51 protein-coding genes and 1 riboswitch (1 of these 52 only partly in view) are annotated in these 56,923 nt (G+C 72.6%); of the genes, 11 read left to right on the top strand and 40 right to left on the bottom strand.

The annotated features are described in order from the left end of the window. The 3 genes from ACGF3H_RS30230 to ACGF3H_RS30240 all read right to left on the bottom strand — a co-directional run. On the bottom strand, positions 1–323 hold the beginning of the coding sequence (locus tag ACGF3H_RS30230; RefSeq protein WP_362496450.1) for a TetR/AcrR family transcriptional regulator. It extends 337 nt beyond the left edge of the window; 323 of the gene's 660 nt are visible here — the first part of the coding sequence; the start codon lies at positions 321–323; its stop codon lies beyond the left edge, outside the window. A gap of 82 nt (positions 324–405) precedes the next feature. Next, complete coding sequence (locus ACGF3H_RS30235) at positions 406–546, bottom strand: SCO1431 family membrane protein (RefSeq protein WP_362496453.1); 141 nt, start codon at positions 544–546, stop codon at positions 406–408. A 150-nt stretch (positions 547–696) separates the two neighbouring features. Next, complete coding sequence (locus ACGF3H_RS30240; protein WP_362496456.1) at positions 697–2,067, bottom strand: peptidase C39 family protein; 1,371 nt, start codon at positions 2,065–2,067, stop codon at positions 697–699. A 180-nt stretch (positions 2,068–2,247) separates the two neighbouring features. On the opposite strand from ACGF3H_RS30240, the gene ACGF3H_RS30245 reads away from it, so the two are divergent. Then, the gene (locus tag ACGF3H_RS30245; RefSeq protein ID WP_393816561.1) at positions 2,248–2,904 is read left to right on the top strand and encodes a uridine kinase; all 657 of its coding nucleotides are present in this window, start codon (positions 2,248–2,250) and stop codon (positions 2,902–2,904) included. Positions 2,905–3,359: 455 nt separating this feature from the next. Then, the gene (locus ACGF3H_RS30250; protein ID WP_362496459.1) at positions 3,360–5,225 is read left to right on the top strand and encodes an AAA family ATPase; all 1,866 of its coding nucleotides are present in this window, start codon (positions 3,360–3,362) and stop codon (positions 5,223–5,225) included. Positions 5,226–5,268: 43 nt separating this feature from the next. On the opposite strand, the gene ACGF3H_RS30255 is transcribed toward ACGF3H_RS30250, so the two are convergent. The 9 genes from ACGF3H_RS30255 to ACGF3H_RS30295 all read right to left on the bottom strand — a co-directional run bounded on the left by ACGF3H_RS30255 (position 5,269) and on the right by ACGF3H_RS30295 (position 12,749). Then, positions 5,269–6,345, bottom strand: coding sequence for a hemolysin family protein (locus ACGF3H_RS30255; protein WP_362496462.1), 1,077 nt, complete (start codon positions 6,343–6,345; stop codon positions 5,269–5,271). Then, a complete protein-coding gene (locus ACGF3H_RS30260) occupies positions 6,342–7,673 on the bottom strand; it encodes a hemolysin family protein (protein ID WP_362496465.1) in 1,332 nt (443 codons plus the stop codon). Before ACGF3H_RS30260 ends, ACGF3H_RS30255 begins: the two co-directional genes overlap by 4 nt. Before the next feature lie 278 nt (positions 7,674–7,951). Then, positions 7,952–8,431, bottom strand: a complete 480-nt coding sequence (locus tag ACGF3H_RS30265) for a PH domain-containing protein (protein WP_362496468.1) — start codon at positions 8,429–8,431, stop codon at positions 7,952–7,954. Positions 8,432–8,483: 52 nt separating this feature from the next. Further along, positions 8,484–9,332: an ATP phosphoribosyltransferase gene (gene hisG / locus ACGF3H_RS30270; RefSeq protein WP_362496471.1), complete on the bottom strand. Its 849-nt coding sequence runs from the start codon at positions 9,330–9,332 to the stop codon at positions 8,484–8,486. 56 nt (positions 9,333–9,388) lie between these two features. Then, entirely contained in the window at positions 9,389–9,661 is a 273-nt protein-coding gene (locus ACGF3H_RS30275; RefSeq protein ID WP_030951748.1) for a phosphoribosyl-ATP diphosphatase, read from the bottom strand. A gap of 34 nt (positions 9,662–9,695) precedes the next feature. After that, the gene (gene ribH / locus ACGF3H_RS30280) at positions 9,696–10,181 is read right to left on the bottom strand and encodes a 6,7-dimethyl-8-ribityllumazine synthase (protein ID WP_239770131.1); all 486 of its coding nucleotides are present in this window, start codon (positions 10,179–10,181) and stop codon (positions 9,696–9,698) included. A 29-nt stretch (positions 10,182–10,210) separates the two neighbouring features. Further along, on the bottom strand, positions 10,211–11,500 hold the full coding sequence (locus ACGF3H_RS30285) for a bifunctional 3,4-dihydroxy-2-butanone-4-phosphate synthase/GTP cyclohydrolase II (RefSeq protein ID WP_362496476.1): 1,290 nt from the start codon (positions 11,498–11,500) through the stop codon (positions 10,211–10,213). Continuing rightward, on the bottom strand, positions 11,497–12,141 hold the full coding sequence (locus tag ACGF3H_RS30290; protein ID WP_362496479.1) for a nicotinamide mononucleotide transporter family protein: 645 nt from the start codon (positions 12,139–12,141) through the stop codon (positions 11,497–11,499). Before ACGF3H_RS30290 ends, ACGF3H_RS30285 begins: the two co-directional genes overlap by 4 nt. Beyond that, on the bottom strand, positions 12,138–12,749 hold the full coding sequence (locus ACGF3H_RS30295) for a riboflavin synthase (protein ID WP_362496481.1): 612 nt from the start codon (positions 12,747–12,749) through the stop codon (positions 12,138–12,140). The genes ACGF3H_RS30290 and ACGF3H_RS30295 overlap by 4 nt, the downstream gene beginning before the upstream one ends. A gap of 151 nt (positions 12,750–12,900) precedes the next feature. After that, a riboswitch (FMN riboswitch) is annotated at positions 12,901–13,031 on the bottom strand. Between the two features lie 218 nt (positions 13,032–13,249). Between ACGF3H_RS30295 and ACGF3H_RS30300 the strand changes: the two genes are divergently transcribed. Both ACGF3H_RS30300 and ACGF3H_RS30305 read left to right on the top strand, forming a co-directional pair. Continuing rightward, complete coding sequence (locus ACGF3H_RS30300) at positions 13,250–15,613, top strand: chitinase C-terminal domain-containing protein (protein ID WP_362496484.1); 2,364 nt, start codon at positions 13,250–13,252, stop codon at positions 15,611–15,613. Between the two features lie 178 nt (positions 15,614–15,791). Further along, entirely contained in the window at positions 15,792–16,556 is a 765-nt protein-coding gene (locus ACGF3H_RS30305; protein ID WP_362496487.1) for an SDR family oxidoreductase, read from the top strand. Positions 16,557–16,708: 152 nt separating this feature from the next. On the opposite strand, the gene ACGF3H_RS30310 is transcribed toward ACGF3H_RS30305, so the two are convergent. Beyond that, positions 16,709–17,902 carry an ROK family transcriptional regulator gene (locus ACGF3H_RS30310; RefSeq protein WP_362496490.1) on the bottom strand — a complete coding sequence of 398 codons (1,194 nt, stop codon included), beginning with the start codon at positions 17,900–17,902 and terminating at the stop codon, positions 16,709–16,711. 146 nt (positions 17,903–18,048) lie between these two features. Here ACGF3H_RS30310 and ACGF3H_RS30315 point away from each other — a divergent pair, with 146 nt between their 5' ends. After that, entirely contained in the window at positions 18,049–19,260 is a 1,212-nt protein-coding gene (locus ACGF3H_RS30315) for an MFS transporter (protein WP_362496492.1), read from the top strand. Here ACGF3H_RS30315 and ACGF3H_RS30320 read toward each other — a convergent pair. Beyond that, positions 19,220–19,678, bottom strand: coding sequence for a thioesterase family protein (locus ACGF3H_RS30320; protein WP_362496496.1), 459 nt, complete (start codon positions 19,676–19,678; stop codon positions 19,220–19,222). The genes ACGF3H_RS30315 and ACGF3H_RS30320 overlap by 41 nt on opposite strands. A 189-nt stretch (positions 19,679–19,867) precedes the next feature. On the opposite strand from ACGF3H_RS30320, the gene ACGF3H_RS30325 reads away from it, so the two are divergent. Further along, positions 19,868–21,322 carry a solute carrier family 23 protein gene (locus tag ACGF3H_RS30325; RefSeq protein ID WP_362496565.1) on the top strand — a complete coding sequence of 485 codons (1,455 nt, stop codon included), beginning with the start codon at positions 19,868–19,870 and terminating at the stop codon, positions 21,320–21,322. Here ACGF3H_RS30325 and ACGF3H_RS30330 read toward each other — a convergent pair. Then, a complete protein-coding gene (locus ACGF3H_RS30330; RefSeq protein ID WP_362496568.1) occupies positions 21,304–22,437 on the bottom strand; it encodes a glycoside hydrolase family 6 protein in 1,134 nt (377 codons plus the stop codon). The genes ACGF3H_RS30325 and ACGF3H_RS30330 overlap by 19 nt on opposite strands. Positions 22,438–22,610: 173 nt before the next feature. Here ACGF3H_RS30330 and ACGF3H_RS30335 point away from each other — a divergent pair, with 173 nt between their 5' ends. Further along, entirely contained in the window at positions 22,611–23,306 is a 696-nt protein-coding gene (locus ACGF3H_RS30335) for a DUF5995 family protein (protein ID WP_362496498.1), read from the top strand. Between the two features lie 93 nt (positions 23,307–23,399). Further along, complete coding sequence (locus tag ACGF3H_RS30340) at positions 23,400–24,329, top strand: LLM class F420-dependent oxidoreductase (protein ID WP_362496501.1); 930 nt, start codon at positions 23,400–23,402, stop codon at positions 24,327–24,329. A 4-nt stretch (positions 24,330–24,333) separates the two neighbouring features. Here the strand turns inward: ACGF3H_RS30340 and ACGF3H_RS30345 are convergent, their stop codons facing one another. Together ACGF3H_RS30345 and ACGF3H_RS30350 are read right to left on the bottom strand one after the other, a co-directional pair. Further along, on the bottom strand, positions 24,334–26,031 hold the full coding sequence (locus ACGF3H_RS30345) for an NAD(P)/FAD-dependent oxidoreductase (protein ID WP_362496504.1): 1,698 nt from the start codon (positions 26,029–26,031) through the stop codon (positions 24,334–24,336). Between the two features lie 47 nt (positions 26,032–26,078). Beyond that, the gene (locus ACGF3H_RS30350) at positions 26,079–26,867 is read right to left on the bottom strand and encodes a carbon-nitrogen hydrolase family protein (protein WP_362496506.1); all 789 of its coding nucleotides are present in this window, start codon (positions 26,865–26,867) and stop codon (positions 26,079–26,081) included. A 583-nt stretch (positions 26,868–27,450) separates the two neighbouring features. Between ACGF3H_RS30350 and ACGF3H_RS30355 the strand changes: the two genes are divergently transcribed. Further along, the gene (locus ACGF3H_RS30355; RefSeq protein ID WP_362496509.1) at positions 27,451–27,996 is read left to right on the top strand and encodes a Repetin; all 546 of its coding nucleotides are present in this window, start codon (positions 27,451–27,453) and stop codon (positions 27,994–27,996) included. Here the strand turns inward: ACGF3H_RS30355 and ACGF3H_RS30360 are convergent. The 9 genes from ACGF3H_RS30360 to fmt form a co-directional block, all read right to left on the bottom strand. Next, positions 27,965–29,170, bottom strand: a complete 1,206-nt coding sequence (locus ACGF3H_RS30360) for an MFS transporter (RefSeq protein ID WP_362496511.1) — start codon at positions 29,168–29,170, stop codon at positions 27,965–27,967. The genes ACGF3H_RS30355 and ACGF3H_RS30360 overlap by 32 nt on opposite strands. 139 nt (positions 29,171–29,309) lie before the next feature. Beyond that, positions 29,310–29,762 (bottom strand): Lrp/AsnC family transcriptional regulator, encoded by a 453-nt coding sequence (locus ACGF3H_RS30365; RefSeq protein ID WP_362496513.1) that lies wholly within the window; start codon positions 29,760–29,762, stop codon positions 29,310–29,312. Between the two features lie 15 nt (positions 29,763–29,777). Continuing rightward, positions 29,778–31,268: an amino acid permease gene (locus ACGF3H_RS30370; RefSeq protein WP_362496516.1), complete on the bottom strand. Its 1,491-nt coding sequence runs from the start codon at positions 31,266–31,268 to the stop codon at positions 29,778–29,780. A 388-nt stretch (positions 31,269–31,656) separates the two neighbouring features. Beyond that, the gene (locus ACGF3H_RS30375) at positions 31,657–33,099 is read right to left on the bottom strand and encodes a GuaB1 family IMP dehydrogenase-related protein (protein ID WP_362496518.1); all 1,443 of its coding nucleotides are present in this window, start codon (positions 33,097–33,099) and stop codon (positions 31,657–31,659) included. A 108-nt stretch (positions 33,100–33,207) separates the two neighbouring features. Then, positions 33,208–33,561, bottom strand: a complete 354-nt coding sequence (locus tag ACGF3H_RS30380; protein ID WP_362496520.1) for a barstar family protein — start codon at positions 33,559–33,561, stop codon at positions 33,208–33,210. A 24-nt stretch (positions 33,562–33,585) separates the two neighbouring features. Continuing rightward, complete coding sequence (locus ACGF3H_RS30385; RefSeq protein ID WP_362496570.1) at positions 33,586–34,575, bottom strand: sugar-binding domain-containing protein; 990 nt, start codon at positions 34,573–34,575, stop codon at positions 33,586–33,588. A 132-nt stretch (positions 34,576–34,707) separates the two neighbouring features. Beyond that, the gene (rpe, locus tag ACGF3H_RS30390; protein WP_362496522.1) at positions 34,708–35,394 is read right to left on the bottom strand and encodes a ribulose-phosphate 3-epimerase; all 687 of its coding nucleotides are present in this window, start codon (positions 35,392–35,394) and stop codon (positions 34,708–34,710) included. A 347-nt stretch (positions 35,395–35,741) separates the two neighbouring features. Then, complete coding sequence (locus ACGF3H_RS30395) at positions 35,742–37,163, bottom strand: transcription antitermination factor NusB (protein ID WP_362496525.1); 1,422 nt, start codon at positions 37,161–37,163, stop codon at positions 35,742–35,744. An 80-nt stretch (positions 37,164–37,243) separates the two neighbouring features. Beyond that, positions 37,244–38,176 carry a methionyl-tRNA formyltransferase gene (fmt, locus tag ACGF3H_RS30400; protein ID WP_362496528.1) on the bottom strand — a complete coding sequence of 311 codons (933 nt, stop codon included), beginning with the start codon at positions 38,174–38,176 and terminating at the stop codon, positions 37,244–37,246. A gap of 306 nt (positions 38,177–38,482) precedes the next feature. Here fmt and ACGF3H_RS30405 point away from each other — a divergent pair, with 306 nt between their 5' ends. Next, complete coding sequence (locus ACGF3H_RS30405; protein ID WP_362496531.1) at positions 38,483–39,031, top strand: hypothetical protein; 549 nt, start codon at positions 38,483–38,485, stop codon at positions 39,029–39,031. Between the two features lie 119 nt (positions 39,032–39,150). On the opposite strand, the gene ACGF3H_RS30410 is transcribed toward ACGF3H_RS30405, so the two are convergent. The 14 genes from ACGF3H_RS30410 to pyrR form a co-directional block, all read right to left on the bottom strand. Further along, complete coding sequence (locus ACGF3H_RS30410; RefSeq protein WP_362496533.1) at positions 39,151–41,301, bottom strand: primosomal protein N'; 2,151 nt, start codon at positions 41,299–41,301, stop codon at positions 39,151–39,153. 144 nt (positions 41,302–41,445) lie between these two features. Beyond that, entirely contained in the window at positions 41,446–42,654 is a 1,209-nt protein-coding gene (gene metK / locus ACGF3H_RS30415; protein WP_189230651.1) for a methionine adenosyltransferase, read from the bottom strand. A gap of 240 nt (positions 42,655–42,894) precedes the next feature. Continuing rightward, a complete protein-coding gene (coaBC, locus tag ACGF3H_RS30420) occupies positions 42,895–44,097 on the bottom strand; it encodes a bifunctional phosphopantothenoylcysteine decarboxylase/phosphopantothenate--cysteine ligase CoaBC (RefSeq protein WP_362496573.1) in 1,203 nt (400 codons plus the stop codon). Between the two features lie 114 nt (positions 44,098–44,211). Beyond that, the gene (gene rpoZ, locus ACGF3H_RS30425) at positions 44,212–44,484 is read right to left on the bottom strand and encodes a DNA-directed RNA polymerase subunit omega (protein ID WP_003977348.1); all 273 of its coding nucleotides are present in this window, start codon (positions 44,482–44,484) and stop codon (positions 44,212–44,214) included. A 69-nt stretch (positions 44,485–44,553) separates the two neighbouring features. Then, positions 44,554–45,147 carry a guanylate kinase gene (gene gmk, locus ACGF3H_RS30430; protein ID WP_362496537.1) on the bottom strand — a complete coding sequence of 198 codons (594 nt, stop codon included), beginning with the start codon at positions 45,145–45,147 and terminating at the stop codon, positions 44,554–44,556. Between the two features lie 37 nt (positions 45,148–45,184). Further along, positions 45,185–45,508: an integration host factor gene (locus ACGF3H_RS30435; protein WP_003977346.1), complete on the bottom strand. Its 324-nt coding sequence runs from the start codon at positions 45,506–45,508 to the stop codon at positions 45,185–45,187. 223 nt (positions 45,509–45,731) lie between these two features. Further along, positions 45,732–46,586, bottom strand: a complete 855-nt coding sequence (gene pyrF, locus ACGF3H_RS30440; protein WP_362496540.1) for an orotidine-5'-phosphate decarboxylase — start codon at positions 46,584–46,586, stop codon at positions 45,732–45,734. Beyond that, complete coding sequence (locus ACGF3H_RS30445; RefSeq protein WP_362496543.1) at positions 46,583–47,689, bottom strand: quinone-dependent dihydroorotate dehydrogenase; 1,107 nt, start codon at positions 47,687–47,689, stop codon at positions 46,583–46,585. The genes pyrF and ACGF3H_RS30445 overlap by 4 nt, the downstream gene beginning before the upstream one ends. Positions 47,690–47,947: 258 nt before the next feature. Further along, entirely contained in the window at positions 47,948–51,256 is a 3,309-nt protein-coding gene (gene carB, locus ACGF3H_RS30450) for a carbamoyl-phosphate synthase large subunit (protein ID WP_362496546.1), read from the bottom strand. Continuing rightward, positions 51,249–52,391, bottom strand: a complete 1,143-nt coding sequence (carA, locus tag ACGF3H_RS30455) for a glutamine-hydrolyzing carbamoyl-phosphate synthase small subunit (protein ID WP_362496550.1) — start codon at positions 52,389–52,391, stop codon at positions 51,249–51,251. Before carA ends, carB begins: the two co-directional genes overlap by 8 nt. Next, entirely contained in the window at positions 52,388–52,954 is a 567-nt protein-coding gene (locus tag ACGF3H_RS30460; RefSeq protein ID WP_362496552.1) for a hypothetical protein, read from the bottom strand. The genes carA and ACGF3H_RS30460 overlap by 4 nt, the downstream gene beginning before the upstream one ends. Continuing rightward, the gene (locus tag ACGF3H_RS30465; protein ID WP_362496554.1) at positions 52,951–54,237 is read right to left on the bottom strand and encodes a dihydroorotase; all 1,287 of its coding nucleotides are present in this window, start codon (positions 54,235–54,237) and stop codon (positions 52,951–52,953) included. The genes ACGF3H_RS30460 and ACGF3H_RS30465 overlap by 4 nt, the downstream gene beginning before the upstream one ends. A gap of 4 nt (positions 54,238–54,241) precedes the next feature. Then, complete coding sequence (locus ACGF3H_RS30470; RefSeq protein WP_362496557.1) at positions 54,242–55,240, bottom strand: aspartate carbamoyltransferase catalytic subunit; 999 nt, start codon at positions 55,238–55,240, stop codon at positions 54,242–54,244. Positions 55,241–55,355: 115 nt separating this feature from the next. After that, entirely contained in the window at positions 55,356–55,952 is a 597-nt protein-coding gene (gene pyrR / locus ACGF3H_RS30475) for a bifunctional pyr operon transcriptional regulator/uracil phosphoribosyltransferase PyrR (protein ID WP_362496559.1), read from the bottom strand. Between the two features lie 297 nt (positions 55,953–56,249). Here pyrR and bldD point away from each other — a divergent pair, with 297 nt between their 5' ends. Continuing rightward, positions 56,250–56,753 carry a transcriptional regulator BldD gene (gene bldD, locus ACGF3H_RS30480; RefSeq protein ID WP_006131213.1) on the top strand — a complete coding sequence of 168 codons (504 nt, stop codon included), beginning with the start codon at positions 56,250–56,252 and terminating at the stop codon, positions 56,751–56,753. Positions 56,754–56,923 lie beyond the last annotated feature (170 nt).

A 56,923-nucleotide genomic window follows, 5' to 3' on the forward strand; every position in this document is an offset into this window, starting at 1 on the left:
GCGTACCGCAGATAGCCGTCGATGGTGCGGTGGACGCGGTCCACCTGCGGCAGTTCGGTCCCGCCGGCCGCGGTGGTGACCAGCCCGGCGACGGAGTCCTGGATGATCGCCAGGTAGTAGCCGCGCTTGGACCGGAAGTAGTAGTAGATCAGCCCCTTGGCCACGTTCGCCTGCCGGGCGATGTCGTCCATCGAGAGCGCGTCGTACGACGTGTCGGCGAACAACCTGCGCCCGATGGCGATGAGTTCGGCTCGGCGGGCCAGTGAGCGTTCCGTGCCGCGCACCTGGGGACGGACACCGGCACGCTGTTGACTGGTACTCAATTTCGACCCTGGTCTCCTACGGGCGGCGGGACGTCCGCAGTATGGCAGGTCGGGTCGTCGGGCAGGTCACACGCGGGTCAGGTCACAGCAGGCCCAGCTGGACCACGAACATCGCGATCACCACGACGAGCGTCCAGCCCATGACGTGCTCGAGGACCTTCGGGCCGTCGTCCTGGGGACCGCCGGTTCGGACACGGGCGGCGGTGGCGGTGTGTGCGCTCATGACTTCTCGCTGATCTCGGACGGTTGCCGGGCTCCCCCGCTGGCCCTGTCCACCTTGCCACCGTCGGCGGCTCGTGCGGCGGAGACCTTGGTCACAGCGGGCGGCCCCCGGCGGTCGTGCGTGCCGGGGGCCGTCGTGGCCGTGCGGGTGTCAGCGCACGCCCACCGCCGCGAGCGCCCTGCGCTGGCGGGGGCTCGGGCGGGCCGGGAAGTACAGGTAGCAGACGCCGCCGGTGCCGGAGACGACCTTGCCGCTCGCGTTGTACCGCTTGGTCCTGAGCCAGATGTTCTCCCACTCGCGCCGCTTGTAGACACGGCGCACGGCCTCGTTGTCGTCCGAGGCGGGGTCGTTGGCGATCACGTCTCCGTCGGCGGTGAAGCCGATCACCGTCATCAGGTGGCCCGAGGTGCCGTATCCGGCTCCCGTCAGCTCCTTCTCCAGGAAGGACTGGGACGTTATGGCCGGGATGCCGGCCGCGATCAGCGTCTCCAGGTCGGTCAGGGAGCCGAGGCGGGTGACGACGCCCTGGAGGCCCTCGAAGGTGGCCGCGTAGGCGGCGTTGAAGGGCCAGTTGCCGCAGCCGGCGTACTGGAAGTCGTACGTGTACCGGGCGGCGTGGCAGACCTGCGGGTCGGCGTAGGCGGGGTCGACCCAGGCGAGCTGCTCCTCGGTGAGCCGGCCGCCCCAGTACTCGATGATCATCTGCGAGGAGGTGGGGCTGCACCAGGCCTCGCCGCCGTTGTCGTACTCCGGGTACTGGCCCTTGTGGACCTCCTGGGAGTAGCGCGGGACACGGAGTTCCCCGGCGAGGCCGGGGGCGGAGGCGGGGACGGTGAAGCGGTCGGGGATGTCGGAGCCCATGGCGCCGAGCCGCCAGACGGTGGGGGTGGCCCGCGTGCCCGGGCGGCGGTGGAGCGTGAGCCTGAGCCGGTAGGAGACCAGGCGCAGGCCGCTGGAGGCGTCGTCGATCGAGAAGGTGTCCGTCCAGATGCTGCTCCTGCCGTCGCTCTGGTCGTCGACCGAGGTCCGGCGGATGTCCTGGTCGCCGGCGGCCCAGCGGCCCATCACGTACCAGGGCGTGTCCGTGCCGTCGGAGTAGGTGCCCCTGAGCTCGACCTGGAGCCAGGTGCCGTCCGGGGTGTGGGCGTTCCAGGAGGCGATGACCTCCGTCGCGGGCACGGCGAGCCGGTGGACGGGTGACGTCCAGGTGGCGTACTCCCACGGGGCGGTCCTGCCCGTGTGCGGGTCGGTGTAGTCGGTGGTGCCCGCCGCGGCGCCGATGACGACACCGGGCCGGGCGCCGGCGACGGGCCGGGCGCCTCGCCCGGTCCCGCCACGCCAGTCCTGGAACGTGGTCCAGGCCCGGTAGTCGACCGGACGGGAGGTGCGGTCGGGGTCCGCGGCCGCGGTCGCGGCGTACGGCGCGGCCTTCGCCGTGGCCGGGACCGCGCCGCCGGCCACCGCGGCGGCGACGGCGGCGGTCAGGACCGTTCTGCGGGACGGCTGTTCGGCTCTGCTCATGGGCGAGAGACCCCCAGGTGTGCGAGTCGGGGCGGTTCCGTTGCACGGATGTGCGCCAACTATGGCCGCAGGCTGCCGCTCCTGCCAGCACTTCTGCGCACGCCACGCCATGAACATTGGTGTCGACCAGTGTCACGGAGGCGGGGCAGGGGGCCGGGAGGCCACGCGGGCACGGCTAGAGTGCTGGGCGACCGTCCGCCCGCCCGTTCCCCCCGCCGCCACGCCCAGGACACCGCCATCCACGACCTCGCCGCCCGGATCCGCCGGCTGCCCCCTTCCTGCGGGCCCGTGCGCCTCGTCGGCGTGGACGGGCACGCCGGGTCGGGGAAGTCCACGTTCGCCGGGCGGCTGGCCGATGCGCTGGGCGGCGCGCCGGTGCTGCACCTGGACGACATCGCCACCCACGACGAGCTGTTCGGCTGGACCGGGCGACTGCTGGGTCAGGTGATCCAGCCCCTGCGGCGCGGCGACACGGCTCACTACACGCCCTACGACTGGCGGGCCCGGAGCTTCACCGCGCCCCGCGCCCTCCCGCCGGCGCCGGTCGTCCTGGTCGAGGGCGTCGGTGCGGGCCGCCGGGACCTGCGCCCGCACCTGGCGCTGCTGCTGTGGATGGAGCTGCCGCCCGAGGAGGCGTGGAGCCGCGGACGGGCGCGCGACGGGGCGGAACAGCGGACGTTCTGGGACGGGTGGATCCCGGCGGAGCGCCGACACTTCGCCGATGACCCCACGCGCCCCTTCGCGCGCCTCCTGGTACGCCAGAGGGGTGAGGGGTACGAGGTGCTTCCGGGGCCCGCCGGACTCGCCGATCCCGGCGCTCTTCGTCACGTTGAGTGACGCCTCCTCCGCAATGTGTTGAACGTGTGAAGACCGCCCTTCCGCGACTCGCCAGAGTGCCTCAACTTCGCTTGACCCGGGGGCCGTACAGGTCTTACGTTCTCAATGTGCGGTCGTTCGGGACCGCCCGCAGACACGAAGCCCCCGGTTGTTCCCCCGTGACCGGGGGCTTCGTTCTGCCCAAAACTCCGATTTCGACTGCTCCGCGACGCTCACCGATCACACTCGGTCACCGCGCCGCATTGCGCCCCGTCCGCTCCCACCTCGGGGAACGGCCTGCCCCGGCACCCTTCGGAGGGAAGACCGCCGCGGGTACGATGCCCTCGGTGTGCGACCTACGGACGGCCGCTGCGCGCACCTTGCAACTCCGGTCGCCCGTACAGCGGTTGGAGCGGAAGGCCGGCGGGTGACGGCCCGGTGGCATACCGACGGGGGCACGGTTCGTGGGGGACGTGATGGACTTCGGCACGCAGGGCCCGCAGGCCCCGGCCGACCTCGCCTGGCTGCGCGGCGTGGACGCCTACACCATGGGGGCCTACCCACAGGCGGAGGAGGAGTTCCGGACCGCGGTGCGCCTCGACCCCACGATGGCCGACGGCTGGCTGGGGCTGCACGCGCTGCGCGTCGACACCGCCAACGCGCTGCTGCGGATGTTCCGGCACCGGGACCGCTTCGGCGAACAGCGCGCGCGGCACCGCCGTACCCTCAACTCCTGGTACTGGCTGGGCTGGTGGGTCCAGCCCGTGCTGGAGAGCCCTCGCGACCTGCTGCTCGCGCACGCCTCGCACTGGCTGGACGGCCGCCACGTCCCGGAGCTCGACCGGGCCCTCGCCGGGCTGCCGCCGGTGGACACCGACGCCCACGTCCGCTTCCTGCACGCCTGCCGCGCCTACCTCGTCAAGGACTGGGAGCAGCTGGTCCGGCACACCGACCCGCTGCTCGGCGACCCCCTGCTGGGCATCGAGGCCGGTCTGTTCAGCGGCATGGCGCGGGTACGGCTGGAGATGTACGGACAGGCGGAACCGCTGCTGTCGGCCGCGCTCATGCGGTGCCGCAGCGAGCAGCCGCAGCGCAAGGAGCTGCGCTACTGGCTGGCACGGGCCCACGAGGGCACGGGCCGCAGCGCCGCGGCCCTGCCCCTGTACCGTGCCGTGCACCGCGTCGACCCGGCCTTCATGGACACCTCGGCCCGGCTGGCGGCCATCGCCGAGAGCGACGGCTACGACGACCCGGCCGACCTCGCCGGCCTCGCCCCGGCCGGTGCCGGACCGGACGGCGTGGACGGGACCGACGGGCTCGACCCGCTGTACGGCGCCGCGGAACGCGACCTGAAGCTGTCCGACCCCGAGCCGCCGTCGTCCGGCGCGCTTCCCTCGCTGACCGGGGCGCCGGTGCGCAGGCGGGACGGCCTGCCGGACCCGTTGCTGCCCGCCGGGCCCACCGACCCCGCGTTACTGGAGGAGGCGCTCGCCGAGCTGGAGCGCATGGTGGGCCTCGAGCCGGTGAAACGCCAGGTCAAGGCGCTTTCCGCGCAGTTGAACATGGCGCGGCTGCGGGCCGGGCAGGGCCTGCCGGTCCAGCCGCCCAAGCGCCACTTCGTCTTCTCCGGCCCCTCCGGCACCGGCAAGACGACCGTGGCGCGCATCCTGGGCCGCGTCTTCTACGCCCTCGGCCTGCTGGGCGGCGACCACCTCGTCGAGGCGCAGCGGGCCGACCTCGTCGGCGAGTACCTGGGCCAGACGGCCGTGAAGGCCAACGAGCTGATCGACTCCGCGCTGGGCGGTGTGCTGTTCGTCGACGAGGCCTACTCGCTGTCCAACTCGGGGTACGGCAAGGGGGACGCCTACGGGGACGAGGCGTTGCAGGTGCTGCTGAAGCGGGCCGAGGACAACCGCGATCACCTGGTGGTGATCCTCGCCGGGTACCCGGAGGGCATGGACCGGCTGCTGGCGGCCAACCCCGGGCTGTCGTCCCGGTTCACCACCCGCGTGGACTTCCCGTCGTACCGGCCGCTGGAGCTGACCTCCATCGGGGAGGTGCTCGCCGCCGAGAACGGGGACGGGTGGGACGAGGAGGCCCTCGACGAGCTGCGGTCGATCGCCGGGCACGTGGTCGACCAGGGGTGGATCGACGAGCTCGGCAACGGGCGGTTCCTGCGGACGCTGTACGAGAAGAGCTGTGCGTACCGGGATCTGCGGCTGTCCGGGTACAGCGGGGTGCTGACGCGGGACGATCTGGCGACGCTGCGGTTGCCGGATCTGATGCAGGCGTACGGGGAGGTTCTGTCGGGGCGGGGTCCCGCCGAGGCGCCGGGGATGTAGGGATGCTGCCGCCCGCAGCGGTGACGGCTGCGGGCGGCCGCGGTTACGCGAGGGCCTCCTCCGGGGTTCCGCTGGCCCGCTGTTCCGCCACCACCGGCGCCTCCCGGTGGGCCGGGTCGCGGACCTCGCCGACCAGGAGTTCGAGTACGTCCTCCAGTGCGACCAGGCCCAGCACCCTGCCGGACGCGTCGGCCACCTGGGCCAGGTGGGTCGCGGCGCGGCGCATGACGGTGAGGGCGTCGTCGAGCGGGAGCTCCGGGCGGAGGGTCGTCATCGGGCGCCACAGCTGCTGGGGCACCGCACGGTCGGAGTCCTCCACGTCGAGGACGTCCTTGACGTGCAGGTATCCCATGAAGGCGCCCGTGTCCGCCGCGACCGGGAAGCGGGAGTACCCGGTGCGGGCGGTCAGCGCGACGATCTCGCCCGGTGTGACCGAGGGGCTGACCGTCACGAGGGACTCGCGCCCGAGGAGCACGTCCGTCACCGGGCGGGAGCCCAGCTCCAGGGCGTCCTCCAGGCGCTCCTGCTCCTCCGGGTCGAGCAGGCCGGCCTGGCCGGCGTCCTCGACGAGCCGGTTGAGCTGCTCGCTGGTGAAGACGGCCTCGACCTCGTCCTTCGGCTCGACGCGGAACAGCCGCAGGATGCCCTGGGCGCAGGCGCCGAGCGCGAAGGTGATCGGCTTGCAGAGGCGGGCGAAGGCGACCAGGCCGGGACTCAGCCACAGCGCGGCCTTCTCGGGGGCGGCCATCGCGAGGTTCTTCGGGACCATCTCGCCGATGACGAGGTGGCAGAAGACGACGGCGGCCAGCGCGATGACGTAGCCGAGCGGGTGGATCATGCCGTGCGGCAGGTGGATCCACTCGAAGACCGGCTCCAGCAGGTGGGCGACGGTGGGCTCGGCGACCGCGCCGAGCGTCAGCGAGCAGACGGTGATGCCGAACTGGGCGGCGGCCATCATCTGGGGCAGCCGCTCGAGCCCGTACAGCACCTGGCGGGCCCGGGCGGTGCCGAGCGGCTCGATCTGGCTGCGGCGCACGGAGACGAGCGCGAACTCGGCCCCGACGAAGAAGCCGTTGGCGAGCACGAGCAGCGCCGCGAAGAGGAGTTGCAGGACGCTCATCGGGCGGCCTCCAGCAGCGACGCCGGTGCCGTCCGCACCAGCCGTATCCGCTCGGCGCGGTAGTGGCCGACCTGCCGGACCGAGAGCCGCCAGCCGGGCAGTTCCGCACGGTCCCCGACGGCGGGGATGCGGCCGAGGAGGTCGGCGACCAGGCCGGCCACCGTCTCGTACGGCCCCTCGGGCGTCTGCAGGCCGATGCGGCGCAGGGCGTCGACACGGCAGCTGCCGTCGACGTCCCAGGCGGGGCGGCCGTCCTCGGGCGGGGCGGGGGCGAGTTCGGGCACGTCCAGTCCGTCGTGCTCGTCGCGGACCTCGCCGACGATCTCCTCGACGATGTCCTCCAGGGTGACGACGCCGGCGGTGCCGCCGTACTCGTCGACGACGACCGCGATGGGCTGCTCGCTGCGCAGCCGGGTGAGCAGCGGCCGTACGGGCAGGGTCTCGGGGACGAGCAGGGCCGGGCGGGCGATGCGGCCGGCGGGGGTGCGCAGCCGTTCGTGCACGGGGACCGCGAGGGCGTCCTTGAGGTGGACCATGCCGACGATCTCGTCGATCTTCTCCCGGTAGACGGGGAAGCGGGACAGTCCCGTGGCCCGGGTCAGGTTGACCACGTCCTCGGCGGTCGCCGAGGACTGCAGGGCGCTGACCTTCACGCGGGGGGTCATGACGTGCTGTGCGGTCAGTTCGCCCAGGGACAGGGTGCGGACGAAGAGTTCCGCGGTGTCCTGTTCCAGGGCGCCGGCCCGGGCGGAGTGCCGGGCGAGGGAGACCAGTTCGCCGGGGGTGCGGGCGGAGGCCAGCTCCTCGGCCGGCTCGATGCCGAGCATGCGCACGAGCCGGTTGGCGACGGTGTTCAGTGCGGAGATCACGGGGCGGAACAGCCTCGCGAAGACGTGCTGCGGGCCGGCGACGAAGCGCGCGACGTGCAGCGGCTTGGACACCGCCCAGTTCTTGGGCACGAGCTCGCCGATCACCATCTGCACGGCGGAGGCCAGCAGCATGCCGACGACCACCGACACACCGGACACGGCACCGTCGGGGACGCCGATCGCGGTGAACGGGCCGTCCAGCAGCCGGGCCAGGGCCGGTTCGGCGAGCATGCCGACGACGAGGGAGGTGATGGTGATGCCGAGCTGGGTGCCGGAGAGCTGGAAGGACAGCTCCTTGAGGGACTCGACGACCCGGCGGGCACGCCGGTCGCCGTCGGCGGCGGCCTGTTCGGCGTCCGGGCGCTCGACGGTCACGAGGCCGAACTCGGCCGCGACGAAGAAGCCGTTGGCCAGGATCAGCAGGAACGCGGCTGCGAGGAGCAGCAGGGGGGTGGTCATGATGCCGCCGCCTCCGCAGGGACGCGCACCTCGTGGGTGCGGTCCGCGCTATGTCGGCAGGGGGCGGCGCAGGTACTGCAGGACGATCCGTCCATCGCCGGAGGGAGTCACTCCTCGGGTAGCAGGAACCCCCGCGCACCGGGCGGAGCGACAGGGGCGGAGCCGCGACGACCGCGTCTCCGTTCCCAGATTAATCACGAAAAGGGGGTGTGCGGCAGGGTGGAGGCCGCCGAGCCGGTCCCCGGGTGCTCCGGGAGGGGGCGCGGCGGCGTACCGGGTCAGCCGCGCGGCGCCTCGGGCCCGGCGGTGGTGCGGGCCTCCACCAGGGCGCGCAGGGCACGCGCGTCGGCGATGGCTCGCTGCTTGGCGATGCCCGGCTGGATGCCGAGCGCGGGCAGGCTGGTGCCGTCGCTGAGGTCGAGGAACACCCACGGGTCGCCGGCGCGGAGGTTCACCCGGAGGATCTCCGCCCACTCCAGGCGCCGCTTGTTCGTCAGGTTGACGACGGTGACGCCCGACTCGTCGGCGACGACCTTGGGCCGGGACAGCAGCATCAGGACGCCGGCCAGGAAGAGGGCCGTCAGCACGAAGCTGAGGCGCTCCCCCGGTCCCAGCCCGTTCAGCAGCAGGCCGACCGCCGAGACGGTGACGACGGTGGCCGCGGCCAGGCCGATGAGGACGGCACGGGTGCGGCCGGGCCGGAAGGTGACGGGCAGGGCGGGCAGGTCCGGTCCGGCGCCCGACGGTGCGTCCGACATGGTGTGTGTGCTCCGGGTCACGCTGCAGGGACGGCGGGTCGGGGGCGGGGGATCAGAGGCGGCAGGCGTGGATGGCCGTGGTCAGGATGGCCCGGGCGCCGATGTCGTACAGGTCGTCCATGATCCGCTGGGCCTCCTTGGAGGGGACCATCGCGCGGACGGCGACCCAGCCCTCGTTGTGCAGCGGGGAGACGGTCGGGGACTCCAGGCCGGGGGTGAGCGCGACGGCCTTCTCCAGCTGCTCGACGCGGCAGTCGTAGTCCATCATCACGTACGTGCGGGCCACCAGGACGCCCTGGAGGCGGCGCAGGAACTGCTGGACCTTGGGCTCCTCCGCGTCGGCTCCGGTACGGCGGATCACGACCGCCTCGGACTTCATGATGGGCTCGCCGAAGACCTCCAGGCCGGCGTTGCGCAGCGAGGTGCCGGTCTCGACGACGTCGGCGATGACCTCGGCGACGCCCAGCTCGATGGCGGTCTCGACGGCGCCGTCGAGGTGGACGACGGAGGCGTCGACGCCGTTATCGGCGAGGTGGCCCGCGACGATGCCCTCGTAGGAGGTGGCGACCGTCCTGCCCTTGAGGTCCTCGATGCCGGTCGCGGTGCCCGGCTTGGCGGCGAAGCGGAAGGTGGAGCGGGCGAAGCCGAGCGGGAGGATCTCCTCCGCGTCGGCGCCGGAGTCGACCAGCAGGTCGCGGCCGGTGATGCCGATGTCGAGGCGGCCCGAGGAGACGTAGATCGCGATGTCGCGGGGGCGGAGGTAGAAGAACTCCACCTCGTTCACCGGGTCGACGATCCGCAGTTCCTTGGACTCGCGGCGCTGCTGGTAGCCGGCCTCATGCAGCATCTCCCCCGCGGGGCCTGACAGGGAACCCTTGTTGGGGACGGCGATGCGCAGCATGAGGTCGGCTTCCTTTGTGTGAAGGGGGTGGGGGAAAAGCTCTGCGAGAGCTGGGCTCACAGGTGGGCGTAGACGTCGTCCAGGGAGATCCCGCGGGCGACCATCATCACCTGGACGTGGTACAGCAGCTGGGAGATCTCCTCGGCCGCCGCCTCCTTGCCCTCGTACTCGGCGGCCATCCAGACCTCGGCGGCCTCCTCGACGACCTTCTTGCCGATGGCATGGACCCCCTTGTCCACCAGTTCGGCGGTGCGGGAGGTGGCGGGGTCGCCGTTCGCGGCCTTGTGCTGGAGCTCGGTGAAGAGCTCCTCGAAAGTCTTCTTGGACATGGTGGCGCCCACTTTACGCGTAGTGCCGACCGGCCTAGCGCCACGGTTCGGATACTGAGCGGAGCGTGGCCGCCGTGGCGACGGCCGCGGTCACCGCCTCGTGTCCCTTGTCCTCGGTGGAGCCCTCGATCCCGGCCCGGTCCAGGGCCTGCTCCTCGGTGTCGCAGGTGAGCACGCCGAAGCCGACGGGCACGCCGGTGTCGACGGAGACCTGGACCAGGCCCTGGGTCACACCCTGGCACACGTAGTCGAAGTGGGGGGTGCCGCCGCGGATGACGACGCCGAGGGCGACGATCGCGTCGTAGCCGCGGCCGGCGAGGACCTTGGCGACCACCGGGAGCTCGAAGCTGCCGGGGACCCTGAGCAGGGTCGGCTCGTCGATCCCGAGCTCGTGCAGGGCGCGCAGGGCGCCGTCGACCAGTCCGTCCATCACCTTGTCGTGCCACTGTGCCGCGATGACGGCGACCCGCAGGTCGCCCACGTTGCGTACGGACAGCTCCGGTGCACCCTTGCCGCTCACGTGTCTCCTTGAATCCTTGCTCGCTGCGCTTACTGGTTGCCGCAGGTGGACACGGGCGTCGTGTCCAGCCAGGGCAGGTCGTGTCCCATCCGGTCCCGCTTGGTACGCAGGTAGCGGAGGTTGTGCTCGCCGGCCTGGACGGGCATTGGCTCGCGGCCGGTGACGGTGATGCCGTGCCGTTCGAGGGCGTCGGACTTGTCGGGGTTGTTGGTCATCAGCCGTACGGCGCGCACGCCGAGGTCGGCGAGGATCTGGGCGCCGGCGCCGTAGTCGCGGGCGTCGGCGGGCAGGCCGAGTTCCAGGTTGGCGTCGAGGGTGTCCCGGCCCCGCTCCTGGAGTTCGTAGGCGCGCAGTTTGGACATGAGGCCGATGCCGCGTCCCTCGTGGCCGCGGAGGTAGACCACCACTCCCCTGCCCTCGGCCTGGATGCGGTCGAGGGAGGCGTCGAGCTGGGGGCCGCAGTCGCAGCGCTGGGAGCCGAAGACGTCGCCGGTGAGGCACTCGCTGTGGATGCGGACCAGGACGTCCTCGCCGTCGCCGATCTCGCCGTGGACGAGGGCGACGTGCTCGACGCCGTCGACCGTGGAGCGGTAGCCGTAGGCGGTGAACTCGCCGTGCCGGGTGGGCAGGCGGACCTCGGCCTCGCGGCGGACGGTGGGCTCGGCGCTGCGGCGGTAGGCGATCAGGTCCTCGATGGAGATGATCGTCAGGCCGTGCTTGCGGGCGAACGGGATCAGCTCGGGCAGCCGCAGCATGCGCCCGTCCTCGCCGGCGATCTCCACGATGGCGCCGGCCGGGCGCAGACCCGCGAGGCGGGCGAGGTCGACGGCGGCCTCGGTGTGCCCGTCGCGGACCAGGACGCCGCCGGAGCGGGCGCGCAGCGGGAAGATGTGGCCGGGCCGGACCAGGTCGCCGGGCTCGGCGGTGCCGCTCGCCAGGAGCTGGAGGGTGGTGGCGCGGTCGGAGGCCGAGATGCCGGTGCTCACGCCGTGGGCGGCGGTGGCGTCCACGGAGACGGTGAACGCGGTCTTCATCGACTCGGTGTTGTCGTCGACCATCTGCGGGAGCCGGAGCCGGTCCAGTTCGTCGCCCTCCATGGGGGCGCAGATCAGGCCGCGGCACTCGCTCATCATGAAGGCGACGATCTCCTCGGTCGCCTTCTCGGCGGCGATGACGAGGTCGCCCTCGTTCTCGCGGTTCTCGTCGTCGACGACGACGACCGGGCGGCCGGCCGCGATGTCGGCGACGGCCTTCTCGACGGGGTCGAGGGCGAGGTCCTCGGGGCCGTCGGGACTGTAGAGGATGGGTGCCGTGCTCATGCGGGCGCTCCTTCCGGGACGGGCCGCGTCGCGTTGCGGGAGCGCAGCCACCAGTCGCGCAGGCCCCACAGGACGAGCGCGCCGTAGAGGACGTAGACGAAGCCGGAGAAGGCGAAGCCGTTGGCGAAGTTCAGCGGGACGCCGACCAGGTCGACGAGCAGCCAGGCGAACCAGAACTCGACCATGCCGCGGGCCTGGGCGTACATGGCGACGACGGTGCCGACGAAGATGTACGCGTCCGGCCAGGGGTCCCAGGACAGGGTCGGGAAGGCGGTGAACAGGCCGCCGACCGCGAGGGTGCCGAGGGCGGCGGCGCCGGCCAGGGCGCCGCGTTCGCGCCAGGTGGCGAAGCGGACGGCGATGGAGCCGTCCTGGCTCTGCTGCCGGCCTCGGTTCCACTGCCAGAAGCCCCAGGCGGCGACCACCATGACCACGACCTGCTTGCCGGCGCTGCCGGAGAGGTGGGCGGTGGCGAAGGCCGCGAAAAGGACGACCCCGGAGACGAACTGGACGGGCCAGGTCCACAGGGAGCGCCGCCAGCCGAGGGCGAGGCCGAGCAGACCGATCACGTTGCCGATCATGTCCGACCACTTGATGTGCTGGTCGAAGAGCGTGAAGGCCTCGGAGTTGAGCCAGTTCACTTGGCGTCTCCCTGTCCGGCGTGGCCGCCGAGCAGCCGCTCGACGTACTTGGCGATGACGTCCACCTCGAGGTTGACCGGGTCGCCGGGCTGCTTGTGGCCGAGCGTGGTCAGGGCGAGGGTGGTGGGGATGAGGCTGACGGTGAAGAAGTCGGGGCCGGCGTCGACGACGGTGAGGCTGATGCCGTCGACGGTGATGGAGCCCTTCTCGACGACGTAGCGGGCGAGGCCGGCGGGCAGGGAGATCTTCACGATCTCCCAGTGCTCGGAGGGCTCGCGCTCGATGATCTCGCCCGTGCCGTCGACGTGTCCCTGCACGATGTGGCCGCCGAGCCGGGCGCCCACGGCGGTGGGGCGCTCCAGGTTGACGCGGGAGCCGACGGCGAGGACACCGAGGCTGGAGCGGTTCAGGGTCTCGGCCATCACGTCCGCGGTGAACTCGTCGCCGTCGTGGTCGACGACGGTGAGGCAGACGCCGTTGACGGCGATGGAGTCGCCGTGCCGTGCGCCTTCGGTGACCACGGGACCGCGCAGGCGGAAGCGACAGGCGTCGTCGAGGGTCTCGACAGCGGTGATCTCGCCCAGCTCTTCGACGATTCCGGTGAACACTTCCCGGGTCCTCCTGCCTCTTCGGGCACGGACTCCGGGGCTGTCGACGAACGACAGAAAGGACGAGCGAGGACACCGGGAACGACGCCGGACGGGGCCCGCCCGTGACGGACGGCCCCAGAGATCGGCGGCGCGCACGTATGCCCGCCCGCCGCGCACTGCCTCCCATCCGGACTTTAACCGTCGGTCCAGGAATTTCACCTGGTCAACCGGCCGCTGGAAGCGACCGGGTCGCGGACTGTAACCGCCGGTTCGGACTTTCACCGACCCCGGAGTGCGCTGCTTCTGGTACAGGGCCAGTGTGCCACGGCCGGCCCGCACTCACTCCGACGGAGGGTGTGGGGTGGCTCACAGGGCACTTCGGCAGGGTACCCGTCACACCCCCCTCGCCCACCCAACTCCCCTGCGCGCACCCCCTCTTCGAGATTGGTCCATACCTATTGACTCACTGGTCTAGTCCTCTCTAGGGTCTGCGCAACTTCCGTGGAGAGGAACCGACTGTGCCGTCCCCCTCACGCTCCAGAACCCGTCACCGGGCGAGACCGGCCCTGTTCGCCGGCGCCGCCGCAGTCGCCGGCCTGGTGCTCGCCGGCCTCCCGGCGACCGTTTCGCACGCCGCCGACCAGGAGACCTGCCGCCCCGACGGCCTCTACCGCACCCCCGGGGTCGACGTGCCCTACTGCTCGGTCTACGACGCCGAGGGCAGGGAGAAGATGGGAGCCGACCACCCGCGCCGGGTGATCGGCTACTTCACGGGCTGGCGCACCGGCAAGGACGGCAAGCCCGCCTACCTGGCCTCGGACATCCCCTGGGACAAGGTCACCCACGTCAACTACGCGTTCGCGCACGTCGACGGGGCCGGCAAGCTCTCCGTCGGCCCCGAGGGCGCGACGAACCCCGCCACCGGGATGACGTGGCCGGGTGTCGGGGGCGCCGAGATGGACCCGGGCCTCCCCTACAAGGGCCACTTCAACCTGCTGAACAAGTTCAAGAAGCAGCACCCGAACGTCAAGACGATGATCTCGGTGGGCGGCTGGGCCGAGACGGGCGGCTACTTCGGGGCCGACGGCGCGCGCGTCGGCTCGGGCGGCTTCTACTCGATGGCCACCAACGCCGACGGCTCGGTCAACCAGGCCGGCATCGACACCTTCGCGGCCTCGGCCGTCGACTTCGTCCGCACGTACGGCTTCAACGGCGTCGACATCGACTACGAGTACCCGACGACGATGAAGGACGCGGGCAACCCGCTCGACCGGTCCTTCGCCAACGGCCGCCGGGCCGGACTGGTCAAGGGCTACGCGGCCCTGATGAAGACGCTGCGCGAGAGACTCGACCGCGCGGGCGCGGCGGACGGCAGGCACTACCTCCTCTCCGTCGCCGCGCCCTCCTCCGGATACCTGCTGCGCGGCATGGAGACCTTCCAGGTCCAGAAGTACCTGGACTACGTCAACATCATGTCGTACGACCTGCACGGCGCCTGGAACGCGTACGTCGGCCCGAACGCCTCCCTCTTCGACGACGGCAAGGACGCCGAACTCGCCGCCGCGGGCGTCTACTCCACGTCCCAGTACGGCGGCATCGGCTACCTCAACACGGACTGGGCCTACCACTACTTCCGCGGCTCGATGCCGGCCGGGCGCATCAACATCGGGCTGCCGTACTACACACGGGGCTTCAAGAACGTCACCGGCGGCACCGACGGGCTGTGGGGCAGGGCCCCGGCCACGCAGTGCCCGGCTGGCTCCGGCCTGACCACGTGCGGTGACGGCGCGGTCGGCATCGACAACCTGTGGCACGACCTGGACGACGACGGCAAGGAGTCGCCCGCCGGGTCCAACCCGATGTGGCACGCCAAGAACCTGGAGAAGGGCGTCGTCGGCGACTACCTGAGCGACTACGGCTTCCCGGCCGGTACCGGGCTGACCGGGACCTACGCCCGCAAGTACGACGCCACCCTGGTCGCGCCCTGGCTGTGGAACGCCGAGAAGAAGGTCTTCCTGTCCACCGAGGACGAGCAGTCGGTCAAGGCCAAGGCGGACTACGTGGTGGACCGCGGCATCGGCGGCACGATGGTCTGGGAGCTCGCGGGCGACTACGCCTGGAACGCGGGCAAGGGGCAGTACGAGCCGGGCTCGACGCTGACCGGCACGATGTACGACACCTTCAAGTCGGCCTCCCCGTACGGAGCGAAGCGGTCCACGACGGGTCTGCCGGCCGAGGCGCTGGACATCGACGTGGAGTTCGGGCAGTTCCCGCTCGGTGACTCCAACTATCCGATCGGCCCGAAGCTGACGATCACCAACAACACGCACACGACGCTGCCCGGCGGCACGGAGTTCCGGTTCGACTACGGCACCTCCGCGCCCGGCAACGCCAAGGACCAGTCCGGCTGGGGCACCACGGTCGTCCGCAGTGACCACACCGGGTCCAACGCCGGCGGGCTGAAGGGCGACCACCACCGCGTCTCGCTGAAGCTGCCGGCCTGGCAGTCGCTGGCGCCGGGCGCCTCCGCGACGGTCGACTTCGTGTACTACCTGCCGGTGTCGACGCCGTCGAACTGGACGGTGACGTTCGGCGGGAAGTCGTACGCCCTGGCCGGCGACCTGGCCCGGGGAACCACCGTGGTGGACGCCGGCCCGCCGACGCCGACGCCCACGCCGACGGACACCGGGTCGCCGGGCCCGACGCCGACGGACGGCACCGGTCCGTGCTCCGCACCGGCCTGGAGCGCCGCCGACCCGTACGGCGGGGGCATCACGGTGTCCCACGGGGGGCACTCCTGGAAGTCCAAGTGGTGGACGAAGGGCGAGGAACCCGGCACCACCGGGCAGTGGGGCGTCTGGCAGGACCTCGGCGCCTGCTGAGCCCCCCGCGAGGACCGGCCCGGCGGCCGTGACGAGGGCCCTTGCCCGCCGCCGGGCCACCCAGTGCCGTGACACGGACGGGCCCCGTCCGTGTCACACTTCCGGCCCGCTGATCCGTCCAAGCCCACGACGGGGTGTTCCACTCGGGAGCACCACCTGTGTGAAGGGGCTGAACAGCATGACCACGATCCTGGTGACCGGCGGCACCGGCACGCTCGGCCGGCTCGTCACCGAGCGGCTGCGCGCGGACGGGCACGAGGTGCGGGTACTCAGCCGGCACTCCCGGCCGTACGCCGTCGACCTCCGCAAGGGCGGCGCCGCCCTCGACGCGGCGCTCGACGGCGTCGCCACGGTCGTGCACTGCGCGACCACGCAGACCGGCGGCGACGAGCGGGCGGCCGCGAACCTGCTGGCGGCGGCCCGGCGGGCCGGGGTACGGCACCTGGTGTACATCTCGATCGTCGGCGTCGACCGCGTGCCGTTCGGCTACTACCGGGCCAAGCTGGCGGTCGAGCGGCTCGTCGAGGAGTCCGGGATCGGCTGGACGGTGCTGCGGACGACGCAGTTCCACGACCTGGTGGTGCGGCTGCTCCAGGGCCTGGCGAAGCCGCCGGTCGTGCTGGTGCCGGCGCAGGTCGCCGACCAGCCGGTCGAGGTGCGGGAGGTCGCCGACCGGCTCGCCGGGCTGGCGGCGGGCGAGCCCGCCGGGCGGGTCCCGGACCTCGGCGGTCCCGAGGTGCGGAGTTTCGAGTCGCTCGCCCGCGCCTATCTGGCCGCGACGGGCCGCCGGCGGCGGGTGGTGAACGTCCCGCTCGCCGGAAAGACCTACCGCGCGTTCCGCGCGGGCGGCCATCTGGCACCGGATGCGGCGCTGGGCAAGGGCACCTTCGAGGAGTACCTGACGGCCCGTTTCGGACGCGGCGCCGGAGGCGGCTGGGGATGACCGCGCGGCGGGCCCGAGCGCGTCGGTCCGTGCCGCACGCCTTCGCGGCCGCCGCCCTCGTGCCCCGCGCACGCTCTCCGGGCCGGGCCCGGGTCACGGTGCCCCGCGACCGGCCCGGCCCCGCGGCCCCGGCGGGCTCCGGGCGTCCGTGCCTAGTGTGCCGGCGGTCCGAACAGGTCGTCCTGGGCGCGGTCGCGGGCGGTCAGCAGCGCCCCCCGCAGTACGGCGCCGCCGCCCAGGGTGCCGGCGCGCACCTCGGTGGCGAGCGGCGACATCCGGGCGAGGCGGTCCCGCACCCGGGCGGCGAGGGTGTCGCCGCCGGCCCGCCCGGTCTCGCCGGCCAGCACGACGCAGCCGGGGTCGAGGACGGAGACGACGGCGGCGGCCCCGAGCGCGACGCGGTCGGCGAGGACGTCGAGGAACCGCCCGGCCGACGCGTCGGTGCCGGCTCCGCGTACCGCCGCCCGCACCAGGGCGGCGGCGTGCGGCTCCCCCGCGACGGGATCCGCCGTCATGCCGTGCCGGGCCGCGAGGGCGGCCACCGCCACCGCCCCGGTCACGGAGTGGAAACCGCCCGCGCAGTCGGTGGCCGACGGCACACCCGACGTGCCGGGCACCGGCAGGAAGCCCAGTTCGCCCGCGCCGCCGGAGACGCCGCGCCGCAGGACGCCGTCGAGGACGATCGCGCCGCCGACGCCCAGACCGAGCCACAGCAGGACGAACGTGTCCCGGTCACGGGCCGCCCCGTCGCGCTGCTCGGCCAGGGCGGCGAGGTTGGTCTCGTTCTCGACGCCGACCCGCGCCCCGGGCAGCCGGTCCCGCAGCGCGGCCACCAGGCGGCGGTGCCACTCGGGCAGGCCGGTCGAGTCGTGGAGTTCACCGCTGGCCGGATCGATCAGGCCGGGGGCGCCGACGCAGACGGTGTGCAGGCGGTCGGCCCCGGCTTCCTTCGCCGCGCGCTCGACCAGGGTGACCGCCTGTTCCACCGCGGGGCCCGTCCCGGTGCCGTCGCCGATCGGCGCGGACGTTTCACCGAGGACCCGGCCGAGCAGGTCCGAGACGACGACGGCGACGCTGTCGGTGCGCACGTCGAGGGCGGCCAGGTGGGCCCGGCCGGCGACGATGCCGTACAGCCTGGCGTTCGGCCCGCGGCGCTGCTCTCCCGACTCGCCGGTCACCTCGATCAGGCCGGAGGCGGTGAGGCGTTCGACGAGGTCGGCCACGGTGGGCCGGGAGAGGCCGGTCAGCTGCTTCAGCTGTGCGGCCGTCAACGGGCCCTCCTGCTGGAGCAGACGCAGGGCGAGCCGGTCGTTGATGGCCCGGGCGGTGCTCGGGGATGCGGGCATGCCGGGATCCTTCCAGATCGACGGGCGGGGAGTCGCGCCGAACTCCCTATCTATCAGGCAGGGTTCCTGATAGTTTACGCGGCGCGACGGGGCAGTGGAGCAGCTGACCCGTGCCGACCCGAGCCGACCCGACGGAGGAGCCCAGCATGAGCGCAGTGGTCTACGCGCACAGGGAGGTGAGGCGCGCCCGGTACGCCGTGGCCGCCGTGTTCGCCGTGCACGGCGCGGTCACCGGCTCGTTCGCGACGCGCGTGCCGTGGATCCAGGACCATGCCGGGGTGAGCGCGGGCCAGCTGGGCCTGGCGCTGGCCTTCCCCGCGCTCGGTGCCTCGGTCGCCATGCCGCTGGCCGGGCGCGTCAGCCACCGCTTCGGCGCCCGGACCGCCCTGCGCGGTCTGCTCGCCCTGTGGACGCTGGCGCTGGTCCTGCCCTCCCTCGCCCCGAACCTGCTCACCCTGTGCCTCGCCCTGTTCCTCTACGGCGCCTCGGCCGGCATGTCGGACGTGGCGATGAACGCGCTCGGCGTAGAGGTGGAGAACCGGATCGACAAGTCGATCATGTCCGGGCTGCACGGCATGTGGAGCGCGGGGGCCCTGACCGGCTCGGCGGCCGGCACCCTCGCCGCCCATCTGGGCGCGGACGCGCGACTGCACCACGTCCTGGCCGCGGGGGTGCTGACCGTGCTGGGACTGGTGGCCTGCACCTGGGTGCTGGACCTCCAGCCCGCCGAGGACGAGGACCCGCCGCCGCGGTTCGCGCTGCCGCCCAGGTCGGCGCTGCTGATCGGCGCGATCGGGTTCTGCGCGGTGTTCGCGGAGGGCGCGAGCCTCGACTGGTCGGCGGTGTACCTGCGGGACCAGCTGGACACCTCCGCCGGTCTCGCGGCGGCCTGCACCACGGGCTTCACGCTCACCATGGCGGTGGCCCGGCTCGCCGGGGACAAGGTGGTGGACCGCTTCGGCGCCGTGCGCACCGTCCGGGTGAGCGGCGTGCTGGCCGCGCTCGGCGGCCTGCTGGTGGTCCTCGGCGGGCATCCGGCGGTGGCGATGACGGGCTTCGCGCTGATGGGCCTCGGCATCGCGGTCGTCGTCCCGCTGTGCTTCGCGGCGGCGGGCCGGGCCGGCTCCAACCCGAGCCTCGCCATCGCGGGTGTCGCGACCATCACGTACACGTCCGGGCTGGTGGCGCCGAGCGCGATCGGCGGCCTGGCGCAGGCCACCAGCCTGGTGGTGTCGTTCGGTCTGGTGACCGTGCTGGCCTGCTGCCTGGTGCTGTTCGCGAAGGTGCTGCGGGCCGGCGACCGCAACCGGCCGAAGATCAGTCCGACGAGCGCAGCAGTGCCCGACCGGCAGCCCTGAAGGTCTCGCTCCACGGCGCCGGGCGCAGCGTCGCGGAGTCCAGCCGGACCAGCACCCGGGTGCCGCGGGCGTACGTGGTGGCGCCGTCCGCCGAGCAGAAGCGGAAACCGTACGTCAGCCCGGTCGTGCCGAGCCGCTCCAGCCAGAGGTGGACGGCGTACGCGCCCGGCCGGGTGACCGGCGCCTCGTAGCTGACCGTCAGCTCCTTGACCGCGTTGCACGCGTCGCCGGCCGCGGCCCAGTCGCCCTCGAAGCGGAAGCCGTGCTCGGTCCACAGCTCGGCCCAGGCCCGCTCGACCATCACCGGGTAGCGGGCGTTGTGCAGCAGGCCGAGCGCGTCCAGGTCGTCGAAGTGGACGGTGACGGGGACGAGCCTGCCGTAGGACAGGGCGGGGGCTGCGGGGGCTTCGGCGGTCACGGTCGGGGCTCCTGGTCCTGCTCGGCTGTGCTCACGTGCTGGGGATCCCCTCCATCCTAAGCGGACGCTCAGCTGGGTCGGCCGTGGGGGAAGGCGCTGGTCAGCGGGGGGCGTGGCGCAGAGGACGGCCGGCTACCCCTGACAATGGTGCGGACAGTCCTCATGTACCGAAGAAAGCGAAACCTCACCATGGACCTCGGCGTGCGATGGAAGCTGCACGGGGACGGGAAGACTCCCGCCCCCGGAGCGGTGGTCCGCCCCGACGAACGGCTCTCGTGGCCCCGCACGGCCGGGCTCGGCGCCCAGCACGTGGTGGCCATGTTCGGGGCGTCCTTCGTGGCTCCGGTCCTCATGGGCCTGGACCCCAACCTCGCGATCATGATGTCGGGCGTGGCGACCGTCATCTTCCTGCTCGCCACGCGCGGCCGGGTGCCGAGCTACCTCGGCTGCTCGCTCTCCTTCGTCGGCGTCGCCGCCGTGATCCGGGCGCAGGGCGGCACCAGTGCCACGGTGACCGGCGCGGTGCTCGTCGTCGGCGCCGTGCTGTTCCTGGTGGGTCTCGCGGTGCAGCGGTTCGGCGCGCGGATCATCCACGCCGCGATGCCGCCGATCGTCACCGGCGCGGTGGTCATGCTGATCGGCTTCAACCTGGCGCCGGTCACCGCCTCCACCTACTGGCCGCAGGACCAGTGGACGGCCCTGCTGGTGATGCTGTTCACCGGTCTGGCCGTGGTCTGCCTGCGCGGTTTCTGGTCCCGGATCGCGATCTTCCTGGGCCTGGTCTTCGGCTACGCCCTGTCCTGGGCCCTGGACCGGATCTTCGGGAAGATCCACTCGGTGGACGGCAGCGGCAAGGTCACCGACCACTGGCGACTGGACTTCTCCGCCGTCGGCCACGCCGACTGGATCGGGCTGCCCTCCTTCCACGGGCCGAGCTTCGAGTGGTCGGCGATCCTGGTCGCCCTGCCCGTCGTCATCGCGCTGATCGCGGAGAACGCCGGGCACGTCAAGGCGGTCGGTGAGATGACCGGCGACTCCCTCGACGACAAGCTCGGCACGGCGATCTCCGCGGACGGTGTCGGCTCGATGCTGTCCACCGCGGTCGGCGGCCCGCCCAACACCACGTACTCCGAGAACATCGGTGTGATGGCCGCGACCCGCGTCTACTCCACGGCCGCCTACTGGGCCGCCGCCGGTTTCGCCCTGCTGTTCGGCCTCTGCCCGAAGTTCGGCGCGGTCGTCGCCGCGATCCCCGGCGGCGTCCTCGGCGGCATCACGGTCATCCTGTACGGCATGATCGGCCTGCTCGGCGCGCAGATCTGGATCAACGCCAAGGTGGACCTGCGCAACCCGCTGAACCTGGTGCCGGCCGCCGCGGGCATCATCATCGGCGTCGGCAACGTCAGCATGAAGTTCACCGACACGTTCTCCCTCAGCGGCATCGCGCTGGGCACCCTGGTCGTCATCACCGGCTACCACGCGCTGCGCGCCTTCGCCCCGGCCCACCTCAAGACGCAGCAGCCGCTGCTGGACGAGGGCACGTCGTCGTATGACGAGGAGTCCGGCGGGGGGACCGGCGGCAAGACGGGCGGGCAGCCGGACGGGCAGATGGGGGACGGCGGTTCTCAGCGCGCCAAGTCGTAGGCGTACGACGGGGTGAACGTGCCCGGCGACCCCTTGCAGCCGTCCGACTCCCCCGGCAGCTTCACCCACAGGTAGGCGTCGATGCGCCCCATGCCGGTGCTCAGGGTCGGCGCGCGGCCGAGCCTGCGGCCGTCGGGGTCGCACCACTCGCCGTCGGGCGGGGCGCCGTTGCCGTTGCGGCTGGTGTCGATGACCGCGCCGAGGCCCGCCGGCCCGCCGAGGGCGTCGAGGACCGCGCGGTCGTGGGCGACCTCGTCGGCGGTGGCGTGGAAGTTGGAGACGTTGCTGAAGACGCCGTCCGAGGAGTCGGCGGAGGCGGCACCGGCCTGCTTGAGCCATCCCGCCTGCTCGGCGGGCGTGTGCCAGCCGGAGTGGCCCGCGTCGAAGTAGACGCGCGCCTTCGGGTCGGCGTCCTTCATGACGCGTCCGGCCCGGGCCAGGGAGGCGAAGCGGTCGGCCCGGTCGCCGTCGGACAGGCACTCGGCCTGGGCCACCGAGTCGGGCTCCAGGACGACGATGACCTCGCCGGAGCCCAGCCCCGCGGCGAAACGGTCGATCCAGTCGTCGTAGGCGTCGAGGTCCGGAGCCCCGCCCTCCGAGTACCCTCCGCAGTCGCGGTCGGGTATCACGTACGGCACGAGCACCGGCACGCGGCCCTGGGCGGCGGCGCCCGAGGTGACCGCACGGACCCGGGAGGTGATGTTCTCCGGCGTGTGGTCGGCGAACCACACGGCGGCCGGGTGGTCGGCTATGCGGGACTCGATGACGTCCCGGCGCGGGTCGTCGGGATGGGCCCGGACCCACTCCAGGACCTGCGAGTCGGGGTGCCGGTAGAGCCCGGCGGAGACCGCGGTGGTGCGCGGTTCCTTCCGTTCGGTCTTGTTCGGCGAAGGGCTTGGGCTCGCCTTCGTCGCGTGCTTCGAAGGGGAGGGCGAGGCGGAGGCCGGGGGCGTCGCCGAGGCGGAGGGGGCCGGCACGACGGGCGGGGAGGCCGGCCGCGGCGACCGCGTCACCCGTGGCCGTGCCTCGTCCGCGCCGCGGTCGTCGTCGCCGAGCGCGGTCAGCATGCCGGTCGCGGCACCGACCGCGACGACGACGGACGCCGCCGCGACCATCGCGTGGCGGCGTGCGGCGCGCCTGCGCTCGGTCCTGCGAGCGGCCAGCCGCCGGGCACGAAGGCCTGACACGTACGTTCCCCCTCCCCCGCACGACGGGCGCGTTCCCCCGTTCTGGGGAAGCGTCGGGCCCGCCGGCACTCCCGCCACCCTAAAGCTGCGACCCTGCCCCCATGGCGCACTGCGAGCAAGTCCCGACGGCCGTCCGGACGGTGGACACGGTCCTGACCCGGATGCGCGCCCTCGACGCCGCGCTGCCCGCGCGGGACGGGGTGGCCGTCTTCAACGGCGTCTACCTGGCCGTCACCGAGGCGGTCGACCGGTGCGTCGACCGCGGTCTGTTCCCGGACGCCCGGGCCGCGATCGCGCTGGACGTACGGTTCGCGGAGCGCTATCTCGACGCCGTCGACGCCCTGGAGAGCGGGCGCCGGCCGCCCGCCTGCTGGCGGCCCCTGTTCCAGTTCCGCCGCCACCCCGGCGTACGGCCGCTGCAGTTCGCGCTGGCGGGCATCAACGCGCACATCGGGCACGACCTGGCGCTGGCCGTGGTGGACACCTGTCGTACGCTCGGCTGCGAACCCGCCGACCTGGAGGACGAGTTCGACCGCGTGGGTGATCTCCTCGTGTCGCTGGAGGAGCGCATCCGCGACGAGCTGATGCCGGGTCCCGACGTCCTCCAGATCGCCGACCCGCTGACCCATCTGCTCGGCTCCTGGAGCCTGGAGCGGGCCCGCGACGCCACCTGGGCCGCGGCCCGGGCCCTGTGGGCGCTGCGCAGGATCCCCGACGTGGCCGGGGAGTTCACCCAGCGGCTGGACGCGGCGGTGGGCTTCGCGGGCCGCATGCTGCTCACCCCGCTGCCGGACTGACCCGGCCCGGTGCGCACCCGGAACTCACGTGCGTGCGCGGTACGTTGGCCCCTCGGGCAACATCGCACCCCGACCGCGAAGGAGCACCCAGGCATGACGACCCGGCTCGGACTCGGCCTCCCCCAGATGCGTCAGTACGACATCGGCAAGGACGTCCCGGACGTGGCCCGCGCGGCGGAACGGATGGGCTACGAGAGCCTGTGGGTCTTCGAGCGGGCCCTGTTCCCCGACCCCGCCGGCCAAGGGCTGTACGGCATCGAGGGCCTGCCCTGGCCCGACTCGTACCGCAGCGTGGCCGAGCCGCTGGTCACCCTGACGCTCGCCGCCGCGGCCACCGAGCGGGCCCGGCTGGGCACCAGCGTGCTGGTCGCCCCGCTGCACGTGCCGTTCCAGCTGGCCAAGGCACTGGCCACACTGGACGCGGCGAGCGGCGGCCGGGTGGTCGCGGGCTTCGGCACCGGCTGGTCCCACGACGAGTACGCGGCCGCGTCCGTGCGGCCGTTCGCCGAGCGCGGCGCCGCCCTGGACGAGCTGATCGAGGTGTGCCGGGCGGTGTGGGGCCCGGACCCGGTGGTGTACGACGGGCACGTCACGAAGATCGCGTCAGCGGTGGTCGGCCCGAAGCCCGCCCGGCCGATCCCGATCATGCTGGCGGCGGGCAGCGGCCGGGCCCGGCGCCGGCTGGTCGACCACGCCGACGGCTGGCTGCCGACCGGCATGGGCGCCGAGGCCGTCGCCGAGCAGTGGCGCCTGCTGCGCGACCTGGCCGAGGAACGCGGACGCACCGAGCCGATCCGGACGGTGCTCCGGGTCAACGCCCGCTACCGGGCGGCCGGCCAGGACGGCACCGGCCGCCGCCCCTTCCACGGCAGCGTCGACCAGATCGTCGAGGACCTGGCCGCGCACGCCGAGATCGGCCTCGACGAGATCCTCCTCGACCTCCAGGGTTCCCTGCGGGACGCCGAGGAGCTCAAGGACGTCGCCGCCGAGGTGTACGAGAAGGCCAGGGCGGCCGGGGTCTAGCTAGCTAGTCCTCGGGGAGCTCGACGGGCGCGATCTCGTCGTAGACGTCGCCCGGGCCGGGGTTGGTCGCGTCGGTCTCGCCGCCGAAGTGGTGCATGACGCCCCAGACCGCGTTCAGCGCGGTCTGGACGGCGCCCTCGGCCCAGCCGGCCGTCCAGGAGATGTCGTCGCCGGCGAGGAAGATGCCCCGCTTGTCCTCGGGCAGCCGCTCCTGCATGAAGTGCGTGAACAGGCGCCGCTGGTAGCGGTAGTGGCCGGGCAGGTTGGCCTTGAACGCGCCCATGAAGTAGGGCTCGTTCTCCCAGGAGACGGTCACCGGGTTGCCGATGATGTGCTTCCGGATGTCGACCTTCGGATAGATCTCGCCGAGCGACTTCAGCATGACCTCCATCCGCTCGTTCGCGGACAGCGGCAGCCACTTCAGGCTGTCGTCGCACCAGGTGTAGGAGAGGCAGATGGTGGCCGGCTTGTCCGGGCCGTCGTCCAGGAGGTAGGTGCCCCGGGTCATCCGGTCGGTGAGCGTCATCGACATCACGTCCCGGCCCGTCTCCTCGTCCTTGTCCAGCCAGAACGGCCGGTCGACGGGCACGAACAGCTTCGAGGACTCCATGTAGTGGGTGCGCTCGATCGCGGTCCAGTGGTCGATCGGGAAGAGCGAGTCGTCGCAGGCGATCTTGGAGAGCAGCATCCAGGACTGGGCGGTGAAGATCGCCGCCTGGTAGGTGCGGATGTCGCCGTCGGCGTCGGTCACGGTGATCCGGTTGCCGGCGGTCCGGTTCAGGCGGGTCACGGCCGGGCGGGGCTCGCCGTCCACGTGCAGGGACTTCAGCGAGGTTCCGTAGGGCCAGTGGACGATCTTCTCCGGCTCCCGCTCCCACAGGCGCAGCGGCAGCTGCTGGGAGCCGCCGACGATGCCGCGGTGGTGGTCGTCGGCCTCGGTGTAGACGACGCGGAGGATCTCCAGGATGGAGTTGGGGAAGTCGGTGTCCCAGCCGCCGGTGCCGAAGCCGACCTGGCCGAAGATCTCACGGTGCCGGAAGGACTTGAAGGCCTCGGAGTCGCAGAGGAAGCCGTAGAAGGTCTGGTTGTCGAGCTTCTCGACCAGCTTCGCCCAGATCTCGCGGATGCGCGGGACGTCGCGCTCACGCAGGGCGCGGTTCATGTCGGAGAAGTCGGCGCCCTCTTCGAGGCACTTGGCCCAGGCCTCGGCCACGTCCCGGTACACCTGCGGCAGGTCGTCCAGGGTCTCGGCGTAGTGCGACTCGCCCTTGAGGTCGACGACGGTGGAGGGCGTCGCCTCGGCGAGGGGGTTGGGGAACGAGCGGGTCTCGAGTCCGACCAGGTCGATGTAGTGCTGGAGCGCGGTGGAGGACGGCGGGAAGCGCATCGCGCCCATCTCGGCGGTCAGTGACGGGTCGCAGCCCTCGAAGCCGACGGTCCGCAGCCGTCCGCCGATCCGGTCGGCCTCGTAGACGACGGGCTTGAGGCCCATCTTCATCAGCTCGTAGGCGGCCACGATGCCGGACAGGCCGCCGCCGATGACGGCGACCTCGGTGCCGTGCTCGGTGGCCGGTATCTGGCCGAGGCCCGCCGGGTGGGCGAGGAAGTCGTCGTACGCGTACGGGAAGTCCGGCCCGAACATGGTGATCGGCGGCTGCTGCTCGTCTGCGTGCTCGATCGCGTTGGGCACCGTGGACGTCATGGGGTACGGACTCCTTGCACAGGTGGAACGGGGGAGGCGGTGGTGGGTCAGGCGAGGGACCCGTAGAGGCCGGGGCGGCGGTCCTTCAGATACGGGTTGGCCTCGCGGGAGGCGGCGAGGAAGGCCGGGTCGGCGTCGGCGACGACCAGTTCCCCGGTGCGCCCGGCCCGGGCGCGGGCGGTGCCGTCGGGGCCGGCGAGCACCGACAGCCCGACGAACTCGAACTCGCCCTCCCGGCCGACCCGGTTGACGTACGCCACGTACATCTGGTTCTCGAAGGCCCGCACGGGCACTACGGACTCGGCCACGAACTGGAACGGGTGCATCTGTGCGGTCGGCACGAGCAGCAGGTCGGTGCCGGCCAGGGCGTGGGCGCGCACGTTCTCCGGGAACTCGACGTCGTAGCAGATCATCAGGCCGACGGTGAGACCGTTCAGCTCGGCCTGCACGACCGGCTGCTCGCCCGGGACGAAGTGGTCGTGCTCGAAGCAGCCGAAGAGGTGGGTCTTGCGGTAGTTGGCCAGGCGGGTGCCGTCGGCGGAGATCAGCTGGACGGAGTTGTATACGCTCCCGCCGGCCCGCTCGGGGTAGCCGTACGCGACGGCGAGGCCGTGCCGCGTGGCGGTCTCCGCGACCGCGTCGGCGGCCTCGCCGTCGGCGGCCTCGGCGAGGCGGCCGATCTCGTCGCCGATCGCGTACCCGGTCAGGAACAGCTCGGAGGTGACGAGCAGCCCGGCGCCCGCGGCGGCGGCGCGGCCCGCGGCCTCGTCGAGGACCTTGAGGTTCTCGACGGTGGAGCCGGGTCGGCCGGAGCTCTGGAGCAGGGCGGTGCGCATGCGTGTTCCTCACCGGTGGGAGGGGGGTCGGGGGGCCAGATAGACGGTACGGTCGGCGGACTCGGCCGGACAAGGAGGAGCCGTTGCGCGCCGGTGAGCGGATCGTTGCGTCCGCCGGGCACGCCGCGGCGATTCGTTGCGCACCTCGTCCTCCCGTCCCGCACGGGGAGCGTCCCTGCCCCGCCGTTACGGTCGGGCCCCGGCCGACGGCCTTTGCGGCGAGGCGGGGGCGGGCGGCGAGGGTCCCTTTCCCGGCAGCCCGGCGATCCGCCGCGTCCGCACGGCCCCCGCACGGTCAGGCACCCCGGCCGCGCTCCTGCGGCGAGGCGAGCGACGGGCGGCGGACGGTGGCGGGCCTCCCCCCGGCAGCCCGGCGATCCGTCTCGTCCGCACGGCCCCCGTTCCTCCCCCTGCCCGGCCCCCGTTCCTCCCCCTGCCTCCTCCTCGGGGCGCAGCCGGCGCCCGTCCTCCCCCGCCGCGCGGCGGAGGGCGGTGCCGCCCTGGGTGCGATGTGCCGGGAGAGCCGCGCCGGGACAGTGGTGACCGTTGATCCACCGTGTTCCGCCTGCGGAGAGGACCCCCCATGAAACGCCGTACGACGACCGCCGCGCTCTGCGTCGCGCTGCTGCTCACCGCCGCCACGACGGGCGCCGCCGTCGCCTCGGGTCCCCACGAGGGCCCGCCCCCGAGGGAGGCGGCCGCGCTCACCGGCACCGCGAAGCTGTACCGGTCGGCCGGGGACGACATCACCTTCACCTTCGACGCCCATCTGGCCGCCGAGGACGACGACGACCCGCTGAAGGCCACCGGCACCTTCGAGTTCAGCCACTACCTGAACGGCAAGGGGGCCCGTGCGAAGGCCGACGTCGACTGCCTGCTGACCGGCGGTGACGTGGCCGTCGTGTCGGGCGTCATCACCTCCTCCGACCTGCCCGGCGCCACGGGCAAGCGGGTCGGCATCACGGTCCACGACCTCGGCCGCCACGACCGGCTGGGCTACAGCTGGGCCGCGACCGGCTCGCCCGCCGAGACGGACGGGCTGCCCCGGTGTGTGGGGTCGGCGCCGTTCGAGAAGGTCGCGAAGGGCACGGGTGACTTCAGGGTCGTGCCCTGGCAGCCGAAGCTGTAGTCCGGGCGGCCACCAGCACCACCGCCGTCAGCAGGTACGGCACCGCGAAGACCGCGAACGCGGTGCCGTGCCCCGCCGCCGTCCCGGCCACCCCGTACGCCCCGTACACCGCGACCGTGGCCAGCTCGGTGCCGAGCCCGGCCACCGAGGTCAGGGTCGCCCGGCCGGAGGCGCCGATGCGCTCCTGGAGGCGTGCGTCGGCGAGCACGCAGGCCAGCTGGAAGCCGCCGAACGCGACGGCGACCAGCGCCAGCCCCGCCGGCGTGCCCGTGCCGGCGCCCACGGCCAGGGCGAGCGCGGCACCGGCGAGCAGCCCGCCGAACCCGGCGTTGCCGAGCCGTTCGGCGGGGCCGGCCAGCAGGCCGCCGGCCGTGGCGCCGGCCCAGATCAGCAGGAGCAGCCACGGCACGGTCGCCTCGGCCACGCCGGTGTCCCGGACCAGCAGGGGCGTGTACTCGTCGAGGGCGCCCCACACGGCCCCCACCGCCGGGACGAGCAGCAGCGCGCCGCGCACGGACCGGTCGGCGCGGGCCTCGGCGAGCCCGGACCGCAGGGTCCGGGCCCACCCGTCGCCGTCCGCCACCGGTGTCCGGTGCTCGGGGAACCGGGTCGCCAGCGCCGCCGCCAGCAGGCAGACCAGAATGCTCGCCGCCCCCACGGCCGGGTAGCCACCGCTGGCGAACACCGGCCCGGCGAGGCCCATCGCGGCCATCACGGCCACCAGCCCGGCCGAGCGGGCCCGGCCCATGACGCGGGCGTACCGGCCGGCGGCGCCGAGCCGGTCGAGTTCGTCGTGGACCAGCGCCTCCAGCGCGCCGGACCCGAGCGCTCCCCCGGTGCCCCACAGCACGAAACCGAGCGCGAAGGCGCCGTAGGACGGGACGAGCACCCACAGGGCGAAGCCGGCGGCGGTGAGCAGCGGGCCGAGCCACAGCAGAAGCCGCCGGGAGACGGCGTCGGCCCAGGCGCCGGAGGGCACCTCCAGCAGGACGCCGGTGACCGACCACAGGGCGAAGAGTGAGGAGATCTGCCAGACGGACAGGCCGGCGTCGCTGAAGAGCAGCGCGTACACCGGGTAGAGCAGGACGAAGTCGTCGAGGAACGCGTAGCCGTACAGCGTGGCCGTCAGCCGCCGGTAGCCGGCGGGCGGCACACCTGTGGGTGCGTGAGACATGAGGCCTTCCCGAGGGAGCGGATCGGACACCGGCACGTGCGGTGTCCGAGGCGGCCCTCGGGGGCGGGTACTGCTGGTGGATCAATGTCGCCAGGTCATGGCACCGATGGTAGACGGAACGGCGCCCCGGGCGCAGCGCTTATGCGGGCGACCCCGACGAGAAGCGCCGCAGCAGCGGCGAGAGGACCAGCACGGACTTGGTGCGCTCCACGAACGGCTCGCCGGCGATCCGCTCCAGGACCCGCTCGAAGTGCCGCATGTCGGCGGCGAAGACCTGGGCGATCGCGTCCGCGTCCCCGGTGACGGTGGACGCGGCCACGACCTCCTGGTAGCGCTCCAGTCCCCGCTGGATGGTCTCCGGCGAGGTGTTGCGGCGGCAGAAGATCTCGACGTACCCCTCGGTCTCCCAGCCGAGCGCGGCGGGGTCGACCCGCACGGTGAAGCCGGTGATGGCTCCGGTGGCGCGCAGCCTGTCCACGCGCCGCTTCACGGCGGGCGCGGACAGGCCGACCGACTGCCCGATGTCCGCGTAGGAGCGGCGGGCGTCCTCGGCGAGGGCGTGCACGATGCGTTCGTCGAGATCGTTCAGCACTGCGGGTCGTTCACTTCACTTCTTGGGCGTCCGGACCTCGGACGTGTCCGGCGTGGCGAGTCGGGAACGGCGATGGCCGTACACGAAGTAGAACATGAGCCCGGCGGCCATCCAGACACCGAAGACCACCCAGGTGACGGTGGACAGGCTGCCCATCATCCAGACGCAGAAGCCGAAGCCCAGGGCCGGCAGGACCGGGGACAGCGGCACCCGGAAGGTGCGGGGCATGTCCGGGCGGGTCCGGCGCAGCACCACGACGGCCACGTTGACCAGGGCGAAGGCGAACAGCGTGCCGATGCTGGTGGCGTCGGCGAGCTGTCCGAGCGGGATGGCGGCGGCCAGGACGCCGCAGAACAGCGAGACGATCAGCGTGTTGGCGCGGGGCGCGCCGGTCTTCGGGTGGACCTTGGAGAACACCTTGGGCACCAGTCCGTCGCGGGACATGGCGAACAGGACGCGGGTCTGGCCGTAGAGGACGGTCAGCACGACGCTGGCGATGGCGACGACCGCGCAGAACGCCAGGAGGGTCCCCCAGAAGCTCTGCCCGGTGACGTCGGTCATGATCTGGGCGAGGGCGGCCTCGGAGTCGGAGAAGCCCTTCCACGGCTTGGCGCCGACGGCGACGGCGGCGACGAGGACGTACAGGAGGGTGACGATGACGAGGGAGAGCATGATCGCGCGGGGCAGGTCGCGCTGGGCGTTCTTCGCCTCCTCACCGGCGGTGGAGGCCGCGTCGAAGCCGATGTAGGAGAAGAAGAGCGTCGCGCCGGCCGCGCTGACACCGGCCATGCCGAGGGGCATGAAGTTCTCGTAGTTGCCGGAGCGGAAGCCCTGGACGCCGATGGCGCAGAACAGCACCAGCGCGGCGATCTTGACGACGACCATGACCGTGTTGGCGCGGGCGGACTCGCGCGCACCGCCCAGCAGGAAGGTCATGGCGAGGAGCACCACGATCAGCGCGGGCAGGTTGAAGATGCCGCCGTCGCCGGGCGGTGCGGAGAGGGCGTCCGGGATGGTGACGCCGATCGTGCCGTCGAGGAGCTCGTTGAGGTACTCGCCCCAGCCGACGGCGACGGCGGCGACGGAGACCCCGTACTCCAGGACCAGGCACCAGCCGCAGATCCAGGCGACCAGCTCGCCCAGGGTCGCGTAGGCGTACGAGTACGAGGAGCCGGCGACCGGGATGGTGCCGGCCAGCTCGGCGTAGGACAGGGCCGAGAAGAGCGCCGTCAGGCCGGCGATGACGAAGGAGAGGGTGACCGCCGGTCCGGCCTTGGGCACGGCCTCGCCGAGGACGACGAAGATGCCGGTGCCGAGGGTGGCGCCGATGCTGATCATCGTGAGCTGCCACAGGCCGAGGGAGCGGCGCAGGCTGCCGCCCTCGCCCTGACCGCCCTCGGCGACCAGCCGTTCCACGGGCTTGCGGCGCATGAGGCGCGCGGCCAGCCCCGGGGACGTGGGGGTGGCCGGTGTGTCGCGGTGCGGGGGTGCGCCTTGGTCGAGCACGCGTTGACTCCTTTGTCGCTGCCGGTCGCGCCGCCCGGTTCCGAGCGGGCTCTCTCGCGGCGGGCTTCTGGAGCGGCGGGGACCGGCGGCGTCCCTCGCGGAAGCGGGAACCCACCGAGCGGGGTCCTCGCCACGCCACGTACAGCGAAGAACCCTACGAGGGGTCGCGTTCCCCGGGTAATGCAGCAACCTTGCGCGTCCGGGCACGATCGTTGCGTTCGCCGGGGCAAGGCGCGTGTTCGTTGCGCGGGGGCTGTCGAGCGTTGCGCGGGGCGGGTTCCGCGGGGTGGTCCGGTGGTGGATCGGGCCTGGTCAGCGCAATGACGAACGGCCCCCGTCCCTCCCCGGCGAGGGGAGGATCGGGGGCCGTGCGGAAGCGGTGCGCGGGTCAGCTCCAGCTGGCGTGCAGCGGCTTGCCCTCGGCGTAACCGGCGGCGCTCTGGATGCCGACGATGGCCTTCTCGGCGAACTCCTCCAGGGAGGCGGCGCCGGCGTAGGTGCAGGAGGAGCGGACGCCCGCGATGATCGAGTCGATCAGGTCCTCGACGCCCGGACGGGTCGGGTCGAGGAACATGCGGGAGGTGGAGATGCCCTCCTCGAACAGCGCCTTGCGGGCCCGGTCGTACGCCGACTCCTCCGAGGTGCGGTTGCGCACCGCGCGCGCGGAGGCCATGCCGAACGACTCCTTGTAGGGGCGGCCGTTCGCGTCGTGCTGGAGGTCGCCAGGGGACTCGTAGGTCCCGGCGAACCAGGAGCCGACCATCACGTTGGACGCGCCGGCCGCGAGGGCCATGGCCACGTCGCGCGGGTGGCGGACACCGCCGTCGGCCCACACGTGCTTGCCGTACTTCTTCGCCTCCGCGGCGCACTCCAGGACGGCGGAGAACTGCGGCCGGCCGACGCCGGTCATCATGCGGGTGGTGCACATGGCGCCGGGGCCGACGCCGACCTTGATGATGTCCGCGCCCGCCTCGATCAGGTCGCGCACGCCCTCGGCGGAGACGATGTTGCCGGCCACGATCGGCACCTGCGGGTCGAGGTCGCGCACCAGCTTGACGGCGCCGATCATCGACTCCTGGTGGCCGTGCGCGGTGTCGATGACGAGGGTGTCCACGCCCGCGTCGAGGAGCTGCTTGGCCTTGCCCGCCACGTCGCCGTTGATGCCGACGGCCGCGGCGATGCGGAGCCTGCCGTTCGCGTCGGTCGCCGGGGTGTACAGCGTGGCGCGCAGGGCGCCCTTGCGGGTGAGGATGCCGGCCAGGCGGCCGTCCTTGTCGACGGCCGGCGCGTAGCGGCGGTTGGCGCCGTCGAGGGTGTTGAAGGCCTCGCGCGGGTCCAGGTCCGCGTCGATCAGGATCAGGTCCTTGGACATGACCTCTTCGAGCTGGGTGAAGCGGTCCACGCCGGTCAGGTCGGTGTCGGTGACCACGCCGAGGGGCCTGTTGTCCTCGTCGACGACCACACCGGCGTTGTGCGCGCGCTTGGGCAGCAGGGCCAGCGCGTCGGCGACGGTCTGGTGCGGGGCCAGCACGATCGGGGTGTCCAGGACGAGGTGGCGGCTCTTCACCCAGGAGACGACCTCGGTGACGACCTCGATCGGGATGTCCTGCGGGATGACCACGAGGCCGCCGCGGCGGGCCACCGTCTCGGCCATGCGGCGCCCGGCGATGGCGGTCATGTTGGCGACGACCAGCGGGATGGTGGTGCCCGTGCCGTCCGGGGAGCCGAGGTCGACGCCCTGCCGGGAGCCGACGGCGGACCGGCTCGGCACCATGAAGACGTCGTCGTACGTCAGGTCGTACGAGGGCTGGATGTCATTGAGGAAACGCACGTGCTGCACATCCCAGTCGATCAGAGGTGGCCCCCGGACAGGTCAGCCAGGGGGAAAGAGCACGTACTTCATTCTCCCATGACCCTTGTCCGATTATCCCCGGGCAGATCATCCAGGCTGGTCAGCGGCCTCCTTGGAGGATCCTCCAGGCCCCAGGGTCACGAAGAGCCCGGGGCCCCGGTCGGTGGCCTCGGCGAAGACCTCCTCGGCGACGGCCCACTCGTCCGGCCGTGCCTCGGCGTACTCGCGCCAGCCCCGCACGAGGAGCAGCACGCCCCGCTCCGCCGCCTCCCGCGGCCAGACGGACGGGTCGGCCAGGGAGTCGGCGAGCGCGTCCCAGTTGCGGCCGAACCACTCCGGCAGGTCCAGGGCACGGGCGCAGCGGTCCATGAGGCCCGCCTTGTCCGTGACCCCGTCGAGGTCCAGCGTGACCACGAGCCGGCCGGCCGGGTCCTCCGTCATGCCTTGCCTCTCTCTGACTGACCGTCAGACCCCGTCGGGGTCCGAGCGGTTGAGCGTCGGCTTCGGCGTGGTGCCCGCCGTCATCAGGTAGTCCGCGGCCGAGGTGTCCGTCACCAGGCTGGTGACCAGCCCGGACCGCAGCACGGCGTCGATGGCCGCCGCCTTGCGCTGCCCGCCCGCGATCGCCACGACCTCGGGGATACGGCGGAGCTGGTCGGCCTTGACCGTGATGCACCGCTCCCCCAGGTCCCGGCCCACCCGGCGTCCCTCGGCGTCGAAGAGGTGCGCGGACATCTCGGCGGCGACACCGAGGGAGGCGTAGTGCGCGCGCTCCTCGTCGCTGAGCATGTCGTGCACCGTGGAGATGCCGGGCTCCCAGGAGCCGATGGAGACGCAGGCGACCGTGACCTTGTCGAAGTACTCGAAGGCCCGGGCGATGCCGGTCTGGTGGCGCAGCGCCGCCGCGGTGGCGGCGTCCGGCAGCAGCATCGGCGCGTAGATGGGGTGGGCGTCGCCGCCCGAGACCTGGGCGGCTCGGCGGACGGCCTCGACCGAGCCGCGCTCGGCGGTTCCGGCGTCGTACACGCCCGTCAGCTGCACCACCGTGCACGGCGGCAGCCGGTCGAGCGCGGCCGCCATGTGGATCGTGGAGCGGCCCCAGGCCAGGCCGAGCACGTCGCCCTCGTTGACCAGCTCGCCGAGCAGGTCGGCGGCCACCTCGCCCAGGTTCTCGGGGTCGGGGGTCTCCTCGGCGTCGGCCGGGGACTCCACGACGACGGCGTGCCGGAGCCCGTAGCGGGCCCGCAGCGCGTCCGAGCGCTCCGCGTCCAGCTCGGCGGGCACCCGGATCTCGATTCGTACAAGGTCTCTCTCGAGGGCGGTCTCGAGGACCCTGGCCACCTTGAAGCGGCTGACGCCGAACTCCTCCGCGATCTGGATCTTGGACTTGCCCTCGAGGTAGAAGCGGCGGGCCATGGCCGCCGCCTGGACCAGCTCAGCGGGTCCCATCCGCATGGCTGAACGGCCCGCCGACATACCCGACACGGCGATCTCCTCTTCTGCTGTTCACACTCTGGATTCGCCGTTCATCCTTGCAGATCCGGCGCACTCGATCAGCCCTGATGGGAGCCGTTCACGTTCTGTTCCTCAGTGGTCGCACGCCCAGGACGCCTTGGCGGTCGCCGCGTCGGCCTGGTTTCGCAGCGCACGCACCGCCTCGGCCGGGTCGGACGCCCCGTACACGGCGGAACCCGCGACGAAGACGTCGGCGCCCGCGTCGGCGCACTGCTCGATCGTGGACGCCGAGACACCGCCGTCGACCTGCAGCCACAGCTCCAGCCCGTGCTTCTTGATCAGCTCACGGGTGCGGCGGATCTTCGGCAGCATGATGTCGAGGAACGCCTGTCCGCCGAAGCCCGGTTCGACCGTCATGATCAGCAGCATGTCGAGCTCGGGGAGCAGGTCCTCGTACGGCTCGATCGGCGTCGCGGGCCGCAGCGCCATGGAGGCGCGGGCGCCCTTGGCCCGGATCTCGCGGGCGAGCCGGACCGGTGCGGAGGCCGCCTCCACGTGGAAGGTGACGGAACCGGCGCCGGCCTCCACGTACTGGGGCGCCCAGCGGTCGGGGGCCTCGATCATCAGGTGGCAGTCCAGCGGGGTGTCCGTCGCGCGGGCCAGGGACTCCACGACCGGCACGCCGAGCGTGAGGTTGGGGACGAAATGGTTGTCCATGACGTCGACGTGGAGCCAGTCGGCTCCCTCGACCGCCTTGGCCTCGTCCGCGAGGCGGGCGAAGTCGGCGGACAGGATGCTGGGGTTGATCTGCGCGGCCATGCCCCAAGCCTGCCATGCCCTCCGGGGGTGGGGGGTGCGGGGTTGTTCTTCGGCCGCGGGCCGGTGGGGGGTGGTCGCGCCCCTTCGGCGGGGCGGCCTGCGGCGGGATGCGGTGACCGGCGTTCCCCGCCCCCCGGCGGTCGCGGTTGTTCTTCGACCGCGGGCCGGTGGGGGCTGGTCGCGCAGTTCCCCGCGCCCCTTTGGGTGGGGCGGTCTGACGTCGGGACGCGGTGACCGGCGTTCCCCCCGGCGGTCGCGGTTGTTCTTCGACCGCGGGCCGGTGGGGGCCGGTCGCGCCCCGCGGCGGAGCCGCACCGTGTCACAGCCCCGCGCCCCTTCGGGGCGCGCTACGCGGTGCGGCGGAGGAGGGTCAGGTACATCGCGTCCGTGCCGTGGAGGTGGGGCCAGAGCTGGATGTCCGGGCCCTCGCCGAGGTGGGGGACGTCGGGGAGGAGGGGGCGGGCGTCGATGAGCTCGGTGTCGGGGTGCTGTTTGAGCACGTCGGCGACGACCGCTCGGGTCTCGGCGAGGTGGGGCGAGCAGGTCGCGTAGGCGACGACGCCGCCGACCCGTACGGCCTCCAGGGCGCTGCGCAGCAGCCCGCGCTGGAGCGGGGCGAAACCGTCCAGGTCCTCGGGGCGGCGCCGCCAGCGCGCCTCGGGGCGGCGGCGCAGGGCGCCGAGGCCGGTGCACGGCACGTCGACCAGCACGCGGTCGAAGCTCCCGGGCCGCCACGGCGGGCGGGTCCCGTCCGCGGCGATCACCTGGTACGGGCCCGGGTTGCCGGCCAGCGCCTTGGCCACCAGCCCCGCCCGGTGCGGCTGCTTCTCGGAGGCGAGCAGGAAAGCGCCCCGCTCCGCCGCCAGGGCGCCCAGCAGCGCCGCCTTGCCGCCGGGCCCCGCGCAGCCGTCCAGCCAGCGCCGGTCGGGCCCGTCCAGGGGCGCGTTGGCCAGGGCGAGCGCGACGAGCTGGCTGCCCTCGTCCTGCACGCCCGCCCGGTTCTCCCGCACGGCCTCGACGGCGCCGGGCTCGCCGCCCTCGCTCAGGCGCACCGCGTAGGGCGACCAGCGCCCCGGCACGGCCGCCTCCTCCTCGAGCAGTTCGCCGGCCGTCGCCCGTCCGGGCCGGGCGACCAGCGTGACCTCGGGCCGCTCGTTGTCCGCGGCCAGCAGCTCCTCGATGCCGGCCCGGCCGCCGCCGAGGGAGTCCCACAGCGCGGAGACGACCCAGCGCGGGTGCGAGTGCACCACGGCCAGGTGGTCCTCGGGGTCCTCGTCCCAGGGCGGCGCGACCCGCTCGAGCCAGCCGTCGAGATCGTCCTGCGCCACCTTGCGGAGCACGGCGTTGACGAACTTGGCCCGCCCGTCGCCCAGCACCACACGCGCCAGTTCGACGGAGGCGGACACGGCCGCGTGGGTCGGGATGCGGGTGCCGAGCAGCTGATGCGCGCCCAGGCTGAGCACGTCCAGCACCGGCGGGTCGACCTCCCGCAGCGGCCGGTCGACGCAGGCGGCGATGACGGCGTCGTACGTCCCCTGCCGGCGCAGCGTCCCGTACACCAGCTCGGTCGCCAGCGCGGCGTCCCGGGCGTCGAACTTCTCGTCGTTCTCCCGCGCCCTGCGCAGCAGGGGCGGCAGGACGAGGTTGGCGTACGCGTCCCGCTCGTCCACGGCCCTGAGCGCCTCGAAGGCGAGGATGCGGACGGGGTCCTTCTGGGGCCTGCGGTAGGGCTTGCCCGGCTTGCGGGGACGACGAGGCTGCTCGCTCACGAAAAAGGTGCTCCGGGTGTGGGGTGAAGTGCGCTCACCAGCGTACGCCGGGCCGGTGAACGGTAGTGCTCGGGCGCAGGTCAGCCGCCGAGCAGCTCGCTCTCGCCGATCCGGACCCCGCGCGCCCAGTCCGCGGCCCGCATCGGCTTCTTGCCCTGGGCCTGCACCCACAGCAGCTCGACGGCGCAGGAGCCGGTGCCGACGTACACGTTGTTCTTGCCGGCCACGAGCCGTCCGGGGGCGAGGTCGGTCCGGTCGGGCACGGGCACGGCCTGCACCAGCTTGAGCCGCTCGCCGCGGAACGTGGTCCAGGCGCCGGGCGCCGGGGTGCAGCCGCGCACCACCCGGTCGACCCGCAGCGCCGGGGCGGCCCAGTCGATCCGGGCGTCCTCGACAGTGATCTTCGGTGCGAGGGTGACGCCCTCTGCGGGCTGCGGCACGGCCTTCAGGCTGCCGTCCTCGATGCCGTCCATGGTGGCGGCGAGCAGTCCGGCGCCGGCGAAGGCGAGCCGGGTCAGCAGGTCGCCGCTGGTGTCGGTGGGGCGGACGGTCTCGGTGACCGTCCCGTAGACGGGCCCGGAGTCGAGGCCCTCCTCGATGAGGAAGGTGGACGCCCCGGTGATCTCGTCCCCCGCCATCAGGGCGTGCTGCACGGGCGCCGCACCCCGCCAGGCGGGCAGCAGCGAGAAGTGCAGGTTGACCCAGCCCTGGGCGGGCACGTCCAGGGCCACACGGGGCAGCAGGGCGCCGTAGGCGACGACGGGGCAGCAGTCGGGCGCGATCTCGCGCAGCCGCTCCAGGAACTCCGGGTCGCGGGGCTTCGCGGGCTTGAGCACCTCGATCCCGGCCTCCTCCGCGCGCTCGGCCACGGGGGACGCGACCAGCCGGCGCCCGCGCCCGGCCGGCGCGTCGGGCCGCGTGACGACGGCGGCCACCTCGTGACGCCCGGAGGCGATCAGGGCGTCCAGGGCGGGAACGGCGACCTCGGGGGTACCGGCGAAGACCAGCTTCATGGGTGGGACGGGCCTCTCGGGCGGGGGCGGGTGCGGGCGACGCACCAGTCTACGAGCCGTCGACCGACGGACATCCGCCGACGGCGCGGTGCCCGCACGGGAGGGCTCAGCCTCTCGTGCGACGGGAAACAGGTGGTGCGCGGGCGGGAGACCGCCGAGGCCGGAGGCCGAGGGGGCGCACGAGCAAACCTCCACGCCCCCGCCCCGTGACCAACGGCCCACCCGCACGTTGGTCAAGGAAGAGTTGACACGCCGGGCCGTCCGTACGGCCCGATCCCTTTCAACGCCGGTTCGAGAGGCTTGTTCATGGCCGACCACGCAACCCACGACGCCCAGGCTCGGGCCAGCCTGCACTTGCTGGTGCGGGACATCGAGCGGGTCCGCCGGCAGGTGGACGCACTGCGCACCCTCACCGCCCAGTTGGGCAATGTCTACCGACCGCGTCGTTCCGGCCCGTCCACGGGCTTCGTCGTCTACGGACGCGCTCCCGCACCGACGGTCCGTCTCGCCCAGGAACTGCGGGACAGTGTCGAGACCCTGGTCACGGCCGCGGTGGACTTCGACCGCTCGCTCGGCTTCTCGTGGGACGCGGTCGGCTCCGCCCTCGGCGTCACCAAGCAGGCGGTGCACCGCCGTTACGGCTCGCGCCGTGCCGCGGCCCAGGCGGCGGTCACCGAGGCCCCCGAGCACGCGGAGGAACCGACGGGCACCCGCCCGGTCCCCGTGGGCACCGGCCTCCCGGCCGTGCCGACGGTCCCCGCGGCCCGCTCCATGCCGACCCAGCCGACGGCGGGCAGCCCGTCCCTGCGCGAGGAGGTCAGGCCGACGGCCTTCCCCGGGCCGCGCAACGGCTGACCCGCGCCCCGTCCTCCCGGCACCCTCCGGGAGGACGGGCCCGCACCGGGGCCGCCGCTCCAACGGCCTCGGACGGCACATCGCCCTCGGCCGCACGGCCTCGGTGGACGCCCGCGTCCTCAGCCGATGTCGGGCGGATCGATCCGCACCCACACCCCCGCGTCGCTGCCCCGAGCCGTCCGTGCCGCCTGCGCGGCCTTCAACGCACCGGCCAGCGCCGCCCCGCTCCCCGGCGGCACCCGGACCAGCGCGCGCTCCCACTGCTCCCCCGGCGGCGGCCCGCCCACCCGGCGCGGGCGGCCCGGCGGCGTGACGGGGAGCGGCACCGGCCCCAGGATCTCCGCCTCGCGCGGCAGCTCCACCGCGCCGAGGAAGCCGGCCACCGCCTCCGCCGGCCCCGCCACGGACGCCATCCGCGACACCGGCGGAAAGTTCAGTTCGGCACGCTCGGCCAGCTCACGCACCGCATGGCCCACGGGGTCCCAGCGCACCAGCGCCTGGACCGGCCGCAGGGTCGGCTCGGCGACCACCACCACGGTCCCGCCGGCGGCCTGCGGGCGCACCAGCGCGGCGGCCGCGAGCCAGCGCCGCAGCGCGTCCTCACCGGCGCGCAGGTCGGGCCGCCCGAGCATGGCCCAGCCGTCGAGCAGCAGCGCCGCCGCGTAGCCGCCCTCCGCGACGGGTTCGGCGCCGGGGGTGCTCACCACCAGCGCCGGGGTCCGCGGCACGGTGTCCAGCACGTGCTCGCGCCCCGAGGTGCGCACCGGCACCGCGGGGAAGGCACGCCCCAGCTCCTCGGCGGTACGACGGGCCCCCACGATCTGCGCGCGCAGCCGGAAGGCCCCGCACTCCGGGCAGTGCCAGGCGCCCTCCTCGCGACCGCACCACCCGCACCGCAGCGCCGCCCCTGATTCCTGCCCCTCCAGCGGCCCGGAGCAATGCCGGCACCGCGCGGGCGTCCGGCAGGCGGCACACGCCATCCGCGGCACGTATCCGCGCCGGGGCACCTGCACGAGCACCGGTCCCCGCCGCAGCCCGTCCCTGACCGCCTGCCAGGCCAGGGTGGGCAGCCGAGCGGCCCGGGCGGCCTCGTCGCGGGCCAGGTCCCCGTCGCCCACGGTCCGTACCAGCGGGGCGGCGGCCCGCACCTGCTCCCGGGCGGCGACCAGCGGCCGGGCCCAGCCGGTCTCCACGAGCTGGGCGGCCTCCACGGTGCAGTTCCAGCCGCCCAGCAGGAAGGCGCACCTGTCCTGGGCCGCGCGCAGCAGCAGCACCTCGCGGGCGTGCGGCTGCGGGGCGTGCTGCTCGGCGTGGCTGTCGTCGCCGTCGTCCCACAGGGCGACCAGCCCGAGGTCCCGCACCGGCGCGAACATGGCGGCCCTGGTGCCGATCACGGCCCGTACGGCCCCCCGGCGCACCGCGAGCCACTGCGCGTACCGCTTCTCGGGGCCGGCGTCGGCGGTGAGCACCGCGTGCCGGCCCGCGCCGAGCAGGGCGGTCAGGGCGGCGTCGGCGCGGGCGACCGCCCGTCCGTCCGGGAGGACGACGAGCGCGCCGCGCCCGGAGGCCAGCGTCGCCGCCACGGCCCGCGCCAGCTCCTCGCTCCACTCCGGGCCGGGCAGCGCGTTCCACACGGCGCGCGGCGAGCCTCCCGACGCGAGGGACGCGACGAACGCGGCTCCCTGCTCGTACCGCGTCCAGGTCCCGGGCTCGGGCACGGGCGGCGGGGGCAGCGGCTCGGGCGAGGGGCGTTTCTCGGCGCGTGCGTTGCGCGGCGGGACGGCGAGCTGGAGGACGTCGGCGAGGCTGCCGGCGTAGCGGTCGGCGACGGCCCGGGCGAGACCGAGCAGCTCCTCGTCCAGCACCGGCTCGGGCGAGACCACCTGGGCCAGCGCCGCCAGCGGCCCCGAGTAGTCGGACTCCGCGAGCCGCTCCACCAGGAACCCGTCGATGAGGCCGCCGCCCTCGCGGCGCCCGTCCCGCACCCGGTGCCGTCCGGCCCCGAACCGGACCCGCACCCGCACGCCCGGCCGGGCCTCGGCGTCGAGTTCCTCCGGGACGGCGTAGTCGAAGTACCGGTCGAGGTGGAGCACGCCCTTGTCGACCAGCACCCGGGCGACGGGCAGCTCCTTGGCGAGCGCGGCCCCGCGCCAGGTCCGCGGCTTGGCCCGCGGGGCCTTCGCCTTGCGCACGCTCTCCCGGATGAGCGCGAGCTGCTCGGGGGGCGCGTCGTCCGCGCCACCGCCCGCCCGTTCGTTCTCGCTGCTCACGCCTGCATTCTTACCAAAGGCCACTGACAACCGGCGGTGCCCGGTTCGCACCCGTCCCGCACCGGCTTCGCACGCGCCGAGGCCCGGCATCCCCACTGGGGACACCGGGCCTCACGACGTGCCGTCAGTCGGTACGGGCCGCTGTTACAGGCCCGCCGCCTTGCGCAGGGCGTCGACGCGGTCGGTGCGCTCCCAGGTGAAGTCGGGGAGCTCGCGGCCGAAGTGACCGTACGCCGCGGTCTGGGCGTAGATCGGGCGGAGCAGGTCGAGGTCGCGGATGATCGCGGCCGGGCGGAGGTCGAAGACCTCGTCGATCGCCTTCTCGATCTTCTCCGTGTCGACCTTGGCGGTGCCGAAGGTCTCCACGAACAGGCCGACCGGCTCGGCCTTGCCGATCGCGTAGGCCACCTGGACCTCGCAGCGGGAGGCGAGACCCGCGGCGACGACGTTCTTGGCGACCCAGCGCATCGCGTAGGCGGCGGAGCGGTCGACCTTGGACGGGTCCTTGCCCGAGAAGGCGCCGCCGCCGTGACGGGCCATGCCGCCGTAGGTGTCGATGATGATCTTGCGGCCGGTCAGGCCGGCGTCGCCCATCGGGCCGCCGATCTCGAAACGGCCGGTCGGGTTGACCAGGAGCCGGTAGTTCTCCGTGTCGAGCTTGATGCCGTCGTCGAGCAGCGCCTTCAGCTCCGGCTCGACCACGAACTCCTTGATGTCGGGAGCGAGCAGCGACTCCAGGTCGATGTCGCTCGCGTGCTGCGAGGAGACCACGACCGTGTCGAGGCGGACGGCCTTGTCGCCGTCGTACTCGATGGTGACCTGCGTCTTGCCGTCGGGGCGCAGGTAGGGGATCGTGCCGTTCTTGCGGACCTCGGACAGGCGCTTGGACAGGCGGTGCGCCAGGAAGACGGGCAGCGGCATCAGCGTCGGCGTCTCGTCCGAGGCGTACCCGAACATCAGGCCCTGGTCGCCCGCGCCCTGCCGGTCCAGCTCGTCCTCATCGCCTTCGACCCGGGACTCGTACGCGGTGTCGACGCCCTGCGCGATGTCCGGGGACTGAGCGCCGATCGACACGGACACGCCGCAGGAGGCGCCGTCGAAGCCCTTCTTGGAGGAGTCGTAGCCGATCTCCAGGATCTTGCCGCGCACCAGCGTGGCGATGTCCGCGTAGGCCTTGGTCGTGACCTCTCCGGCCACGTGCACCAGGCCGGTGGTGATCAGCGTTTCGACGGCGACCCGGGAGGTCGGGTCCTCACGCAGAAGCGCGTCGAGAATGGTGTCGCTGATCTGGTCAGCGATCTTGTCGGGGTGGCCCTCGGTCACGGACTCCGAGGTGAACAGGCGACGGGACACAACGCTCCCTGGGGTTGCAGCGGCTGCTGGCTGATCATTGGTGGACGGCACGGGGAGCTGCACCCGGCGACGTCCGAGAACAGTTTATCGGTCGCACTCGGCCGCGGACTCACCCGTCTCAGCTCTCGGAAGGGCTGTGACCTGCGGCACGGGCATTCTGCACAATGCGAAGGGCGCTTGGCCAGGCTCGCCACGCCCGAATGCGCGGGGTCCACGAGCACTGGGGAACGAATGGGTCATTCAGGTGAGCCGTTCCGCCACGAGGTCCCACACCGTTTCGGCCAGGGCCTCCTTCGGGCCGTGCGCCACCTGGGTCTCGCTGCCGTCGGCGCCCAGGACCACGGCCTCGTTCTCCTCGGAGCCGAAGGTCTTGCGCTCCCCGACCTCGTTGACCACGAGGAGGTCGCAGCCCTTGCGCTTCAGCTTGGCCCGGCCGTTGGCGAGGACGTCGTCCGTCTCGGCGGCGAAGCCGACGACCACCTGTCCGGGGCGGGCCCGGTCGGTGGAGATCTCCGCGAGGATGTCCGGATTCCGTACCAGCGTGACCGGTTCCGGCTCCTGGCCGTCCTTCTTCTTGATCTTTCCGGCGGCGTAGACCGCCGGGCGGAAGTCGGCGACCGCGGCGGCCATGACGACGGCGTCGGCGTCGGCCGCCGCGCGGAGCACGGCCTCGCGCAGCTCCACGGCGGTGCCCACCGGGACGACGTCCACGCCGGCCGGGTCCGGCAGCGCCGCGTTCGCCGCGACCAGCGTGACGCGGGCGCCCCGGGCGGCGGCGGTGCGCGCGAGGGCGTAGCCCTGCTTGCCGGAGGAGCGGTTGCCGAGGAAGCGGACGGGGTCGAGGGGCTCGCGGGTGCCGCCGGCGCTGACGACCACGTGCCGGCCGGCGAGGTCCGGCTCCCGGACGCCGCGGGCGAGCACCCGCCGGCAGACCTCGAAGATCTCGCCCGGGTCGGGCAGCCGGCCCTTGCCGGTGTCGACGCCGGTGAGGCGGCCGACGGCCGGTTCGATGACGACGGCGCCGCGGCGGCGCAGCGTCGCCACGTTCTCCTGGGTGGCCGGGTGCTCCCACATCTCCGTGTGCATGGCGGGGGCGAAGACGACCGGGCAGCGGGCCGTCAGCAGGGTGTTGGTGAGGAGGTCGTCGGCGAGGCCGTGGGCGGCCTTGGCGAGCATGTCGGCGGTGGCCGGGGCGACGACGACGAGGTCGGCGTGCTGGCCGATGCGCACGTGCGGCACCTGGTGGACGTCGTCCCACACCTCGGTGGACACGGGGTTGCCGGACAGGGCGGACCAGGTGGCGGCGCCGACGAAGTGCAACGCGGACGCGGTGGGGACGACGCGCACGTCGTGTCCCGACTCCGTGAACCTGCGCAGCAGCTCACAGGCCTTGTAGGCGGCGATGCCGCCGCTGACCCCCAGAACGACCTTGGGCTTGTCCACCATCTCTCCCGGACCTCGGAACGCGTATGCCCCCATCACACACCACAGGCCCGGCAGACGGACTGCCGGGCCTGTGGAAAACTCAGCTTGAGGCTGAAAATACTACTGCCGGTACTACTGTGCCGGGCCCTCGATGGCCTCGGACGTCAGCAGACCCGCGTTGATCTCGCGCAGGGCGATCGAGAGCGGCTTCTCGTGGACGTGCGTGTCGACGAGAGGACCGACGTACTCGAGCAGACCCTCGCCGAGCTGCGAGTAGTACGCGTTGATCTGGCGGGCCCGCTTGGCCGCGTAGATCACGAGGCTGTACTTCGAGTCCGTGGCCTCGAGGAGCTCGTCGATCGGCGGGTTGATGATGCCCTCGGGCGCGGAGATGGAAGAGGACACGCTCTACCTTCCGATGGGTGGGAAAGATTCAGTCGGGTTGATCGGCCGGGGTCGCTGGCCCTGTCGCGATCACACGACGTTCGTCAAGGCTAGCAGCTCGCGCGCCACGTCCTCGACGGAGGTGTTCACCAGGGTCTCGTCGAACTCCTTCTCGGCCGCCAGCTCGACCTTGGCCGCGGCGAGGCGGCGCTCGATCACCTCCGGCGGTTCGGTGCCCCGGCCGGTGAGCCTGCGCACCAGCTCCTCCCAGGAGGGCGGGGCCAGGAACACCAGCTGGGCCTCCGGCATGGACTCGCGGACCTGCCGCGCACCCTGGAGGTCGATCTCGAGCAGCACCGGCTCACCGGCCTCCAGGCGCTCCAGCACGGCGGTGCGGGGCGTGCCGTAGCGGTTGCCCGCGAACTCGGCCCACTCCAGCAGCTCGCCGTTGGCGATCAGCTTGTCCATCTCCTCGTCGGTGACGAAGAAGTAGTGGACCCCGTGCTGCTCGCCGGGCCGGGGCCTGCGGGTCGTCGCCGACACCGAGAGCCAGACCTCGGGGTGTTCCTTGCGCATATGGGCGACGACCGTGCTCTTGCCGACCCCTGAGGGGCCGGAGAGCACGGTCAGCCGCGGACGAGCGTCCGGGGGTACGGGGGACGTCCCCCGGGGTGTTGCAGCCATGCAGCGATTATTCCAGCAATCGTGCAGTGCCCGGGACTCAGGAGCCCGTGCTGCCGAACTCACGCTCCAGGGATGCGATCTGGTTGGAGCCGAGGCCCCGCACGCGGCGGCTCTCGGAGATGCCGAGCCGCTCCATGATCTGCTTGGCGCGGACCTTGCCCACGCCCGGCAGGGACTCGAGGAGGGCGGAGACCTTCATCTTGCCGATGACGTCGTTCTCCTGGCCCTGCTTGATGACCTCGTGGAGGGAGGCGCCGGAGTGCTTGAGTCGATTCTTGACCTCGGCCCGCTCCCGGCGAGCCGCGGCGGCCTTTTCGAGCGCGGCTGCGCGCTGTTCAGGGGTAAGGGGCGGAAGAGCCACGCCTACGTCACCTCGGATGTCGAACTGTCGGATACGGACCGGTGAGGAACCTAGTCGCCCCACACCTGGTGAGCCACGAGCAACACGCTCGCCCGTTGACTCTCGACGGAGACTAGCGGTCAAGTCCGCCAGAGTCAGCGAGAACAGCGGAAAAGTCCTGGTCAGCCTCCGTCAGGCCAGACATTTAAGACATACTGCCTCGGATTTGAGGATGTATCCAGGGTCAGGCCGCGGTGACCGCGTGGCTGATCTCCTCCGCGAAGCGGTCGGTGGCCGTCCGCAACGCGGCCACATCGGGACCGTGACGCAGAACACCCCGGCTGACGTTGGGAACGACGTTGCGCACCGCGGCACCGAAGACCCGCGGCAGGTCCGCCGGGGTGGCTCCCTGGGCGCCGATTCCGGGGGCCAGGAGCGGGCCGTTGATGCCCAGGTCGTACGAGGAGAGGTCGCCCAGGGTGGCGCCCACGACCGCGCCGAAGGAGCCGAGGGGCCGCTCCCCCGCGTTCTCGGCCGCCAGGTGCGCCAGCACGGTCGCTCCGACGTTCCGTCCGTCGGCGCGCACCGCGTGCTGGACCTCGCCGCCCTCCGGGTTGGAGGTCAGCGCCAGCACGAACAGGCCCACGCCGTTCTCCCGCGCCAGGTCGACGGCGGGCTTCAGCGAGCCGTAGCCGAGGTACGGGGAGACCGTCAGCGCGTCCGAGAACAGCGGGGCGTCCTTGTGCAGGAAGGACTCGGCGTACGCGGTCATGGTCGAGCCGATGTCGCCGCGCTTGGCGTCCATGACGACCAGCGCGCCGGCCGCCCGGGCCTCCTGGACCGACTTCTCCAGGACGGCGACGCCGCGCGAGCCGAAGCGCTCGAAGAACGCGCTCTGCGGCTTGAGCACGGCGGCCCTCCCGGCCACCGCCTCGACGACGGTGCGGCTGAAGCGCTCCAGGCCCGCCACGTCGTCGTTCAGGCCCCACTCGGCGAGCAGGGAGGCGTGCGGGTCGATGCCGACGCACAGCGGGCCGCGTTCGTCCATCGCGCGGCGCAGCCGGGCGCCGAAGGGCTCGAGTACGGTCGTGCCGGTCATCGGGACTTCCTCACATCGGCGCCGACCGCGTCGGCGAGGGTGGCGTACGGGCTCTGCCGCAGGCGGGCGGCGAGTCCCTTGTGGATCGCGCGGCCCCAGAAGGGCCCCTCGTAGATGAACGCGCTGTAGCCCTGGACCAGCGTGGCACCGGCCAGGATGCGCTGCCAGGCGTCCTCGGCGGTCTCGATGCCGCCGACACCCACCAGGGTGATCCGGTCGCCCACGCGCGCGTACAGGCGGCGCAGCACCTCCAGGGAGCGGGCCTTGAGGGGGGCGCCGGAGAGGCCGCCGGTCTCCTTGACCAGGGAGGGCGTCGACCGCAGGCCGAGCCCCTCGCGCGCGATGGTGGTGTTGGTGGCGATGATGCCGTCCAGACCGAGTTCGACGGCCAGGTCGGCGACCGCGTCGACGTCCTCGTCGGCCAGGTCCGGTGCGATCTTGACCAGCAGGGGCACGCGCCGCGCGGGCACCGCACGGTCGGCGGCCTCGCGGACGGCGCTCAGCAGCGGGCGCAGCGCCTCGGTGGCCTGGAGGTTGCGCAGGCCGGGCGTGTTCGGGGAGGAGACGTTCACCACCATGTAGTCGGCGTACGGCGCCAGCCGCTCGGCGGACTTCACGTAGTCGCCGACGGCCTCCTCCTCCGGGACGACCTTCGTCTTGCCGATGTTGACGCCGACGACGGTCCGGAAGACGGGGTTGCGGGAGGCCAGACGGGCCGCCACGGCCCGCGAGCCGTCGTTGTTGAAGCCCATGCGGTTGATCAGCGCCCGGTCCGCCACGAGGCGGAACAGCCGCTTCCTGGGGTTGCCGGGCTGCGGCTCCCCCGTCACGGTGCCGATCTCGACGTGGTCGAAGCCGAGCATCGCCATGCCGTCGATGGCGACCGCGTTCTTGTCGAAGCCGGCGGCGAGCCCGAAGGGGCCGTGCATCCGCAGGCCCAGGGCCTCGGTGCGCAGCTCCTCGTGGCGGGGCGCGAGCGCGGCGGCGACGAAGGTGCGCAGCACGGGGACGCGGGCGGCGAGGCGGATCCAGCGGAAGGCCAGGTGATGGGCCTGCTCCGGGTCCAGGCGGGCGAAGAAGAGCTTGAAGAAGATCCTGTACATGTGTCCTCGTCGGGGCTTCATGAGGGGGCTCATGAAGAGGGGGACACCGTTTCCGGTGTCCCCCTCGGGGCTTCAGGGGGCGTCGTTTGGATCTTGCCGGAATCGCGGGGCCCGGCACGCACATCTGCGGCGTTGTCGTCGGTTGCCAGGGCTCCGCCCTGTCGCCCTCCTCCGCCTTGCAGCTGCACGCACCAGACCCCGCTCAGGTCGGCCACCAAGCACCGTCGCCCGGAGCCGACCTGATCCAAACGACACCCCCTAGTCGCGGGCCGCGGTCAGGAACTCCGCGTGTTCCTGGAGTGAGCGGACTCCCACGTCGCCGCGGTTGAGGGCGTCGATGCCCTGGACCGCCGCGGCGAGCGCCTGGACCGTCGTCAGGCAGGGCACGGAGCGGGCCACGGCCGCCGTGCGGATGTCGTAGCCGTCGAGGCGGCCGCCGGTGCCGTACGGGGTGTTGACGATGAGGTCGACCTCGCCGTCGTGGATGAGCTGGACGATGGTCTTCTCGCCGTTCGGGCCCGTGCCCTCGGACTGCTTGCGGACGACCGTGGCGTTGATCCCGTTGCGCCGCAGGACCTCGGCGGTGCCGGAGGTGGCCATCAGCTCGAAGCCGTGGGCGACCAGCTCGCGCGCCGGGAAGATCATCGAGCGCTTGTCACGGTTGGCGACCGAGATGAACGCCCGTCCCTTGGTCGGCAGCGGCCCGTACGCGCCGGCCTGCGACTTGGCGTAGGCCGTGCCGAAGACGGAGTCGATGCCCATGACCTCGCCGGTGGAGCGCATCTCCGGGCCGAGCACCGTGTCGACGCCGCGGCCGTGGATGTCCCGGAAGCGGGACCACGGCATCACGGCCTCCTTGACCGAGATCGGCGCGTCCAGCGGCAGCTCGCCGCCGTCGCCGTTCGCCGGCAGCAGGCCCTCGGCGCGCAGCTCGGCGATGGTCGCGCCCAGCGAGATGCGGGCGGCGGCCTTGGCCAGCGGCACCGCGGTCGCCTTCGAGGTGAAGGGGACGGTGCGCGAGGCGCGCGGGTTGGCCTCCAGGACGTAGAGGATGTCTCCGGCCAGCGCGAACTGGATGTTGATCAGGCCGCGCACGCCGACGCCCTTGGCGATGCCCTCGGTGGAGGCGCGCAGCCGCTTGATGTCGAAGCCGCCGAGCGTGATCGGGGGCAGGGCGCACGCCGAGTCGCCGGAGTGGATGCCGGCCTCCTCGATGTGCTCCATGACGCCGCCGAGGTAGAGCTCCTCGCCGTCGTACAGGGCGTCGACGTCGATCTCGATCGCGTCGTCCAGGAAGCGGTCCACGAGGACCGGGCGGGACGGGCTGATCTCGGTCGACTCGGCGATGTACGCCTCGAGGCGGGTCTCGTCGTAGACGATCTCCATGCCGCGTCCGCCGAGCACGTAGGACGGGCGGACGAGGACCGGGTAGCCGATCTCGTCGGCGATGGCCTTGGCGCCGGCGAAGGTGGTGGCGGTGCCGTGCTTGGGGGCGGGCAGGCCCGCCTCGGCGAGCACGCGGCCGAAGGCCCCGCGGTCCTCGGCGGCGTGGATGGCCTCCGGGGAGGTGCCGACGACCGGTACGCCGTTGTCCTTGAGGGCCTGGGCGAGGCCCAGCGGGGTCTGGCCGCCGAGCTGGACGACGACGCCGGCGATCGGACCGGCCTGGGCCTCCGCGTGGACGATCTCCAGGACGTCCTCCAGGGTGAGCGGCTCGAAGTACAGCCGGTCGGAGGTGTCGTAGTCGGTGGAGACGGTCTCCGGGTTGCAGTTGACCATCACGGTCTCGTACCCGGCGTCGCTCAGCGCGAAGGAGGCGTGGACGCAGGAGTAGTCGAACTCGATGCCCTGGCCGATGCGGTTCGGGCCCGAGCCCAGGATGATCACCGCGGGCTTCTCGCGCGGCGCGACCTCGGTCTCCTCGTCGTAGGAGGAGTAGAAGTACGGCGTCCTCGCGGCGAACTCGGCGGCGCAGGTGTCGACCGTCTTGTAGACCGGGCGGATGCCGAGCGCGTGCCGGACCTCGCGGACGACGTCCTCGCGCAGGCCGCGGATCTCGCCGATCTGCTGGTCGGAGAAGCCGTGCCGCTTGGCCTCGCCGAGCAGGCCGGGGGTCAGCTCGGGCGCCTCGGCGAGCTCGTCGGCGAGCTCCTTGATGAGGAAGAGCTGGTCGACGAACCAGGGGTCGATCTTCGTGTACTCGAAGACCTCCTCGGGCGTGGCGCCGGCGCGGATGGCCTGCATGACGGCGTTGATCCGGCCGTCGGTGGGCCGGACGGCCTCTTCGAGCAGCGCCTTCTTGTCGCCGGGCTCGCCGACGAAGGTGAACTGGCTGCCCTTCTTCTCCAGGGAGCGCAGCGCCTTCTGGAAGGCCTCGGTGAAGTTGCGGCCGATGGCCATGGCCTCGCCGACCGACTTCATGGTGGTCGTGAGGGTGGAGTCGGCGCTCGGGAACTTCTCGAAGGCGAACCGCGGGGCCTTCACGACCACGTAGTCGAGCGTCGGCTCGAAGGAGGCCGGGGTCTCCTGCGTGATGTCGTTCGGGATCTCGTCCAGGGTGTAGCCCACGGCCAGCTTGGCGGCGATCTTGGCGATCGGGAAGCCGGTCGCCTTGGAGGCGAGCGCCGAGGAGCGGGAGACGCGCGGGTTCATCTCGATGACGATGACACGGCCGTCGGCCGGGTTCACCGCGAACTGGATGTTGCAGCCGCCGGTGTCGACGCCGACCTCGCGGATGATCGCGATGCCGACGTCGCGCAGGATCTGGTACTCGCGGTCGGTGAGCGTCATCGCGGGCGCCACGGTGATCGAGTCACCGGTGTGCACGCCCATCGGGTCGAAGTTCTCGATGGAGCAGACGACCACGACGTTGTCGTTCTTGTCGCGCATCAGCTCCAGCTCGTACTCCTTCCAGCCGAGGATGGACTCCTCCAGGAGCACCTCGGTGGTCGGCGAGAGGGTGAGGCCCTGGCCGGCGATGCGGCGCAGCTCCTCCTCGTCGTGGGCGAAGCCGGAGCCGGCACCGCCCATGGTGAAGGAGGGGCGGACGACGACGGGGTAGCCGCCGAGCGTGTCGACGCCCGCGATGACGTCGTCCATGGAGTGGCAGATCACGGACCGGGCGGACTCGCCGTGGCCGATCTTCTTGCGGACCTCCTCGACGACCTCCTTGAACAGGTCGCGGTCCTCGCCCTTGTTGATGGCCTCGACGTTGGCGCCGATCAGCTCGACGCCGTACTTCTCCAGCACACCCTGCTCGTGCATGGAGATCGCGGTGTTGAGGGCCGTCTGGCCGCCCAGGGTGGGCAGCAGCGCGTCGGGCCGCTCCTTGGCGATGATCTTCTCGACGAACTCGGGGGTGATCGGCTCGACGTAGGTGGCGTCGGCGATCTCCGGGTCGGTCATGATCGTCGCCGGGTTGGAGTTCACCAGGATGACGCGCAGGCCCTCGGCCTTGAGCACGCGGCACGCCTGGGTGCCGGAGTAGTCGAACTCGGCGGCCTGGCCGATGACGATCGGGCCGGAGCCGATGACCAGGACGGACTGGATATCGGTGCGCTTAGGCACGCTGGCCCTCCATCAGGGAAACGAAGCGGTCGAACAGGTACGCGGCGTCGTGCGGGCCGGCTGCCGCCTCGGGGTGGTACTGGACGCTGAAGGCCGGCTTGTCGAGAAGCTGGAGGCCCTCCACCACGTTGTCGTTCAGGCAGACGTGGGAGACCTCGGCGCGGCCGTAGGGGGTGTCGGAGACCTTGTCGAGCGGGGCGTCGACGGCGAAGCCGTGGTTGTGCGCGGTGACCTCGACCTTGCCGGTCGTCCGGTCCTGCACCGGCTGGTTGATGCCGCGGTGGCCGTACTTCAGCTTGAAGGTGCCGAAGCCGAGGGCGCGGCCCAGGATCTGGTTGCCGAAGCAGATGCCGAACAGCGGGGTGCCGCGCTCCAGGACGCCCTGCATGACCGAGACCGGGTGGTCGGCGGTCGACGGGTCGCCGGGGCCGTTGGAGAAGAACACGCCGTCCGGGTTGACGGCGTAGACGTCCTCGACGGTGGCCGTGGCGGGCAGCACGTGCACCTCGATGCCGCGCTCGGCCATGCGGTGCGGGGTCATGCCCTTGATGCCGAGGTCGACGGCGGCGACGGTGAACTTCTTGTCACCGATCGCCGGGACGACGTACGCCTCGGTGGTGGCGACCTCGGCGGACAGGTCGGCGCCGCTCATCTCGGGGGCCTGGCGGACCTCGGCGAGCATGGTGCCCTCGTCGGGCAGCGCGTTGCCGGAGAAGATGCCGACGCGCATGGCGCCGCGCTCGCGCAGGTGGCGGGTGAGGGCGCGGGTGTCGATGCCGCTGATGCCGACGACGCCCTGGGCGGCGAGCTCCTCGTCCAGCGTGCGCCGCGAGCGCCAGCTGGAGGGCACGCGGGCGGGGTCACGGACGACGTACCCGGCGACCCAGATCTTCTTGGACTCCATGTCCTCGTCGTTGACGCCCGTGTTCCCGACGTGCGGGGCGGTCATCACGACGACCTGGCGGTGGTACGACGGGTCGGTGAGGGTCTCCTGGTAGCCGGTCATGCCGGTGGAGAACACGGCTTCGCCGAAGGTCGCCCCCACGGCCCCATAGGCGCGGCCGCGGAAGATCCGGCCGTCCTCCAGGACGAGTACGGCGGGAGTCCTGTCAACTCCCCTGGTGGAGGTCGTCATCGTGCGCCTTCCGTTTCCGTCTTGTTGATCATGTCGTTCAGGGTTTCGACCCACTCGTTGTGCTCGGCCGCGTGGTCGGAGCGGAAACCGGAGTCGATCAGTTTGCCGCCGTGCGACCAGGTGACGATCAGCAGACCGCCCTCCGTGAGCACCTTGCCGGCGATGCCCTTGTCGAGCCGCGCCTCGCGCAGTGCGGCGAGGGGGACGAAGAAGTCGGCCGCACCGGGGCGTACGACGTCCAGTCCCGCGTCCGTCAGCGTGAGCTCGGCCCGGCTCCGGGTGCCCAGGCCGTGCGCCACGATGCGGTCGAGCCACTGACCGGCGGTGGTGGAGCCGTGGTAGCGGCCGCTCATCGTCAGTCTCGCCGGACCGGGCTCGTCCGGCACGGTGGGCAGCTCGGGCAGGTCGCCCTGGAGGGTGCCGCGCCACTTCCAGCCCTCGCGCATCAGCCAGTAGACGAGCGCGACGAACAGGCCGAGGCCGACGACCCAGCCGACGCGGGCGGCCCAGTCGGTCACTTCCGCCGATTCCTCACCGGCGGCCAGCAGGATTACAGGTGTCACGTGAGCTTCCCGTCGACGAGCGTGGCCTTGCCCCGCAGCCACGTGTGCGTCACACGGCCCGGCAGCTCACGCCCCTCGTACGGAGTGTTGCGGCTGCGCGAGGCGAAGCCCGCGGGGTCCACCCGGCCACGGTATGCCGTGTCGACCAGGGTGAGGTTGGCGGGCTCACCAGCCGAGACGGGTCGTCCGTGGCCGGCGGCCTGTCCGATCCGCGCGGGCGTGAAGGACATCCGGTCGGCGACGCCGGCCCAGTCGAGCAGGCCCGTGTCCACCATGGTCTCCTGGACCACCGACAGCGCGGTCTCCAGGCCGACCATGCCCATGGCGGCGGCGGCCCACTCGCAGTCCTTGTCCTCGTGCGGGTGCGGGGCGTGGTCGGTGGCGACGATGTCGATGGTGCCGTCGGCGAGCGCCTCGCGCAGGGCCATGACGTCGCGCTCGGTGCGCAGCGGCGGGTTGACCTTGTAGACCGGATTGTACGACCGCACCAGCTCGTCGGTGAGGAGCAGGTGGTGCGGGGTGACCTCGGCGGTGACGTCGATGCCGCGGGACTTGGCCCAGCGGACGATCTCGACGCTGCCGGCGGTCGACAGGTGGCAGATGTGGACGCGGGAGCCGACGTGCTCGGCGAGCAGCACGTCCCGGGCGATGACCGACTCCTCGGCGACCGCGGGCCAGCCGCCGAGGCCGAGCTCGGCGGAGACGACGCCCTCGTTCATCTGGGCGCCCTCGGTGAGCCGGGGCTCCTGCGCGTGCTGGGCGACGACGCCGCCGAAGGCCTTCACGTACTCGAGGGCTCGGCGCATGATCACGGCGTCGTGGACGCACTTGCCGTCGTCGGAGAAGACGGTGACGCCGGCGGCGGACTCGTGCATGGCGCCCAGCTCGGCGAGCTTGGCGCCCTCCAGGCCGACGGTGACGGCGCCGATGGGCTGCACGTCGCAGTAGCCGGACTCCTGGCCGAGCCGCCAGACCTGCTCGACGACGCCGGCGGTGTCGGCGACGGGGAAGGTGTTGGCCATGGCGAAGACGTTGGTGTAGCCGCCGCTCGCCGCGGCGCGGGTGCCGGTGAGGACGGTCTCGGAGTCCTCGCGGCCGGGCTCGCGCAGGTGGGTGTGCAGGTCGACCAGGCCGGGCAGCAGCACCTTGCCGGCGGCCTCGACGACCTCCGCGCCCTCGGCGGACAGGCCCGTGCCCACCTCGGCGACGACGCCGCCGTCGATCAGCACGTCCTGCGGCTCGCCGCCGAGGACCTTCGCACCGCGGATCAGGGTCTTGCTCATCGTCTTACTTCTCCTCGGTGGGGCGGGCGTGGGTGACGGCGGGCTCGGGCTTCGCGCCGAACTCGGCGCCGCCGAGCAGCAGGTACAGGACGGCCATCCGGATGGAGACGCCGTTGGCGACCTGCTCGACGACGGTGCAGCGGTCGGAGTCGGCGACCTCGGCGGTGATCTCCATGCCGCGGACCATCGGGCCGGGGTGCATCACGATGGCGTGCTCGGGCATCTTCGCCATGCGGTCGCCGTCGAGGCCGTACCGGCGGGAGTACTCGCGCTCGGTCGGGAAGAACGCGGCGTTCATGCGCTCGCGCTGCACGCGCAGCATCATCACCGCGTCGGACTTCGGCAGGGTGGAGTCGAGGTCGTAGGAGACCTCGCAGGGCCAGGTCTCGACGCCGACCGGCAGCAGGGTCGGCGGGGCGACGAGGGTGACCTCGGCGCCGAGGGTGTGCAGCAGGTCGACGTTGGAGCGGGCCACCCTGCTGTGCAGGACGTCGCCGACCAGGGTGATGCGGCGGCCGTCCAGGTCCTTGCCGAGGCCGGTGTCGCGGCCGACCAGGCGGCGGCGCATGGTGAAGGCGTCCAGCAGGGCCTGCGTGGGGTGCTGGTGGGTGCCGTCGCCGGCGTTGATGACGTGGGCGTCGATCCAGCCGGAGGTGGCCAGGCGGTACGGGGCGCCGGAGGCGCCGTGCCGGATGACGACGGCGTCGACGCCCATGGCCTCCAGGGTCTGCGCGGTGTCCTTGAGGGACTCGCCCTTGGAGACGCTGGAGCCCTTGGCGGTGAAGTTGATGACGTCCGCGGACAGGCGCTTCTCGGCCGCCTCGAAGGAGATCCGGGTCCGGGTGGAGTCCTCGAAGAAGAGGTTGACGACGGTCCGGCCGCGCAGGGTGGGCAGTTTCTTGATCGGCCGGTCCGCGACCCGGGCCATCTCCTCGGCGGTGTCGAGGATCAGGACGGCGTCGTCGCGGGTGAGGTCGGCGGCCGAGATGAGATGACGCTGCATCTGTCAGGCTCCGTAAGGCGATTCATGCGGAAGAGCGGGATAATTCGGGCGGCCGGGTGCGTGCGGGGGCACACCGAGCGGGCGTACGGCACCGGTGAGGGCGCACGCCGGGGTGCTACGGGTGGGCGCCCGGGGTGTCCGGCTTGGCACCGAGCAGCACGGTGTCGCGACCGTCCTCCTCGGCGAGCTGGACCTTGACCGTCTCCCGCAGCGACGTGGGGAGGTTCTTGCCGACGTAGTCGGCGCGGATGGGCAGTTCGCGGTGGCCGCGGTCGACGAGGACCGCGAGCTGCACCGCGCGCGGGCGGCCGATGTCGTTCAGGGCGTCCAGGGCGGCGCGGATGGTGCGGCCGGAGAAGAGGACGTCGTCGACGAGGACGACCAGGCGGCCGTCGATGCCGTCACCGGGGATCTCGGTGCGGGCCAGTGCGCGCGGGGGCTGCATGCGCAGGTCGTCGCGGTACATGGTGATGTCGAGCGAGCCGACCGGCATCTTGCGCTCGGTGATCTGCTCCAGCTTGTCGGCGAGCCGCCGGGCGAGGAAGACGCCCCGGGTCGGGATGCCGAGGAGCACCACGTCGTCGGCGCCCTTGGCGCGTTCGACGATCTCGTGGGCGATACGGGTGAGCACCCGTGCGATGTCGGGCCCCTCCAGCACGGGCCGTGCGTCGGACGATGCGTCCTGCTGCCTGCTGTCCTGCTGCTTGTCCATACGAAACGGACCTCCTTCTCCGCCTCACGGGACGGACCTTAAAGGACGTCGGAATTGCGCCACCTACGCTACCAGGCCCACGGGACCGCCCCGATCGGGCCCCCGACACTCCCCCGTCACTCCCGCGCCGCGTCCGCGTCACCCGTTCGCAGCAGCGGAGGACGGGTACCACGGAAGCGTCGGCGCGGACCATTCGGCTTGACGCAGAAGAGTAACGCTGCGTAACCTCACAGTGAGTTACCAGCCGCGCGGCTGACAACACAGCCGGCCGCGTCGACACCTTGTCCGGGGAGCCATATGTCCAGCGAATACGCCAAACAGCTCGGGGCCAAGCTCCGGGCCATCCGCACCCAGCAGGGCCTTTCCCTCCACGGTGTCGAGGAGAAGTCCCAGGGCCGCTGGAAGGCGGTCGTGGTCGGGTCGTACGAGCGCGGTGACCGTGCCGTGACCGTGCAGCGCCTCGCCGAGCTGGCGGACTTCTACGGCGTTCCCGTGCAGGAGCTGCTGCCGGGCACCACCCCCGGCGGCGCCGCCGAGCCGCCGCCGAAGCTGGTCCTCGACCTGGAGCGGCTGGCCACGGTGCCGGCCGAGAAGGCGGGCCCGCTGCAGCGGTACGCGGCCACGATCCAGTCGCAGCGCGGCGACTACAACGGCAAGGTGCTCTCGATCCGCCAGGACGACCTGCGCACACTCGCCGTCATCTACGACCAGTCGCCCTCGGTCCTCACCGAGCAGCTGATCAGCTGGGGTGTCCTGGACGCGGACGCCCGCCGCGCCGTGGCCTCCCACGAGGACGCCTGAGCCCGGGAGGACGCTCGGGGCACAGCAGAAACGTACCGCCGGGGTGGCCGGAAACCTGAGGGTTTCCGGCCCCCCCCGCCGGGGGGGGGGGGCCCCGCGCGCCGGGCGCCCCAGGGGACCCCCCTGGGGCGGGGGGCCCCCCGGGGGGGCGCCGCCGGCCCCCACGCGGG

The organism is Streptomyces sp. NPDC048185 (genome assembly GCF_043202495.1).
Lineage (GTDB): Bacteria > Actinomycetota > Actinomycetes > Streptomycetales > Streptomycetaceae > Streptomyces.

Bases quoted from the DNA above. Each gene is read 5' to 3' on its own strand.
- ACGF3H_RS30235 (WP_362496453.1), bottom strand. From the start codon at position 546: ATGAGCGCACACACCGCCACCGCCGCCCGTGTCCGAACCGGCGGTCCC.
- ACGF3H_RS30240 (WP_362496456.1), bottom strand. From the start codon at position 2,067: ATGAGCAGAGCCGAACAGCCGTCCCGCAGAACGGTCCTGACCGCCGCC.
- ACGF3H_RS30250 (WP_362496459.1), top strand. From the start codon at position 3,360: ATGGACTTCGGCACGCAGGGCCCGCAGGCCCCGGCCGACCTCGCCTGG.
- ACGF3H_RS30255 (WP_362496462.1), bottom strand. From the start codon at position 6,345: ATGAGCGTCCTGCAACTCCTCTTCGCGGCGCTGCTCGTGCTCGCCAAC.
- ACGF3H_RS30260 (WP_362496465.1), bottom strand. From the start codon at position 7,673: ATGACCACCCCCCTGCTGCTCCTCGCAGCCGCGTTCCTGCTGATCCTG.
- ACGF3H_RS30265 (WP_362496468.1), bottom strand. From the start codon at position 8,431: ATGTCGGACGCACCGTCGGGCGCCGGACCGGACCTGCCCGCCCTGCCC.
- hisG (WP_362496471.1), bottom strand. From the start codon at position 9,332: ATGCTGCGCATCGCCGTCCCCAACAAGGGTTCCCTGTCAGGCCCCGCG.
- ACGF3H_RS30275 (WP_030951748.1), bottom strand. From the start codon at position 9,661: ATGTCCAAGAAGACTTTCGAGGAGCTCTTCACCGAGCTCCAGCACAAG.
- ACGF3H_RS30285 (WP_362496476.1), bottom strand. From the start codon at position 11,500: ATGAGCACGGCACCCATCCTCTACAGTCCCGACGGCCCCGAGGACCTC.
- ACGF3H_RS30305 (WP_362496487.1), top strand. From the start codon at position 15,792: ATGACCACGATCCTGGTGACCGGCGGCACCGGCACGCTCGGCCGGCTC.
- ACGF3H_RS30310 (WP_362496490.1), bottom strand. From the start codon at position 17,902: ATGCCCGCATCCCCGAGCACCGCCCGGGCCATCAACGACCGGCTCGCC.
- ACGF3H_RS30315 (WP_362496492.1), top strand. From the start codon at position 18,049: ATGAGCGCAGTGGTCTACGCGCACAGGGAGGTGAGGCGCGCCCGGTAC.
- ACGF3H_RS30325 (WP_362496565.1), top strand. From the start codon at position 19,868: ATGGACCTCGGCGTGCGATGGAAGCTGCACGGGGACGGGAAGACTCCC.
- ACGF3H_RS30330 (WP_362496568.1), bottom strand. From the start codon at position 22,437: ATGGTCGCGGCGGCGTCCGTCGTCGTCGCGGTCGGTGCCGCGACCGGC.
- ACGF3H_RS30335 (WP_362496498.1), top strand. From the start codon at position 22,611: ATGGCGCACTGCGAGCAAGTCCCGACGGCCGTCCGGACGGTGGACACG.
- ACGF3H_RS30340 (WP_362496501.1), top strand. From the start codon at position 23,400: ATGACGACCCGGCTCGGACTCGGCCTCCCCCAGATGCGTCAGTACGAC.
- ACGF3H_RS30345 (WP_362496504.1), bottom strand. From the start codon at position 26,031: ATGACGTCCACGGTGCCCAACGCGATCGAGCACGCAGACGAGCAGCAG.
- ACGF3H_RS30350 (WP_362496506.1), bottom strand. From the start codon at position 26,867: ATGCGCACCGCCCTGCTCCAGAGCTCCGGCCGACCCGGCTCCACCGTC.
- ACGF3H_RS30355 (WP_362496509.1), top strand. From the start codon at position 27,451: ATGAAACGCCGTACGACGACCGCCGCGCTCTGCGTCGCGCTGCTGCTC.
- ACGF3H_RS30360 (WP_362496511.1), bottom strand. From the start codon at position 29,170: ATGTCTCACGCACCCACAGGTGTGCCGCCCGCCGGCTACCGGCGGCTG.
- ACGF3H_RS30380 (WP_362496520.1), bottom strand. From the start codon at position 33,561: ATGACGGAGGACCCGGCCGGCCGGCTCGTGGTCACGCTGGACCTCGAC.
- ACGF3H_RS30385 (WP_362496570.1), bottom strand. From the start codon at position 34,575: ATGCGGATGGGACCCGCTGAGCTGGTCCAGGCGGCGGCCATGGCCCGC.
- rpe (WP_362496522.1), bottom strand. From the start codon at position 35,394: ATGGCCGCGCAGATCAACCCCAGCATCCTGTCCGCCGACTTCGCCCGC.
- fmt (WP_362496528.1), bottom strand. From the start codon at position 38,176: ATGAAGCTGGTCTTCGCCGGTACCCCCGAGGTCGCCGTTCCCGCCCTG.
- ACGF3H_RS30405 (WP_362496531.1), top strand. From the start codon at position 38,483: ATGGCCGACCACGCAACCCACGACGCCCAGGCTCGGGCCAGCCTGCAC.
- gmk (WP_362496537.1), bottom strand. From the start codon at position 45,147: ATGGCTGCAACACCCCGGGGGACGTCCCCCGTACCCCCGGACGCTCGT.
- pyrF (WP_362496540.1), bottom strand. From the start codon at position 46,586: ATGACCGGCACGACCGTACTCGAGCCCTTCGGCGCCCGGCTGCGCCGC.
- ACGF3H_RS30445 (WP_362496543.1), bottom strand. From the start codon at position 47,689: ATGTACAGGATCTTCTTCAAGCTCTTCTTCGCCCGCCTGGACCCGGAG.
- carA (WP_362496550.1), bottom strand. From the start codon at position 52,391: ATGACGACCTCCACCAGGGGAGTTGACAGGACTCCCGCCGTACTCGTC.
- ACGF3H_RS30465 (WP_362496554.1), bottom strand. From the start codon at position 54,237: ATGAGCAAGACCCTGATCCGCGGTGCGAAGGTCCTCGGCGGCGAGCCG.
- ACGF3H_RS30470 (WP_362496557.1), bottom strand. From the start codon at position 55,240: ATGCAGCGTCATCTCATCTCGGCCGCCGACCTCACCCGCGACGACGCC.
- pyrR (WP_362496559.1), bottom strand. From the start codon at position 55,952: ATGGACAAGCAGCAGGACAGCAGGCAGCAGGACGCATCGTCCGACGCA.
- bldD (WP_006131213.1), top strand. From the start codon at position 56,250: ATGTCCAGCGAATACGCCAAACAGCTCGGGGCCAAGCTCCGGGCCATC.